This is a genomic window from Streptomyces atratus (genome assembly GCF_900119365.1).
Lineage (GTDB): Bacteria > Actinomycetota > Actinomycetes > Streptomycetales > Streptomycetaceae > Streptomyces > Streptomyces atratus_B.
Map to the genome: position 1 here is coordinate 228,631 of NZ_FPJO01000004.1, position 56,521 is coordinate 285,151.

A 56,521-nucleotide genomic window follows, 5' to 3' on the forward strand; every position below is an offset into this window, starting at 1 on the left:
ACCGTACGCGTCCACAGATCGGCCAGCCCCGCCTCGACCGGGTTCGTCGGCTCCGGCATCGGGGCCCCGCGGTCCATCGGCATGAACGCCGGCAACCGGTCCAGATAGCGCTTGGCGCCCGCACGGTCGGGGTTGCGTTTGAAGAGCTCCAGGAAGTGGTCGTCGAAGAAGAAGACCCACACGTACCAGTCGGTGACCAGCGAGAGCGCCTCGGCCGAGCAGTCGGGATGGGTGTACGCACACAGCAGCGCGTAGTCGTGGGAGTCGATGTCCTTCTCCTCCCAGATGCCAGAACCCTCCACCATCCCTATGCTGCGCGCCCACTGCTTGGTGTGTACTCGGGCCTCCTCGACATGGGGGTTGAGCCGTGCCGGATACGGAACGTAGAAGTCCGGCAGGGTGAAGGGCTGAGCCATGTGCGTCCGGCCTTTCCTGGATCGCCGTGCGGATGTCGCACGGACGAGATCGTGTCGGCGCGAGCACTACCCTTCGGCCGTTCGGGGCACGCACATCCGGGATTAGTCACATAAAAGGCGCGCTCGTGAGGGGCGTCCCGGCACGGGCCCGGTGTCCTCCGATCCGAGCGCGAGACCCCGGCAACAAGCCGTCGTGGAAGACCGGTTGAATCTTTCCGTCGCAGGTCGGACACCCCGCCAGTGGTCTGGTCCACTGGTTCGATCCGCGACCTCCACGGATCCCTTGACGTGCTGTCATCTCAGGTCGGAGAGTGTGCGCGCACAGCGGAACAGTGGGATCGGATCACGCACGGCTCCATCACGCACGGCTCCAAGAAGGGTTGTCATGACGTCCAAGCAGAGGACCGGACTCGCACTCGCGTTGACAGGCGTCGGCGCACTGAGCATGGCGCTGCTCAGTCCCGCGGCGCAGGCCGGCGCGGAAGGGGTGCGGCCGGAATGCCCGCGCAGCCTCGCATGCGACTGGGTGCCGGCGGCCTACCAGCAGACGGGCGACCCGGCCGACAAGGAGACGTACGGGAACTACGACACCGCGGACCGGCCGCACACCAACAAGATCAGATTCATTGTTCTGCACGACACCGAGGAAGACTTCGACACCACCCTGAAGATCTTCCAGAACCCGCTGAAGCAGACCTCCGCCCACTACGTGGTGCGCTCGTCCGACGGTCATGTCACCCAGATGGTCAAGGGCAAGGACGTCGCCTGGCAGGCGGGCAACTGGTACGTCAACAGCCACTCCATCGGCATCGAGCAGGAGGGCGTCGCCGTCGAGGGCGCCAAGTGGTACACCCCCGAGATGTACCGCTCGACCGCCAAGCTGGTGCGCTACCTCGCGGCCAAGTACGACATACCGCTCGACCGCCAGCACATCATCGGCCACGACGGAGTGCCGCCCACCAGCGCGTCCGGCGCCAAGAACATGCACTGGGACCCGGGCACCTACTGGGACTGGAACCGCTTCATGGCGCTGCTCGGCGAGCCCACCGTGCCGAGCGCTTCCAGGAGCAGCGAACTGATCACCGTCAGCCCGGACTTCAAGAAGAACCAGCAGGCGTTCCGCGACTGCGAGAAGGGCGTCGACCTGCCGGTCCAGGGCTCCAGCGCCGTCCCGCTGCACACCGCGCCGTCCACCGACGCGCCCCTCTTCTCCGACCCCGGCCTGCACACCGACGGCTCGCCCGGCACGAACTGCGCCGCAGACTGGGGCAGCAAGATCAGCGCCACCCAGCAGGCCGTCGTCGCGGACCACGCCCCCGGCTGGACTGCGATCTGGTGGTACGGCCAGAAGGCCTGGTTCCAGACCCCGGCCCGCAGCCGCAACACCACACCCACTTCCGGCTATGTCGTCAGGCCGAAGGCGGGCCGCACGGACGTGCCGGTGTACGGGGTCGCGTACCCCGAGAAGTCCGAGTACCCCGCGGACTTCTCGGACAAGCGGGTGGGCGCGCCACTCCAGTACACGATCAAGGCCGGCCAGTCCTACCCCGGCGGCGGCGAGGCGCCGACCGGCTTCTTCTACGCGCCGACGATCGACTCCTCGTACCCGCTCGACCACGCGTACTTCCGTGGCAAGGAGAAGTACGTGACGGTGCAGATCGGCCACCGGATCGCCTTCGTGAAGGCGTCCGACGTGGACATCGTCCGCACGCGCTGAGCCCTTGCCGCGATCGTCGCAGCGGCGGCGGAAATGCCGGGTATCCGTACAACCAGAAGGAGGCCTTCATGCACAAGCCGATCAGGACCGCCGCCACCGCGGCCACGGGCCTTGCCATGGCGCTCGCACTCACCGGCGCCGGAGCCGTCGCCACCGTCGCGACGGCCTCGGCCGCCGCCGCTTCCGAGACCGGGGCGCAGGGCTGGGACGTCTCCGGCTCGTTCGACACCCAGCAGGAGTGCGTCGCCGCCGGGGACGCGGGCGTCGCCGACGGGAGCTGGGCGCAGTACCGGTGCGTACTGTTCGAGGCCCGGTGGGACTTGATGACTCCCGCGTAACCGCACGGCCAAGTGCCGTCGTGACCAGTGCCCCCGCGCACACCGCCCGTGCGCGGGGGCACTCGCGCTCAGCCCGCGACCAGCCGGTTCACCTGCTCGGGAGACAGGGCGTGCTCGATGGCGAGGATCCCTGCACCCACCGCCGCCGCGTTCTCGCCCGTACGGCTCGGCTCGATCCGCAGCAGCTGGGTGGCCAGCGGATGCGAACGCCGGTACACCGCCTCCCGCACCCCCGCGAGCAACTGGTCATGAACGGCGGCCAGCGCGCCGCCCATCACCACCGTGTCCGGGTTGAAGAAATTCACCAGCCCCGCCAGTACCTCGCCGACCGCCCGCCCGGCCTCCCGCACCATCCGCACCGCGTCCCGGTTCCCGGACTGCACCAGCCGCACCACATCGCTGCCCGATGCCGCGTCCAGCCCCAGAGCGACCAGCTTCGCCGCCAGTGACGCGCCACCCGCGACCGCCTCCAGGCAGCCCGCATTGCCGCATCGGCACGGATCGTCGAGATCGGCGACCCGGATGTGGCCGATGTCGCCCGCGCACCCCTGCGCCCCCCGGTGCAGCTCGCCGTCGGCGACGATCCCGCAGCCGATCCCCGTACCGACCTTGATGTACAGCAGATAGCGGCAGTCGGGGAACGCGCGCCGCTGCTCGCCCAGCGCCATCACGTTCACATCGTTGTCCACGAGCGCCCGCACCCCGAACCGGGAGGCGAAGAACTCCGGGATCGGGTACCGGTGCCAGCCCGGCATGATCGGCGGATCGACGGGACGGCCGGTGGAGAACTCCACCGGACCCGGCACCCCGACGCCGATGCACCGCAGCGTCCCCGGCTCCCGGTGTGTCTCCTCCAGCAGGGCGCGCAGGGTGCGCTCCACGTGCCGCAGTACGGAATCCGGGCCGTCCCCGATCGACAGCGGTTCCTCGTGCGTGGCGAGCGTGGTCCCGCCGATGTCCATCAGTGCCACCCGGCAGTGCGAGGCCCCCAGATCCACCCCGGCCACCGCGTGCTCACGGGTGCGCAGCGCCAGCCGTCGCGGCGGCCGGCCGCCGGTGGAACCGCCGTCGGCGTCCTCGTCCACGAGACCGTGCGCGATCAGGGCGTCCACACGCTGGGAGACCGTCGAACGGGCCATTCTGGTGACCCGGGCGATATCGGCCCGGGTCGTCACAGCCCCGGAGCCGATCAGTGCGAGCACCTCGCCCGGCGAGTGCGATGCGGCAGCGGAATTGCGATCCGACGGCGAAGACATGGCTGTCACCCTAGGGACGACTTTCGCTGCTCACAAGGCATCCACTGTTCGTTCATCGGCATAAGTGGCAGTCAAGTCACCTCAGAACAAAGGTGTTTGAGACCTTGACACTCCCAATGCCTGTCACGACTCTGCTCTGCAGACCACTGAGCGAGGAGCAGTTCGATGCTGACGATGCAGGGTGTGTCCAAGAGCTTTCTCGGGGTGCGTGTGCTCGAAGGGGTGGGGCTCGACCTCGAAGCCGGGGAAGTGCATGCCCTGGTGGGGGAGAACGGCGCGGGAAAGTCGACACTGATGAAGATCCTCGCGGGCGAGCACTCACCCGACGCGGGAACCCTCACCATCGACGGCACCGCCCACTCCTTCAGCCACCCGGCCCAGGCCCAGGCCGCCGGGATCGGCATCATCCACCAGGAGTTCGCCCTCCTGGAGCACCGCACGGTCGCCGAGAACGTCTTCCTCGGCCGCGAACCGACCCGGTACGGACTCGTCGACCGGCGCACCATGGAGCGGCGCACCGCCGAGCTCCTCGCCGAGCTCGACGAGACCGGCATCACCCCGCGGACCCCCGTGCACGAACTCTCCGTCGCACGCAGGCAGACCGTGGAGATCGTCAAGGCCCTCGCATCCGACGTCCGCATCCTCGTGATGGACGAACCCACCGCCGCACTTGCCGACCACGAGGTCGAGCGGCTCTGCGCCCTGGTCCGCCGTCTCACGGCCCGCGGACTGGGCATCCTCTACGTCTCGCACCGGCTCCGCGAGGTCTTCGACCTCTCACGACGCATCACCGTCCTCAAGGACGGCCGCCGCGTCACCACCCTCACCACCCGCGACACCGACGCCGACACGGTGGTACGCGCCATGGTCGGACGGGAACTCGGCGCCTACTACCCGCCCAGGGCCGGGCCGCAAGAGCCGGGAGAGGTACGGCTCACGGTACGCGGCGGCGGCAACTCCCGGATCTTTGGCATCGATCTGACCCTGCGGGCCGGCGAGGTCGTCGGCGTCGCCGGTCTCCAGGGCTCCGGCCGCACCTGCCTCGCCCGCGCCCTCTTCGGAGCCGATCCCTTCACCACGGGCACCATGACCGTCGGCGGGGAAGAACTGCGCCCGGCTCGCCCCCGGGAAGCCGTCCGGGCCGGGATCGCCCTGGTCACCGAGGACCGCAAGGGGGAGGGACTCGCACTGCACCAGTCGGTGACCGACAACGCGCTGCTCGTGACCCGCGCCGTCCCCGCACGCGGCGGGCCGGCCGTCCGCCGCGAGGTGATCGCCCTGCTGGAACGCGTACGCCTCCACGCCCGCGGCGCCGACCAGCAGGTCCAGTACCTGTCCGGCGGCAATCAGCAGAAGGTCGTCATCGCCAAGTGGCTCGCCGCCCGCCCCCGGGTGCTCCTCTTCGACGAGCCGACCCGGGGCGTCGACGTCGGCGCCAAGGCGGCCATCCACACCCTCGTGCGGGAACTGGCGCGCGAGGGCCTCGCCGTACTGATCATCTCCTCCGAACTGCCCGAGCTGATCGGCATGAGCGACCGCATCCTCGTCATGTCCGAAGGCCGGCTCGCCGGTGAACTGCCCGCGGGTGCCACGGAAGAGGCCGTCATGCGCGTCGCCACCGGCGGCGACCGCGCACGGGAGGGAGCAGCATGACCGCACTGCGGCCCGACTCGGGCGCCCGGCCCGGCACCGACGCACCGCGGCCGGCCCGGCCGCGTCCCACCGGCCCCGTGGCCGGGGTCTGGCTCGCCGCCCTCGCCGTCACCGTGCTCGGCTGGATCGCAGTCGCGGCCCGCGGCGGGGACTTTCTGACCGTGACCAACGTGGTCACGATCCTCCAGAACTGCGTCGCCCTCGGTCTCGTGGCCGTCGGCCAGTCCGTGGTCGTCCTCAGCGGATCGCTGGACCTGTCCGTCGCCTACCTCATCAGCCTGGGCACCCTCGTCGCCGCGGAGACGATGGAGAGCGGCAGCGTGTTCGTCGCGGTCGTCGCCGTCCTCGCCCTCTGCGCCGCCGTCGGCCTCGCCAACGGGCTGATCGTCACCGGGCTCAAGGTCAACGCCTTCATCGCCACCCTCGGCACGGCCTTCATCCTGCGCGGCTGGATCGAGGACAACTACACCGGCCCCGCCGGCAAGGTCCCCGCCTCCTTCCAGCACCTCGGCTACGACCGGATCGGACCGGTCCCCGTCTCCCTCTTCCTCCTTCTCGCGGTCGCCGCAGTCCTCTGGCTGATCACCCGCCGCACCCGGCTCGGCCACCACATGTACGCGACCGGCGGCGACGAGCACGCCGCGCGGCTCTCCGGCGTACGCACCCGGCGCACCGTCGTCACCGCACACCTCCTGTGCTCGCTCTGCGTCGGCGCCGCGGCCCTGTTCCTCGCCGCGCGGCTCGGCGCCGGGGCTCCCTGGGCGGGCACGGAGGCCCGCTACGACCTGGAGTCGATCGCCGCCGTCGTCCTCGGCGGCACCGCGCTCGCCGGCGGGCGCGGGGGAGTGGCGGGCACCCTCGGCGGAGTCCTCGTCCTCGCCGTGCTCGACAGCGTCTTCAACCAGCTGTCCGTGGACCCGTTCTTCAAGAACGTCGTCCGCGGCGTCGTCATCATCGCGGCCGTCGCCCTCTACGCGCGGGGCCGCCGCACCCCGCAGGGGAGGACCGCATGACCACCGCCGCCCAGGCGCCCGCCGCCCGCCGTGTCCTGTGTGCCCTCACCACCGGCACCCCCGTCTACCTCCTGCTCGCGGTACTCCTGGCCGCACTCGCCCTCACCGACCCGGGCTTCTACGAACCCGACCGCCTCCTCTCCTTCGTCAAGCGCGCCGCACCCCTCGTGATCCTCGCGGCCGGCCAGTACCTGGTCATCGTCTGCGGCGAGTTCGACCTCTCCGTCGGAGCGATCGTCACCGCCGGGGTGGTCGTCACCGCAGAACTGTACGGCTCGTTCCCGGCCGCGCCCTGGCCGCTGGTCACCGCTGTCCTGCTGCTCGCCGGAGCCCTCGCCGGTCTCGTCAGTGGGCTGATCACCACCCTGCTGCGCGTGCCGTCGTTCATCACCACGCTCGGCATGATGCTGATCCTCGAAGGCGCCGTCTTCTTCTGGACCGGAGGCTCCCCGCACGGCGCGCTGCCCCCGGAGTTCCGCAGGCTCGGACGCGGTACCGTGTTCGGCTGGCTGCCGTGGGCCGTGCTCGCCTGCGTCGTCGCGGGGCTCCTGGCCGTACGCCTGATGCGTTCCGACTTCGGCCGCACGCTTCTCGCCACCGGCGACAGCGAACGCGCCGCGGCCCTGGCCGGGGTCCGGGTCGCGCGCGCCCGGACCATCGCCTTCGTGCTCTCCGGCGGCGCGGCCGCGCTCGCGGCCGTACTCGTCGGCGGCTTCTCCGGAGTCTCGGCGCAGGCGGGCCGGGGCTACGAGTTCGAGGCGATCACGGCCGTCGTGCTGGGCGGCGTGGTGCTCGGCGGCGGCCGGGGCTCCGTCGTCGCGGCGATGGCCGGGGCGTTCTCGCTCCAGGCACTGTTCACCCTGCTCAACCTCCAGGGCGTCTCCGGAGCCCTGGAGTCGACCGTGCAAGGCGTCATCGTCATCGCCGCCGTCGCCCTCGGAGCAGCCGACTGGTCCAGGCTGCGCCGCCGCGGCACCGAATCCCCGGGAGCGAAAACCTCATGAGTACGCGAAAGTTCGGACACCTCCTCGTGCCGGTTGCCGCACTGCTGGGCGCGGCGCTGCTGGCCGGCTGCACGAGCGACGCGCCGCCCGAAGCGCCCGCCGCCGGAGCGAGCGGCAGCACGGGCGCCCCGGGCACCGGCGAGCAGTCGAAGTTCTTCGACCGGGCCGAGTACGAGCGCCAGCTCGGCCTCGCCGAGGTCGCCCCGCAGGGCCCCGCCGGGAAACCGTGGGAGCAGATGCTCCGCCCGAAGCTCGTCGACACCACCCAGTACCGGAAGAAGGACGGCGGCGGAATCCGTCTCTGCTTCTCCAACGCCGGGGTCTTCAACCCCTGGCGCCAGGTCGGCCTGCAGAACATGCGGGCCGAGGCCGCGCTCCACAAGGAGATCACCGAGTTCACCGTGCTCGACGCGCAGGGCAAGGACGACAAGCAGATCTCCGACATCCAGGAACTCGCCGGCCAGGACTGCGACGCCCTGATCGTCTCCCCGAACACCACGGCCACCCTCACCCCCGCCGTCGGGCAGGCCTGCGGAAAGGTGCCCGTGATCGTCTTCGACCGCGGTGTCGAGACCGACTGCGCCGTCACCTTCATCAACCCGGTCGGCGGCTACGGATACGGGGCGGTCGCCGCCGACTTCCTCGTCGGGAAGGTGAAGCCCAAGGGGAAGATCCTCGCCCTGCGGATCTCCCCGGGCGTCGATGTGCTGGAGACCCGCTGGTCGGCGGCGAAGCTCGCGTTCGACAGGAGCGGACTCGACGTCGTGGACGTGAAGTTCACCGACGGCGACCCGGCGAAGACGAAGGCGATCGTCACCGACGCCCTCACCCGCAACGGCGACATCGACGGCGTCTGGATGGACTCCGGAGCGACCTCCGTCGCCGCCGTCGAGGCCTTCGAGGACGCCGGCAAGGACGTACCGCCCATCACCGGCGAGGACCAGCAGGACTTCCTCCAGGTCTGGAAGGAGAAGAAGCTCACCGCCATCGCCCCCTCGTACCCCACCTTCCAGTGGCGCACCCCGGTCATCGCCGCGCTGCGGATCCTCAAAGGGGCGCAGGTCCCGAAGGAGTGGAAGCTCCCGCAGCCCACCGTCACCCAGGACACCCTCGACCAGTACTACAGGCCCGGTATGCCGCCCCTGCACTACGCGATGTGCGGCTGCGAGAACCTGCCCGGATTCCCGGAGAAGTGGGGAGGCAAGAAGTGACCGCCGCCTTCCCGCTCGGTGCCAATCCGTGGATCTGGCACTCGCCGGTGACGTACGAAACACTCGGCGACGTCCTGCCCCGGCTGTCCGCATGGGGCTTCGACTGCGTCGAGATCCCGCTGGAGAACGAACGGGACTGGGCGCCCGCGTCCGTCGCCAAGCTCCTCGACGCCTCGGGTCTGGCCCCCGCCGCGGTGATCGCCGTCATGCCGCCCGGCCGCGACCTCGTCCGCACCGATCCGCGGACTGTCCGGGTCACCCAGGACTACCTGTGCCGCTGCGTCGAAGCCGCCGGGGCTCTCGGCGCCCCCACCGTCGCCGGACCCATGTACGCGGCGGTGGGCCGCACCTGGCGGATGGACCGCGCCGAACGCGCCGCCGCGTACGAGGAGTTGCGGGAGAACCTCGCCCCGGTCGTCGCGCACGCCCGCGCGGCGGGGGTGCGCCTGGCCGTGGAACCCCTCAACCGGTACGAGACGAGCCTGCTCAACACCGTCGACCAGACCCTCGAAGCGCTGGCCGGCCTCCCCGGTACCACCATCGGCCTCGCGCTCGACGTGTACCACCAGAACATCGAGGAACGCTCGCTGCCCGACGCCGTGCACCGCGCGGCCGGCCGCATCGTCCATGTCCAGGTGTGCGCCAACGACCGGGGCACCCCCGGCGCCGACAGTCTCGACTGGCCCGGCTTCCTCACCGCGCTCACCGCGAGCGGTTACTGGGGCCCGCTCTGCATCGAGTCGTTCACCGCGCACAACGACGCCATCGCGGTCGCCGCCTCGGTCTGGCGGCCGCTCGCCGGTACCCAGGACAGCATCGCGACCGACGGCCTGGCCTTTCTGCGCCGCACCCTGAGCGCTGCCCCTGGACCACCCCCTGACCCCGCACGCCCGTAACCCGCAGAGAGGACCCGCTCGTGAGCCGTCACCGATTGCGCTGTCATGTCCGTGACATGCGGCGTACGTTCATCGCGCTGGTGGGCGCACTGCTCCTCGCGCTGACCGCACTGCCCGCATCCGCAGCCACCACCGGCAAGGCCCCCGCCTTCCGCGCCCTGCTCTTCACCCGCGCCGTCGGCTATGTGCACGCCTCCATCCCGGCCGGCGTCCAGATGTTCAAGGAGGAGGCCGCCGCGGGCGGCTTCGAACTCGTCGAGACCGCCGACCCCGCGGTCTTCGACACCACGAAGCTCAAGGACTTCGACATCGTCGTCATGCTGCAGAACTCCGGCATGGTCTGGGACACCGACGCCCAGCGCGAGGCGATGCAGGCCTACGTACGCGGCGGTGGTGGCGTCGTAGCCATCCACAACACCCTCGACATGGGCATCGAGGACACCTTCCCCTGGTGGGACGAGGCCATCAACGGCGGCGTCCACATGCCCGCCCACTCACCCGGCGTCCTCCAGGGCACCGCCAAGGTCGCCGACCGCGTCCACCCCTCCACCGCGGGACTCCCCGAACGCTGGGAGCGCCCCGAGGAGTGGTACAACTTCGACCGGAACCCCCGCGGCGACGTCCACGTCCTGGTCACCGCCGACGAGACCACGTACAACCCCGGCGGCTCCGCCATGGGCGCCGACCACCCGATCTCCTGGTGCCGCAACACCGAGGGCGGCCGGGTCTGGGCGACCGCCATGGGCCACGACACCGCCTCGTACAGCGAAGCCGCCTTCCGCACCCATGTCATGGGCGGCGTCAGGTGGGCCGCGGGCAACAAGCCCGGCGACTGCGGCGGCACCGTCTGGAGCGGCTACGAGAAGGTCGCTCTCGACGACAACACCGCCGACCCGATGGAACTCGACGTGGCCAAGGACGGACGGGTCTTCTACGTCCAGCGCAGCGGCGAGATCAACATCTACGACCCGGCGACCCACGCCACCACCACCGCCGGGAAGCTCGACGTCTACACCGGCGGCGAGGACGGCCTGGTCGGCATGGAACTCGACCCGGACTTCATGAAGAACCACTGGATCTACCTCTACTACGCTCCCGCGGCCGCCACCGAGGACGTCAACCGGCTCTCCCGCTTCACGGTCAAGGGCAACACCCTCGACCGCGCGAGCGAGAAGAAGCTCCTGGACGTCCCCGCCTACCGCGACCGCACCTTCCCCGAGCCCGGACACACCGGAGGCGCCGTCGAGTTCGGCCCCGACCGCACCCTCTACCTCGGCGTCGGCGACGACACCCCGCCCAACCTCGACCCGAACTGGCAGGGATACGCCCCGCTCGACTGGCGCGAGGGCAAGCAGATGCTGGACGCCGCCCGCACCGCGGGCAACACCGACGACCTGCGCGGCAAGATCCTGCGCATCAAGCCCAAGGACTCCGGCGGCTACACCATCCCCAAGGGCAACCTCTTCGCACCGGGAACCGCCAAGACCCGCCCCGAGATCTACGCCATGGGCTTCCGCAACCCCTTCCGCTTCACCGTCGACCCGAGGACCGGCTACGTCCACGCCTCCGACTACGGCCCCGACCGCGGACTGCCCACCACCGACCGGGGGCCCGAAGGACTCGTCGAGTACAACGTCATCAAGAAGGCCGGCAACTTCGGCTGGCCGTTCTGCCACGGCAACAACCAGGCATACGCCCCGTACAACCCGGACACCAAGGAGGTCGGCCCCAAGTTCGACTGCGCCAACCCGGTCAACCCCTCGCCCAACAACACCGGTCTGACCCAGCTCCCGCCGATCCAGCAGCCGGAGATCTGGTACGGCTACGGCGCGTCCGAGGAATTCCCCGAGGTCGGCAGCGGCGGCTCGGCCCCGATGAGCGGCCCCGTCTACCACTACGACAGGAAGAACCCGTCCACCACGAAGTTCCCCGCCTACTTCGAGGGCGCAAGCTTCTTCTACGAATGGTCGCGCGACTTCGTCAAGGAAGTCCGCTTCGACAAGGACCAGAAGGTCCTGAAGATCAATGACTTCCTCTCCACCCAGAAATTCAACAAGCCCATGGACATGACGTTCGGGCCCGACGGCTCGCTCTACGTCCTCGAATGGGGCAGCTCCTTCGGCGGCGGCAACAATGACTCCGGGCTCTACCGCATCGACTACGCACAGGGCCAGCGCGCACCGGTCGCCAAGGCCGCCGCCTCAGCCACCGACGGGCCCGTCCCGCTGAAGGTCGACTTCTCCAGCCAGGGCAGCAACGACCCGGACGGCGACACCCTCAGCTACGCCTGGGACTTCGACGGCGATGGCACCTACGACTCCACCGAGGCCGACCCCAGCCACACCTACACGACCAAGGGCGACTTCGCCGCCCAGCTGAAGGTCACCGACTCCACCGGCAGGTCCGGCTACGCCAACATCCCCGTCACGGCGGGCAACACGGCACCGAGGGTGACCATCGAATTCCCGGTCAGCGGCAAACTCATCGAGTTCGGCGACAAGATCCCGTACAAGGTCACGGTCACCGATCCCGAGGACGGCCCGGTCGACTGCTCCGAGGTCACCGTCAACCCGGCCCTGGGCCACGACGACCACGAGCACCCCACCACCGACGTCCCCGGCTGCGAGGGCACCGTGGACACCGGTGACCTGGGCGGCCACCCCGAAGGTGCGGACCTCACCTACGTACTCAACGCCAAGTACACCGACCGGGGCGGCGACGGCGTCTCCGCCCTGACCGGCTACGGCCGCGCCGTGCTCCAGCCCAAGCACAAGCAGGCGGAGTACTACGACGCACAGTCCGGCACCCGGATCGTCGCCCAGGAAGGAGCCGAGAACGGCAAGCGGATCGGAGACGTCTCTGACGGCGACTGGGTCGCCTTCGACCCGATGAGCGTCGAGGGCATCGGCACGGTCGGCTACCGACTGTCCTCACCCAACGGGGTCGGCGCGATCGAACTGCGCGCCGACGCCCCCGACGGCGGGCTCCTCGCCACCACACCGGTCCCCGATACGGGAGGCTGGGACAACTACCAGGCGACCCCGCCCGTGCCCGTCCAGGAACTGAAGGGAACCCACAAGCTCTACCTCGTCTTCACGTCCCCGCAGGACAACTCCTTCGACGTGGACGCGGTCGACTTCAGGAGTCCCTGACAGCAGACCGGCGCGCTGCGGGCCCGGTGTGTCGGCACCGGGCCCGCAGCGCGCACCCCCCTGGCAGGGTCAGCGAGTGCCGACCGCGGCACGCACGGCCCTGCGGGCCATCGCGCAGTCGTCGTGCAGCCGGCGCAGCAGCAGCCGCTGCTCCTCGCTCGACGACAGCGCACCCGGGCGATCCTGACCGGCGCCCGACGCCGAATCGCGCATGGCCCGCTGCACGGCCGTCTCGTACGTACGGATCTCGCGGGTCAGCACCAGCATCAGGTTCACCAGGAACGCATCCCTCGCCGCGGGCCCGGAGGCCTGCGCCAGCTGACTGATCTGACGCCGCGCCGCCGGTGCGTCACCGAGCACCGTCCAGAGCGTAGCCAGGTCGTAGCCGGGCAGGTACCAGCCCGCGTGCTCCCAGTCCACCAGCACCGGACCCGTGGGCGACAGCAGGATGTTGGAGAGCAGCGCGTCACCGTGACAGAACTGCCCCATGCCCTGCCGGCCGCCCGCGTGCGCCACACCGTGCAGCAGCTTCTGCAGATCGCCCAGATCCCGGTCGGTGAAGAGCCCCAGCTCGTGATAGCGGGCGATCCGTGAGGCATAGTCGAGCGGAGCGTCGAAGAGCCCCGGCGCGGGCCGCCAGGCGTTGACCCGGCTGATCGCGCCCAGCGCTGCCCGTACATCGGCACGGGGCGGAGCCTCCGACGGATGCCGGGTCAACGCGGCCACCCGGCCGGGCATCCGCTCGATCACCAGTGTGCAGTTCTCCGGGTCGGCCGCGATGAGCCGCGGCACGCGTACCGGCGGACGGTGCCGGACGAACGCACGATATGCAGCTATTTCGTGCTGGAACCGCTCCGACCACGCGGGGGAGTGGTCCAGTAAACACTTGGCGACCGCGGTCGCGCGGCCGGTGGAGCCGACGAGCAGCACCGAACGGCCGCTGCGGCGCAGCACCTGAACCGGGTTGAACTCGGGGCAGATCCGGTGCACCGAGGCGATCGCCATTCTCAGCTGCGCGCCCTGCGCTCCCGACAGGTCCAGCCGGCCGCTGAGCGGGGGACCGGCCAGACCGCCCGCGGGCCGTCGCGGCCGGACCGCGCCGGGCGCCGGTGCGGCGGCATGCGGAGCGAGGTACGGTCCGCCGCCCGCCCCCAGGGGACGGAGCGGCCGGGACGGGGCGGTCACGGAGGACGATGCTGTGTACATGGGCGAGACAGATCCCTTCGTGCGCCGACAAGTTGCGTACACCGCCCCGGCCGGCGGCCGTTCGGCACCCTGGGGAGTACCTAGGGCTGCCGGGCGGGGTGGCGCTTTCCTACCTGACACCGATCGACAGGTGGCAGACCACGTGGCGCACCCTGGCGAACCCTGGCGAATAGTCGCAAGGCATCTGACATGGGGTTACTGTCAACACAGCCGAGAACCTGGGGGCTTGACGTGACCGGAGAACCCAACACCCGCCTGTCCGACCTGTTCGGCCTCGCCGGCTGGTCCAAGGGCGAACTCGCGAGAATGGTGAACAGGCAGGCGGCGGCCATGGGCCACCCGCAACTGGCCACCGACACCTCGCGGGTGAGGCGTTGGATCGACATGGGGGAGTCCCCCCGCGATCCCGTGCCCAAGGTGCTGGCTGCCCTGTTCACCGAGCGACTCGGCCGTGTCGTGACCATCGAGGACCTCGGGTTCGGCCGGCGCGGGCGTGTGGGGAAGCGGCGAGAGGTCGGGACGCAGGACAATCCCGACGGACTGCCGTGGGCGCCCGAGCGGACGGCAGCGGTCCTCACCGAATTCACGGGAATGGACCTCATGCTCAACCGACGCGGCTTGGTGAGCGCGGGCGCCGCGCTCGCCGCAGGATCGACCATCACCGGCCCCATGCACGACTGGCTGCACTCCGACCCCGTGCTGGCGGCCGACGCGCCACGGTTCGACGACCCGCTGTACGCGGACCAGGCCGGTTTCGACCGGTACGAGGCCGCACCCATCGGGTCGGACGAGATCGAGGCGCTCGAACGCTCCGTCGAGGTGTTCCGCGCCTGGGACGCCTCGCGGGGCGGCGGACTCCAGCGCAAGGCCGTGGTGGGCCAGCTCAACGAGGTGGGCGGCATGCTCGCCTACCGCCACCCCGACCATCTCCAGCGCCGGCTCTGGGGCGTCGCGGCCAACCTCGCGGTGCTCGCCGGATGGATGTCCCACGACATCGGCCTCGAACCGACCGCCCAGAAGTACTTCGTCATCGCGGCACACTCGGCGCGCGAGGGTGGTGACCGCCCCCGGGCGGGCGAGGCACTCTCCAGGGCGGCCCGCCAGATGGTCCACCTGGGCCGTCCCGACGACGCCCTGGACCTGATGAAGCTCGCCAAGTCCGGCTCCGGGGACATGGTTCTGCCGCGCACCCAGGCCATGCTGCACACCATCGAGGCCTGGGCCCAGGCTTCCATGGGCCGCGGCCAGGCGATGCGGCGCACACTCGGGAAGGCCGAGGAGCTCTTCACTTCGGACAAGAGCGATGTACCGCCGCCCAGTTGGATGCAGATGTTCGACGAGGCCGATCTGCACGGCATGCAGGCCCTGGCGTTCCGTACGCTCGCCGAACACGATCCGTCGGTGGCGATCGTGGCCCAGCGCCACGCCAAGCGGGCGCTGGAGCTGCGGGCCAACGGGCGCCAGCGGTCCAAGATCTTCGACTACATCTCGCTGGCCTCGGCGTGTTTCATCGCCGACGACCCCGAGCAGGCCGACCGGTACGCGCGACTCGCCCTGGTGACCATGGGAGAGACCTCCTCGCACCGCACCTGGGACCGGCTGCGCGAAATGTACCGGCTCACGGGCCAGTTCGCGGGGTACGCGAAGATCGAGGACCTGCGTGAAGAGATCAAGCTCTCCCTGCCGCAGAGCTCCATCATCAAGCAGCCCAGGCGGTCTTCGCAGATCTGAGATGCGGGCGCCGCGATGAAGGGGCGCCGAGCACAGGCCGTCCGAGCACCGCACCCGCAGGCGGGCCCGCCCTCCTGCGTCGTTGCGCCGTGTCCGGTGTCCTGTGTGCCCGAGTGGTTCTGTACGGGCGCCGCCGCGCTGTTAAGCCCCGATGCGGGCGATCAGCACGCAGGCGTCGTCCAGTCGCTCGGTGTCGCCGAACTCCGCGACTACGGTCCGCAGGCACTCCTGTGCCGAACGGGCCTGCGTGAACCGCGGTGCCAGAGCAAGCAGCGCGTCCGGGCCCGCACCCCGGTCGCTGTGGCGGTTCAGCCCTTCGGTGTGCAGCACCAGCACGTCGCCGGGCAGCAGATGCACTTCGTCCTGCTCGTACGCGACCCCGGAGGCCGCGCCGAGCAGGACCCCGTCCGGCGCGGGCAGCGGCCGCCCCTCCCCGTCGCGGAACAGCAGCGGAGCGGGGTGTCCGGCCTGCGCCCAGGCGAGGGTGCCGGTGGCCGGATCGACACGGCAGCACACCGCGCTGCCGAGAGCGGGTTGGACGGAGGTTTCCAGTAACTGATTGAGGTGTCCCATCAGGACGCCCGGCTCGATGCCGGCCACGGCCATGCCACGGAGCGCGCCCAGCAGCATCGCCATGGCGGAGGTGGCCTGGATGCCGTGGCCGGTCAGGTCACCGACCGTGAGGACGGTCCTGCCGTCCGGCATCTCCAGCGCGTCGTACCAGTCACCGCCGATGTGGGAGCTCGACTCCGACGGAAGATAGTGGGCCGCGATGTCCAGTGCGCCCGGCCCCTGCGAGGGAAGCCGCAGCGAGCCCCGCCACGGGGGGAGGACGGCTTCGTGGAGCTCGACGGCCAGACGGTGCTCGGTCTGGGCCCGGTGTTCCCGGTGGCGCAGCGAGTCATGGCTGCGGCGCACCGCCTGCTGGCTGCGCCGCAGCTCGCTGACGTCGCGCAGAACGGCCCACATGGAGGCGGTGCAGCCGTCCGGGTCGAGGACGGGCTCGCCCATCATGTGGAGTGTGCGCATCCGGCCGTCGGTCCGCAGGATGCGGAACTCGCCGTCTATCGGCCTTCCGTCCACCAGGCAGTCCGTCACCAGGGCGGTGAGCAGGGGCTGGTCCTCGGGAAGCAGCATGGACGGGAGCTCGTCCAGCGAGAGCGGTCCGGCCTCGGGGGACCTGCCGAAGATCTGGAACAACTCCTCGGACCAGCTGACGCCGTCGGTGAGCAGATTCCACTCCGCGCTGCCCACGCGGCCGATCAGCGATCCCGGCTGCGGCTCGTCGTAGCGCTGCTGCGCGCCTGCCTCCGCCGTGTCCGGCGTCGCCTCCGGCGCCGAGGCGTCCTCGACATGTTCCGTCCGGGGCGGCAGGCCCTCCCTGAGCTGTCCCAGGTGTGAGCCGAGATCGTCGAGATGGTGGACCGCCAGATCGCAGAGCGCCCGCTGCCAGCGCAGCTGCGGATCCTCCTCGTCGATCAGCACCGTGTCCCGCCGCACGGCATCCACATCGCCACGGAGCCGACGGGTCCGGTTGATCAGCGCGTCGACGGCCTCGCGTTCGGACGGCTGTGGGGCGGGGCGGTCCGCGAACAGAGGGGGCGGCATCTCGTACTCCGATACAGGCGCGGCACGACCAGGTCTGAAGGTGGACCGAGGACGACTGTCGCACAGCCGACGAGGGCCCGTAAGGGATTTGGCAATACTCGATGCGTTGTTGCTTCTGGCATGTGCCACAGGCTGCTCAGAGCCCCGATTCATCGAACAGCCTTGCTGTCTGCGGACGTTGATGCAAGTCATCCGGCGCGTGCGGACGGTTGTGCGCCCGCGCGCATTGTTCTTCCACCGTGTGCCCGGCTCGATCGGGGCGTGCGCGAGACGTGGGGGTGTGCGGCGGGAATGCGGCCGTGGCCCGCTGTGTTGCATCAGCAGAACGAAAACGAAACCCATTCCCATCAGGGGAGTGGGATCGTGCAGGAGTGTGGAGGCGCCCATGGCCCGCAGCGAGGCACGTCCTGTGGTGACGCTCCGGTCGACGGCCGGAACGGGGCAGGACTATGTCACCCGAAAGAGCCGTCGGAACAACCCCGACCGGCTGGTGCTGCGCAAGTTCGATCCCGTGGTGGGGCAGCACGTGCTCTTCCGTGAGGAGCGCTGACCGGGGAGCTGCCGGAAGGTCCGGTTCCGTGCCGTGGATCACAGTGCGGGGTGCGCGTTTCCGGGAACGAGGAGCAGCGGTTTATCGTTCACCTATATGCGGATGTCGCGCACCGCGCCCGCCCACAGGCCGCCCCGGCTGGATTCCCCCGATCCGGCCGGGGCTTTCCTCTGTCCCCCGGCTCCGTCGCGGTCAGCCCCGGGACGGCCGTCGGCGCAAGGTCTCGACCAGCAGTGCGCCCGCCGCCGGAAGCACGGCCACCGCAGCCGCCGCGTCCGGCCACAGACGTACGGTCAGCGCGGTCACGGCCGCGCCCACCACGACCGCGATCAGCCTCCCGGCCACCCAGTGGTCCCCCTCCTCCCACGACCGCAGAGCCGCCCGGCCGACGAGGGCCGTGAGCGTGCCGGTGAAGTAGTTGGTGGGCGTCGCGCGGATCCGGCCCTGGATGCCCATGGCCACGGCGATGAGCACCAGCAGCCCCAGCCGAGCGCCTTCGGAGGCGAGCAGGTCCAGCGCCCACAGCACGGCCCCCGCCGTCAGCAGGGCCACCTCGGTCAGCAGCATCACCGGCAGTGACCACCGCAGGCGCTCGTTCATCCACGCGCCGCAGATCACGCCGATGCCGTAGGCGACCAGCGAGATGATCACCCGCAGCGCCACCCCGTGCTCTCCGCCACCAGCGGCAGCGGCACCGAGCAGCACCAGGTTCCCGGTCATCACCCCGGCGAAGACCTGGCCGACACAGATGAAGACGAACGCGTCGGCCGCCCCGGAAGCGGTCGACAGAAGCAGCAGGGACCATTCGCCCCGTGGATCGGGACCGGCACCGCGGGCGGGAGCGGAGGGGCGTGTGGGAGTGGACACGCCTGCATTCTCGGTTCGGGCCCCATCGGCAGCAGCCACTCGCGGCCCGCACGGCGCGCCGGGGCGCCGGCGGACCCCGCCGCACCGTCCCGGCAACGGGCCGGGGTACCTGATCGGCCCATGGCCGATTGCGGGCCGCCCCCGTCCGGCCCAGCGTGGGGAGACGCCGCCCGCACCGACGGCGTACACATCTTCCGCCGACGAGGAGCGACATGGCTGACGCCCAGTGGAGCCCGGGCCCGAGGGCATGGATCGCCGACGAGTGGCTGCCTGTGCTGGACGTCGTCGAGCCGCCGCGACAGCGCAGGCTCACCGTGCTGGTGCGGCTGCTCCTTCTGATCCCGCACTTCGTCGTGCTGTTCCTCCTGCACATCGCGGCCGTGGTGACCGTCGTCGTGGGCTGGTTCGCCGCGCTGTTCCTGGGCCGGCTGCCCGAGCCGGTCTTCCGCTTCCTCGCCGGATACCTCGGCTACCAGGTACGGGTCGGCGCGAGCAGCATGCTGCTCGTCGACCGCTATCCGCCGTTCGCCCTGGACCCGCCGCCGGACTACCCGGTCCGGATCGAGGTCCGGCCCACCGGTCTCAACCGCCTGGCCGTCTTCTTCCGCCTGATCCTGATGATTCCGGCGGCCGTCGTGCAGGGTCTCGCCATGTCCGGCTGGTGGGCGGCGGGGATCGTCTGGTGGCTGATCACCCTCATCCTGGGACGCATGCCCCGTCCCCTCTTCGAGGCCACCGCCGCCGTGCTCCGCTACGGGATGCGCTTCAGCGCGTACGTCCTCATGCTCACTCCGGCCTACCCCAAGGGCTTCTTCGGCGAGGACGACCTCTCCGTACCGCGGCAGCAGACACGCTCCGCCACGCGGCCCCTCCTCATCAGCTATGCGGGCAAGGGGCTGCTCGTCCTGTTCCTGGTGCTCGGGGTGGCCACCTCCATCACCACGTCCACCACCACCACCTGGTCGGACGAGCCCACCGACGGCATGTGAAAAACCCTGTCCGGTGCCACCGCGGACGAGGCATGATCACGACATGACATGGACAGCACCCGACGTGACGCGCACACCCGGTTCACTCGTGGCCGACGAGCGCGAGATGCTCACCGGCTATCTGGCATGGTTCCGCAGCTCCCTGCTGCACAAGTGCGCCGGTCTGACCGGGGAACAACTCGCCGAACAGACCGTACCGCCGTCGAACCTCGCCCTTCTCGGGCTGATCCGCCACATGGCGAAGGTCGAACGCGTCTGGTTCAGGGAGCGGTTCGCCGGCCAGAAGTTCGACCCGATGTACGACCCGGAGAAGGGCAAGGACGCGGACTTCGAGGACCTGGACCCGGCCCGCGCGGCCGAGGACTACGCCCGCCTAGTCGAGGAGAGCCGGCTCGCCGACGAGATCGTCGCGGGTGCCTCGCTGGACGACACCTTCGTCCATGGCGGCGAGGAGTACTCACTGCGGATGATCCATCTGCACCTGATCTCGGAGTACGCGCGCCACACCGGCCACGCCGACCTGGTGCGCGAGCGCGTGGACGGTGTGACGGGCGGATGACGCACCGCTGGGCGGGGCCCGGCGCGGCCAGGTGCGCGGGAAGCACGGGCGACGCGGGCACCGTACGACGGCGGCACTGCGCTGCGCCGACACCTTGACGTGGACGCGTCGTTGGGTATGGTCTGGTCCAAGTGCAGTGCCCTGTCGGACGTCCCGGAGTCCCGGGCGTACGCGGCAGTGGTTCCTGCCGTGCCCTTCGCACCTCTTGGCCCCCACACTGGAGAGGCCGGTCCGTCACTGCCGGGCCCCCACAGCCCGCTCGTGTGCGGCGACGCCTCATGTGAAGGAGAAGCATGCACGCGAAGAGGAAGACGTCCGCAGTCATCGGTGCCTTACTCGCACCCGTACTGGCCCTGAGCCTTCCGGCGGGTTCGGCCAGTGCCCACGGATACATCTCGTCGCCGCCGAGCCGCCAGGCCCAGTGCGCCGCCGGGACCGTGAGCTGCGGAGAGATCAAGTACGAGCCGCAGAGCGTGGAAGGCCCCAAGGGGCTGACCGGTTGCAGCGGCGGCAACAGCCGGTTCGCCGAACTCGACGACGACTCCAAGGGGTGGGCGGTCACCCCGGTCGGCCGCAACACGTCCTTCCAGTGGACTCTGACCGCCCGGCACGCCACGAGCACCTGGCAGTACTTCGCCGGCGGCCGGAAGATCGCCGAGTTCGACGACCACGGCGCGCAGCCCGGCGCCACGGTCACCCACCAGGTCGCCTTCGGCAGCCTGACGGGCAGGCAGAAGGTCCTCGCGGTGTGGAACATCGCGGACACCGCCAATGCCTTCTACGTCTGCATCGATGTGAACGTCGGCTGACCGGCGATCCCGGCCGGCGGTGCGCCGGAGCCCTCACCCGCTCGTCCGGGCTCCGGCGCACCGTCATCCGCGTATCAGCGGGCGGACAGCTCCCGCGGCCAGCTGCCGATCATGCGGAGCACCCCCGTGAACGTGCGCTCCGCCGGGGACCGCAGCCGGTCCCTGCGGCACACCAGATCGACCGGGCGCGAACGCGGGCGCGGGCTCACCGCGAGCACGGCCAGGGACTCCCACCGCACATCGTCGACCACCGCGTGCTCGGAGATCAGTGAGAGCCCCAGCCCGGCCGCGACACACTGCTTCACCGATTCGGGACCCCAGATGTCGCTGCGCGTCACCCCGGTCAACTCCCAGTCGAGGAAGATCGCCCGCCCCGCAGGCCAACGTCGCGATCAACGGCCCCGACATCCGCTGGGTCGGCACCGAGACCGCCTCGGGACGCGACGACGAAGGGAGCGTCATCCCGTTCAAGGGCGACCCCGCGTTCCGCAACCGCGACGACGAGATGGTGGTCGCGCCCGAGGGCGGCGACCTCGCCTCCCGGGACGTCCTGACCGCCCACCACCCGGACTACCTAGCCCGGACCCGGCGGAGTCGGACTTCTCCATCCGGTCCGGCCGGTTCTGGCACGCCTCCCAGGACAGCCAGGTGAAGGCGCCGGCCAAGCTGCTCGACCTCTACCGCACATCGGTCGGCCGCAACTCCGTACTGTTGCTGAACGTGCCGCCCAACCGGGCCGGCCGGATCAGCGATCCGGACACTGCCGCGCTGGCGTCTTCGGGCAGACCGTACGCGCCACCCACGGCACCAACCTGCTGTCTCCGCCCGGCAGCTCCCCGCTCGCGGACGAAGAGCTGACCTCCGCGTGGAGCCCGGCGGGCGACGCGCACTCGGGGGAGGTGGCCCTGGAGTCCCCGCAGCCGGTCACGTTCGACCGGATCGTGCTCCAGGAGGACATCACCCGCGGGCAACGTGTCGAGTCCTTCGCCGTGGACGTCTGGGACCGCACCACGCGGAAGACCGCCGTGCGGGCGGGCACCATCGGGTACAAGCGCATCGAGTACCTGAGCGCGCCCGTCACCTCGTCCAAGGTCCGGCTGCGCGTCCTTGGCGCCCGCGCCAACCCGCACATGGCGAAACTGGGTCTCTCCAAAGCCTCCTGACCCACCCCGCCCGATGCCGGCGCGAACGCCCCGGCATCGGGCGGGATGCGTCTACGCGGTGAGGTCCTCCCGGTCATGGGCGCGCCGGGCCTGCGGAACACCGGGATGGGCCGCGGCAGGGGCCGGTGCAGCGGCGACGTGTTCGGGCTGTGTCCGGCGCCCCGGATCGTCGTCGAGCGGCTGCGCGTCGGTCCAGTAGATGCTGAGCATCGTGCGGAGGGTCGTCGGATGCTGGCCGGGGCCGGTGGGCACGGTCAGCCGGTCGAGATGCTGCCACAGCTCGTGGTCCACCTGCTCGGCACCGCCGCCGTTGCGGGCGTGGACCGCCTGGTGGCGCTGCACGGCGACGGCCAGCTCGCGGAGCGTCTCCCGGCTCTGCTGCCCGGCGTTGTGGCTCTGCGCGCGGTTCACGTTCCGCTGCTCCTGGCCCAGCTCGGTGATGGCCCGCTGGACGCGCTGGTGGAAGTTGGCCGTGCGACGGCGCAGCGACTCGAAGTCGGCCCGGGTGGCGAACCATTCACGCTTGCCGGCCTCGCCCCGGGCGAAGCACTGGACGCGGAACTCCTCGCGCTCGGTCTTCCGGCGCCGCAGGACGCTCGCGGTCCGTTCGTGGACATGCGTGAGGATCCGCCGGGCCCGCGGCAGATTGTCGGGGTGGGTGATCGCCGCCCACGTTCTGGCGTCGCGGGTGGGCGGGTGGATGTTCGAGGTGAGCATCTGCTCGAACTCTTTGTCGGCGAGCTGCGCGAGGTCCTGGGCGTCCACTACTGGCCTCCAAGCCGGTGTTGGGCGGTATGTGTCCAGCGTGGCGTATGACACTGACAAGCACGTAGAAATCCGGAAATAGAACGCGCCGATGGTGAAGGCTGCAACCGGCGGGATCTAGATGTGACGGTGCGTCAGCCAGAAGGCCGTCAGGGCTGTGTATGCACGACGGCTGCGACGTGACTGCCGAACGCGGATCCATGAACGCGCAGCTCAGGGAGGGGGGCAGGGCCACCCCTCGCATGTCCGAAACTGTATGCCGCGCGGTGGGCGGGAGAGGTACTAGGCTGCCGCCCATGACTCATGGCCCTGTCGAACTGGTGATCTTCGACTGCGACGGTGTCCTCGTCGACAGCGAGCGAATATGCGTCCAAGTGGACGCGATGATCATGGCTGACCTGGGATGCCCGTTCACGGAGGCCGAGATCATCGAGCAGTTCGTGGGATCGTCCGACGAGGTCTACACGGCCGCCGTGGAGCAACGGCTCGGACGGCGGCTGGAGAAGGGCTGGCAGCAGAAGTACGAGCATCTGTACCGGACGGCCTTCGACGCCGAACTGACCGCTGTCGACGGCATCGCAGAGGTTCTGAACACGCTCGCCACACCCCTCTGCGTCGCATCGAACGGCGATCACGACGGCATCAGGCGCAACCTGGAGATCGCCGCCCTGAGCGAGCACTTCTCGGGGAACATCTTCAGCGCCGAGGACGTCCCGACCGGCAAGCCCGCCCCCGATCTGTTTCTCCATGCCGCCCGTTCCATGGGTGTGGAACCCGGACGGTGCGCGGTGATCGAGGACAGTGCGTACGGAGTCCAGGCGGCCCGCGCCGCCGGGATGCGGGCTTTCGGGTACTGCGGCGGCCTCACACCGGCATCGCGGCTCGAAGGACCGCGCACCACCGTCTTCGACGACATGCGCGAACTGCCCGGGCTGCTGGCGGCCGTCAGCATCTGAGGCCGGCAGGGGCTCGGTCAGCAGTGCCGAGCCCACGAATGCCGTCCTCAGGAGCGCCACCGCGGCGCGCGTACCACGTCGTCCTCCAGGACCCCGCAGTTGACGCCGTTGACGACCTCGTCGCCCTTGATGTCCCAGCCGACGACACCGTTGCCCTTGCGTCCCAACTCCACGAGACCCCGCCCGGTGTTGACGTCGCAGGTGACAACGTTCGTCCAGGAGCGGCCGTCCACCGCCCCGATCAGCGCGATCACGGGAAGCACCACCCCGGCCGGCAGCACGGCGGCCACCCACGCGGTGTCCGCGCCGCGTTGGAGTCGGCCGGAGGGTGAGGTGCGGGCGCGCCTGCCGCTGCCGCGCTCCCGGTGCGGTACTCGACGATCACATCGAGACGCAGCACGTACGAGACAAGGGCCACCGTGACCCCCCACCACAGTCCGTGGAAGGCCCCGACCACCAGCTTGGACGGCTCCATGGCGACGAGCGCCTCACTCGCCTCGCCTCCGCCGCCCAGCGTCCAGACCAGCTTGAGGACGGGCACGGCGAAGACGACTGCCGGCAGCACGATGTGGCCGGGCCCGCCCTTGAGGTCCTCCGACTCTTCGTTGTCGTTCACGGCCCAGGTCTTGGCGCGGTCCGGGCGCGAGGCCAGGCGGCGGCCGGCCGAGACCATCACCCGGCCGGAGGACTCCCGGCCGGTCGGTCACCGGGCCGGGAAGTCAGTGACGCCGTGCTGCGTGCTGATCGCGGGCGCTGCGTGAGCACCCGCGCCGTTGCGTGACGGGAAGGGCAAACGGATCGCCGAGATCCTGCCGGGGGAGAGCGCGACCCCGTCCGCGGAGCGGAGTCTGACGCCCGCCGCCAAACGCGTACTGCTCCAGGCCTACGAGCGTTCCCCGGCGGCCGGAGTCTCCTGCATCGGGCCGGAGCACATCCCCGGCGCGCTGCTGGACGCCCAGGTAGCCGAATAGTCCCTGCCACCCCCGACCACAGGGCTTGCCGCGCAGTTCCGCGAACTGCACGGCAAGCCCTGTGCGTCGTGTGAGCTCCGCGAGCCACCGCGCAGCCCGACAGATTGGCCGGTTCCGAGCGGCACGGTGCGGATGCTGTGGGTGAATGAACGGTTACCGTTGGTCAGTTACCCGTGAATGATCTTCAGCACCCGAGGGGACATCTGAATGAACCGCATGCGCAACGTACTTGCCGTGCTCGGCATCACCGCCGGGCTCATCGCGGCTCCCGCCGCGAGTGCCTCGGCGAAGCCGGAGAACCGGTCGCCCGCGTTCCCGGCCCGCCACGAGCCCTGCACCGGCGAGTTCCGCGGCGATGCCCGACTCGGCCCCAAGTGGCTTCCGAACAACCGGCTGGCCCCCGTGGGCCCGCTCCTCAAGGGGTACAAGCGCACCGGATCACTCTCCCCGCAGGCCTTCCTCAAGCAGTACTGGGAGGGTCCTGCCGACTCCGGCAGCTGGAAGTACCCGCCCAACGACGGATTCGGCCAGGTCAACGGGCAGATCGACAAGGAGCCGACCAAGCTGCGCCCGGGCCAGCGACTGGACCGCTTCGGCTCCGAGTACGGCGGCTACCTGGCGCCCGCCGGTGACGCGTACGCGGAGCGCGCGCTGCCGCCGCAGAACCTCAACACCCGTGACGCAGCCGTCGCTTGTGACTACCGCGTCTACAAGGTGGCCAAGCCCTTCTGGGTGTGGCAGGGCAGCATCGCCCCCTGGTTCGAGCAGCCGGGAGGCGGTCAGCAGATCAAGCTGGACGCGGTCTTCCTCGACCCGGGCGAGGGGCAGCGGCTGAACGTCAAGTGGCTGCTGGACCACGACTACCTCGCACCCGCCGGCGCGTAGGTCCGGCATGGACCGTCGGGAGCTGCGCGCGGCGCTGAGCCGGGCAGGTGTGGCCGACGGCTACTACCGCATCGAGGGCGTTCACGAACCGGTCCCCACCCCCACGGACTTCCTGTTTCTGCGGCAGGCGTCCGATGGGGGGTGGGAGACCGGCGCGTACGAACGCGGTACGTACGAGGTCATCGCCCGGCACTCGAGCGAACAGGCCGCCTGCGAGCATCTCCTCCGCCTGCTTCTCTGAGGAACGGGCGGAGGGGGAAGGCATGGGGCCCGAGGGTGAACATTGCAACCCGTACGGGTGATTGACCCTCCCGCGGGGCGACGCCGCGCCGGAGCCCGGCTCACTCTGCTGCTTGTGATCGAGAACTTGCTGCGTGCTGCCACGGCGGTCGCTCTCACCGCCCTGCCCCTCACCCCGGCGAGCCCGGCGTTCGCCGGGCAACGCCCCCTCTCACCACAGGCGAGCCCATGCGCCGCCGTCGTGGTACCTGCCGGACGTGTCTGTGTGCCGTCGCCGAAGCAGTGCATCACGACACCGTGCTCCCAGTACGACCTCGTCGCCGTCCCGTTCCACCCGCTGTCCTCCGACGGGGGAGTCGTGGACTCCCAAGGAGCAGCGGGCACTCCCTGACGCCGGCGGTTGGCGCGAGGAGTACGGCTCAGGACCTGAAGTGCCGAGCCTCATGCATCCATGTGTGACCAGTGGCAGGACCCGTCGTTCGTCCGCGGCCGGGCGTTGTCAGTGCCCGCAGGTAAGTTCGATCGTGTCCTGCCGTTGTGGCGCGGAAGTCGCCATGGTGCACATAGGAGTGGTGCGTTGTCAGACTGGGAGAGGTCGAGCACGGCACGGGTGACAGCACCCGCACGACCGCGCAAGCTGGCCAAAGTCCCGTTCGTCGAGCTGGCCGACGGACGCCTGCAGGGTGTGGTGTCCAGCGGCTCGGACATCGGGCGGGTCTATGTGTCGTCGGTCGCCGCCGGTACGTACACATTCGCCTGCAGCACCAACAACAACCGGCCCTGCGGCGGCGCGCGGGGATCGTTCTGCAATCACATACGGGCGCTGATCAACGAGGCGGTGCTGCAGCACGGCGCCGAGCGCGTCGCCCGCTACCTGAGAGTCGAGACCGCGGACGGGGAGCCGAACGCGCACAGCATCACCGCCGGCATGAGTGACACACGTCCGCCGCAGGGCGACACCAAGGCCGCCGCGCCCGTCTTCAGCCGGTTCCTGCGCCACCTCGCCTACCTGGAACTCACTCCGACCACCTCACCGTTGCCGGAGATGCAGTGGTTCCCGACGACCAGGGCGGTGGCCTGATGCGCACGGACCTGCTCTCGGAGACCGTCGCCGGACTCGACGAGGTCCTGACGGCCGTCGACGCCTTCGACCAGGCGCTCGTCGCCGGCCTGCTCCGTCCACGACCCGCCCAGACCGCCGGGTTGACGGGACTCGCCCAAGCGGTCGCCGGGACCCCGCTTGCCGCCAGGGTCGCCGAGGCGGCCGAGAAGGCGGCGGGCGGAGCCGCGAGCGAGGACCACTTCGTCGCCCTCGCCGCGGCCCGCACCGCACTCCTCGGCTCCGCCCATGACGCGCTGATGGCCCGCATCGAGGAGGCCACCGGCCGGCCCCGCGACGAGGAGACCGTCCCGCAGCCGGCCGGAGAACAGGCGGTGAACCTGCTCGCCGCCGCCCGCTCCTGGCTGTCCGACCTGGCGCGCTCCGGATGGCAGGGCATCGACCACGACGTGGTCTCCGGGGCGTCGCCGGTCGTCTCCGCGATGCTCCCGGACCCCGCGCTGCGCCGCCTGGCGACGCTCCTCGACGGCTTCGCCGCCGAACTGGCCGCGTCCTGCCCGGGCGCTTCGCTGGAGAGAATCCCGGCACGCCGCTGGGCCGACCTGTGGTCCCGCGCGCTGCTGCTCACACTGCCCGGTGCGGCCGAAGCGCCCGTGGCCGGTACGGTCACCGGCCGCCTCCTGCCCCTCGGCGTCGACGTCCATGAACATGCGACGGCCGTACAGGCCCAGGTCCACGCCGTTTTCGAGCCTGCGGACGGCGGCACGCCCCGCCTGGTACGTGCCGGGGTAGCGGTGCCGAAACCGGACACGGTCGTCGGAGCAGGGCTGTGGCAGCTGCTCCGCCCGCACATGTCGCTCCTGGCCGCCGTCAGCGAGGGCCGCTCGATGGACCTCACCGACATGCCGGTCACCGCCGAGGGCGACCTGGTCTGGGACGACGAGCACGCGCGCCAGGGCGAGCCCGCCGACGCCTTCGCCACCGCCCGCGTCGCCCTGCCCACCGCCACCGCCTCGGCGACCGCACCTCTGGACCGGCATCCGGCGCGCATCGCCGTCCCCGTGTTCCTGGAGGGCTACACCGCCCACAAGGACGACGACGCACTGACGTTCACCCTCGCCGGAGGCGCTCTCGTCGTCGACGCCGACCGCATACCGGCCGCCGGACCGCTCACTCCCGAGGCCGTCGTGGCATCCGGCGCGTGCATCGGACTGCTCCGCTGGGACGCCGGGACGTATCTTGTCCAGCCCTTGGCCGTCGAGACGACCGTACGGAAGAAGGCCGTCGCGATCCACGCCGGAGGATGGGCCGGGGGCACGACCGACAAGGCCGGCGTGAAGGCCGAGAAGGCCGCCACCGACGCCGTGGCCGTGCTCCGGGAGCGTGCGGGAAGGCTGCTGCGGAAATGACGGAGCACACGACGGAACGAACGGCGGGAAACACCGCCCCGCAGAATCCGGAGATCCCGCTGAGCCAGGGAATCTTGCTGAGCCAGGAGATTCCGCAGGACCCGGAGACGGACCCCGACGAGAACCGCCGTCAGGTCCTGTACTGGCGGCTCCTCGCCCGCCTCTTCGACCAGGAGGAACAGGGCACGCTGGAATCCGCGAGCCTCGCCGTCGTCGAGGAGATCGGCCTGCCCTCCGCGCTGCTGGACCCACAGGTCTCCGTCGACTCGATCGTGCAGCGTCACCCGGAGCTGGCCGCCGAGTTCGACGGTCTGATGGCACCCGCCCCGGATCCCGACGGCGACGGCACGCGCGACCGGACCGCCGAAGTACGACGGGCGGCGCTGGTGTCGAAGGTGCTGCTCAATGTCTTCGCCTCCGGCTCGGGCACGGTCACCGCCGGACAGCTGGCACGCTGGCAGTCCGACGCGGGCTGGCTGGAACGCGCGCTCGGCTGCAAGCCCGGCGAGCTGCGCGGCGGCCGTGCCGGGGGACGGGCCGCAGGGCCGGGTGTCAGCCCGACCGGGACCGGCGGGGGCGGCACGAACCCCGACCTCAGCCGGCTGATTCCGGCGATCGGCCCGGAACTCGGCAGCATCGAGGCCGAGCTCGTCAAGCGGATGCGCCTGCGCGAAGTACTGGCCGACCCCAAGCTTGCCGCGCAGCTGACCCCGAGCATGTCACTGATCGAACAACTGCTGCGCGACAAGAACAACCTCTCGGGCGTGGCCCTCGCCAACGCCAAGGACCTCATTCGCCGCTTCGTCGACGAGGTCGCCGAAGTACTGCGCACACAGGTGGAGAAGGCCACGGTGGGCGCCCTTGACCGCTCCGTCCCGCCCAAGCGGGTCTTCCGGAACCTCGACCTCGACCGCACGATCTGGAAGAACCTCACCAACTGGAGCCCGGAGGAGGAGCGGCTGTACGTCGACCGCCTCTACTACCGGCACACCGTCCGCAAGACGACACCCCAGCGACTGATCGTCGTCGTGGACCAGTCGGGCTCGATGGTCGACTCGATGGTGAACTGCACCATCCTGGCGTCGATCTTCGCCGGGCTGCCGAAGGTGGACGTCCACCTCATCGCCTACGACACGCAGGCCCTCGACCTCACACCGTGGGTGCACGACCCCTTCGAGACCCTGTTGCGCACCAACCTCGGTGGAGGCACCGACGGCACGGTGGCCATGGCACTGGCCCAGCCGAAGATCGCCGAGCCCCGCAACACCGTCGTGGTGTGGATCTCCGACTTCTACGAATGGCAGACCGAGCCGCTTTTCGAGAGCATGGCCGCCATTCACCGCTCGGGAGCCAGGTTCATCCCGGTCGGCTCCGTCACCAGCTCCGGCCGCGGCAGTGTCAACCCGTGGTTCCGCGAACGCTTCAAGGACCTCGGTACGCCGGTGCTCTCCGGCCACATCCGCAAGCTCGTCCACGAGCTCAAGACCTTCCTCGCTTAGACGTTCAACGCTCATACGCTCAGAAAGGCCCTGTCATGTCCGACCTGTTGCGCGCCCCCGCCGAGATCAAGTACGCCGAGGAACTGGAGTGGCTCGAGTCCATCGACGACAACCCCAAGCCCTTCTCCTGGCGGCTGTCCCCGAAGATGGTCCGCCTGTTCATCCTGGGCTCCGAGCGCTCCGACGGCCTGGACCGGGAGATCTCGCAGAAGTGGTACGGCGACCGCAGTTTCGTCGAGCGCTCCATCGTCACGCTCGCCTCGGACCGTGGTCTGCTGCTCATAGGTGACCCCGGTACGGGCAAGAGCTGGCTGGCCGAGCTGCTGTCCGCCGCGATCTGCCGCAATTCCACGCTGGTCGTGCAGGGCACGGCCGGCACCACCGAGGACCACATCAAGTACTCCTGGAACGTGTCGATGGTCATCGCCAAGGGCCAGTCGCGGGAATCGATGATCCCCTCGCCGATCATGACCGCGATGGAGTCCGGTGCCATCGGCCGCTTCGAGGAACTCACCCGCTCCACCAGCGACGTGCAGGACGCGCTGATCTCGATCCTGTCCGAGAAATACATCTCGGTTCCCGAACTGGACAGCGACAGCATCGTCTTCGCCAAGCCCGGCTTCTCGATCATCGCCACCGCGAACAGCCGCGACCGAGGCGTCAACGACCTGTCCTCGGCGCTCAAGCGCCGCTTCAACTTCGTCCGCATCCCGGTGGTGACGAACAAGAAGAGCGAGGTGGAGATCGTCCGCTTCCGCACCGAGGAACTGCTCCGCCGTCACCAGATCGAACTCGAAGTGCCGCCCACGCTCCTCGACGTACTGCTGCAGAGCTTCGCCGACCTGCGTGCCTCGGCGGCCGCGGCCGGCAGCGACGACGAGAAGCTGGAGTCCGCGCTGTCCACCGCGGAGCAGATCGGTGTGCTCGAGGACGCGGTGCTGCACAGCAACTTCTTCGGCGAGCGCGCCCTGACCGCCCGCACACTGGCCTCCTCGCTCGTCGGGTCGCTGGCCCGGCGCGAGCCCGAGGACCTGGCCATCCTCAACAAGTACCTGCACGGCGTCGTCGAGCCGCGCAGCAAGGAAGAGGGCGGATCCTGGCCGGAGTTCCTGGAGGGCGGCCGCGACGCGATCGCCACCCTGTCATGAGCGGCGCCCACGAGGGAACCTTCGAGGGGCTGCGCGCCCAGCTCCAGGAGGCCGCCGCGACGTTCGCCGACGGGCCCGACGCCCTGGAGGGCATCCTCCTCGGCATCGTCGACGACGTGGACCACGCGGTCCGTGAGCCGCTCGAGATCTTCCCCGTCTGCCATCACTCGCCCGCCTCCGCGATCGCCATGGCCCGCCGCCTGCGGGAGAAACAGCCCAAGGTCGTGTACCTGGAGCTGTGCGAGGACATGGCACCGCTGCTGACCGAGCTGCGCAACTGCAAGCTCCCGGTGGCGGTCCAGTCGTTCGCGACCGACATCGACGGCTTCCCGGCCGAGTGGTCCCCGCTCTCGGTGGTCGCACCGATCACCGAGGCCTCCGCCGAATACCAGGCGATCGCCTACGCACTGGACACGCCGGGCGTCGAGCTGGTCCTCGTCGACCGCTCCTCGGACCACGTCTTCCAGTGGGACACGCGAGGAACGGTGACCGCCGAGCCGGCCGACCAGGACGCTCCGCCCGTCGAGGACGAGGCCGCACTGCATGGCGACGCGGTCGGCGTGGAGATCGGCGACCTGCGACCGCGCTTCGCCGAGCTGGAGGAGCATCTGCTGCGCCACGGCAAGGTGCGGCACTGGTCGGAATGGTGGCACCAGTACGTCGAGCTGCCACTCGGCGACAGCGACCACGACACCTACCGCCAGGTGATGCTCCTGATCGGAAGCCTCTTCCGACGACTGGCACCCGGCGACCCCCAGCGGGTCCGCGTGGACGAGGACCGCGAACGCTACATGTGGACCAGGATGCGCGAACACCTGGCCGCCACCGGTGCCGATCCCGCGGACTGCCTCTACGTCTGCGGCGCGTTCCACGCGGCCAGCCGTGTCGCCGAGTTCGGCGTCCACGGCACCGATACCTTCGAGATCAGCCCGCCCACCGCCACCACCTGGCAGCACGGTCTGATTCCGTCCAGCCATGCGGCGATCGAGGCGCAGTTCGGCCTTGCCGCAGGCTCGGTGTCGATCGCCGCGACCGTGTGGGCGAAGAACGTCAGACGCACACGAGTGGAGCCGTACCGCCTGGCGGGACAGGCGGGTGCGAAGAAGTCGAGGGCCAAGAAGGCCGTGGCCGCGGTGGATCCCGTACCGGATCTCCCACCCTCGGACAAGCTGACCGGCTTCCTGCGGCAACCGCCCGCCCTGGACCGGCTGGACGAGGCAGAACTGCTCGGCTGGTCGGTGGAGATCGTGCGCGCCGCGCGCCGCAACGGCTACCTCTCCTCCACCGCCGATGCCATCGCGGTGTTCGAGACGTCGATCCTGCTGGCCGGAATGCGCGACCGGGCCAGGCCCACGCCGTACGACTTCCAGGACGCCGCCGTCACCTGCATCGAGAAGGACACCGTGCCCGGCCGGCGCGATGTGCGGCGCCTCGTGGAGATCATGATGGGCGGCGACCGGGTCGGCCAGGTCGGCTACGACGCGCTGCCGCCCCTGGCCCGCGACGTGCACGACCGCCTGGCGCCGCTCGGTCTGAAGCTCCAGCAGAGCGGCGTCAAGCGAGCCCTGCTGGACATCGCCTCCCAGCCGGAACTGCAACGCTGTTCCGACGTGTTGTGGATGCTGCGCCACCTGATGCCACAAGGCGCCGCACGCCCGATCATGGGCGAGCGGAAGCTGGGGGAGCGGCCGATCCAGGAGTCGTGGGACCTCGCGCTCGGCACCCACCAGCGTGCGCTCATCGAGCTCGGCTACGAGGGCGTCAGTATCGAGCAGGTGCTGGAGCAGCGCCTGCGCCGTACGGCGTACGACCGGCGCGCCACCGCGGCAACCGTCCTGGAGACCGTCGAGGACGCGACGTTGTACCTGCGCAGCCGTCGCCTCGCCGACGAACTGGGCACCCACGCACTGGAGGTGCTGTCGGCCGAACGCAGCGTCGACGGCGCACCGGAGGTACTGCGCCGCGTACGGAGGCTGCTGGCGTACTACCGCACCAGCGAGCCGGTGCTGCCGCCCTGGATCGAGTCCTTCGTCAAGGCCGGGTATGCCCACTACTGCACCCTGCTGCCGACGGCGTTCACCGACGAGGACGCCACCGTCCGTCAAGTGGCGGCCATGCTGGGCTTCCTGTTCAGCATGGAGAGCCTCGCGCTGTCGCTGGGATGCGACCGGACCCAACTGGCACTGGCGGTGGGGCAGTCGCATCCGGAGGAGCCGTCGAAGACGGCTCTGCTCTGGGCGGCCCAGGTGCAGCTCGGGCATCTGTCCCGTGCGGACCTCCGCGCGAGGTGCGACGAGCTGCTGGGCAACCCCTTGGTGGTGCCCGCGTATCCGCGCTACCTCAGCGGCTTCGTACAAGCGCTGGATCCTGTCCCGGGCCTCACCGACTTCGTGGTGGAGGCGGTGTCGAACGCGTTCGGACGGCTGCCGGACCCGGTGCTCCTGCCGTGGCTGCCGACCCTGATAACCAGTCTGCGATCGGGTGGCTCGGAGCTGGCCCCCCTGCTGATCCGTGAGGCCGGGCGGACCTTTCCCGGCCGGCTCGCGGCGCTGGACGCGTGGGTGCCACCGTGGCGGGCACAGCCGGAGCCGGAGGCGGTGCATTCGGCACGCCGCGCGGAAGGCGGCCGCGGTTTGACGTTGCTCGCCGCACACCCCGCGACGTGCGATGCGGTGGCGAGTCTGCTGGGCTGCGAGGGGGCGTGGGAGACGGCGGATTCCGGCCTGGCAGGCGTGGCACTGACCGGTCGCCATCCGGAGACGGCGGCCGCGCTGGAGGCGCTGCTGGCCGGCACATGACCTGGGGCATCGGGGCCCACGCCACGGCCCCGCCGACGGTGGCACCGGCCCGCGACGCCCAAGGGCAGTCGGCTGTTCAGCAGTCGACTGCCCTTGGCCGGCTCAGTGCACCTCCTCGCCGCACCGAGCCGGGTGGATGACGGCACCCGCCGCGCAGAGACCATCCGCGGCCAACTGCTCCTTCGGCACGACGGCCAGGGTGTCCAGCCAGTCGTCGCCTCCCGCCGCGGGGCTGAAGAAGTCGCCGCCGAGGTTCTCGTCGCCGTGACCTACGCCGAGGGCTGGCTGCCCGAACACCGGCCGCACACTGCCACGACCTGATCGCAACGGCCCGCCACGACCTGATCGCAACGCCGCCGATTCCGGGCGTCCTCAAGCCCTTTTGTCGCTGGTGAGGAGCGCTTCGGCCGGCCGTGGCGCGGGATCGGGCGCGAGGGCCCGGGCGCTGAGATGCGGGGGAGCGGCCAGGGGTACACCGTTGGATCACGAACTCGACCCTGCCGATCGCCGTACATGTCCGTCACCGACCGGCGGACACCGTGCGACGCTCGGTCACGGAGACAGGGGCGAGTCCTTGGGCCTGGTCCGTTCCGACCTCGATGTGCTGCTCCTCACGGAGCGGGCCGGCCCCGAAGAACCGGAGGCGATGCTCGACCTGAGAACCGGGGGATCGCGGAACTCACGGCGGACCGTCGCGACATGGAACTGTTCGCGCAGGTCGAAGCCGAGCCCGTGAGCCATCGGCGGCGGAAAACCCGAAGGAGCATCGAATGCCGGCCCTCGAAAGGATCAGGCCCGTAAACGGAGCTCCCTGCTGGGTCAGTCTGCTGGCAGGCGATCTGCGTGCCGCCCAGAGCTTCTACGCCGACGTCATGGGCTGGGAGTTCGTCGCCAGTACCACCCTCGGCAGCAACTTCTGCGTGGCCATTGCGCACGGCCGGCCCGTCGCCGGGATGGGCTGCTGTTCTCCTGCCACCAGCGCTCCTGCGGTCTGGACCCCGTACTTCGCGGTGGACGACATCGACGAGACCGCGGACCGGATCAGGGAGCGCGGTGCCACGCTCGCCGTCGGGCCCGTGAAACTGGGCGTGGGCCGTGCGGCGATCGCCGCCGACCGTGACGGGGCCGTCTTCGGCTTCTGGGAGGGCACGACCCTGGCCTGGTCGGTGGGGCAGGGCAGCGCCCCCGCGCGGCTGGACCTCCAGACCCGCCATGCCTTCGAGGCCGCCATCTTCTACGCGGAGGTCTTCGGCTGGGCCGAGCCACCCGGCGGCTGTACGGTCGACTACGCGCAGGACCATGTGCGCGTGAAGCTCGAAGAGCGCACCGTCGCCACCCTGCGCGGCGGAGGCATCGAAACCGCCGCGGACCCCAGAATCCGGCCTCGTTGGATCGTCGACTTCCGCGTCGAGGACAGCGCACGGGCCGCGGCCGTCGCCGTCGACGCCGGGGGTGAATCGTCAATGGTTCCCGCACGCGACGGCCCTTCGAAGGACGCCTACATCATCCGTGACCCGGACGGCGCGCTCTTCACCGTGTCCGGCCCATGACACCGACTGCCGTGCAACTGATCCCGGCCGGCGCAAGGCACACGGCCCCGGAGCAACAGGGCGCTCCGGGGCCGTGGCCGACGAGACCGGCCCGCCGTCGGTCAGGGCCGCTCGGCCGGGGTGGCGTCGGAGCTGCCGGTCTCGGCAAGGTCGCCGTCTGAGGGGGGGTGCCTCCGGCCAGAGCCTGTGACGGCTTGGACCAGGAGCGGCCGTCCTGCAGTCGAGGACGACGCCCCGGAACGTCTTCGCGAGGCCATTCGGGCCGGTGACGGTGAAGTCGTACGCCTCGTCCTCGGCGACGGCGACCGGCACGGTCTTGGTCTTACCGGCGCACTTCCACCACCCACCGACCCCCTGTACACCTCTCCCTTTCCAAACGCTCACAACGCCCACATAACTCCCTATACCTCGGCCACACTCCGGAGTCACACATCTACACTGTGCTGAAATCTCGGCTGACATCTCGCGAAGAGGCGAGGTACTTGAGCATCACGGGGGCCCATGGGATTCGGCTTCGGGCAGCGGCGCAGTGGGCAACCCCCTGCCGAGCGGACCAGTTTCGTCGGACGCGCCGAGGAGATCTCACTGATTCAGGCGGCCTTCCGCGAGGCACGGCTCGTCACCCTGGTGGGCCCTGGCGGCGTCGGCAAGAGCCGCGCCGCGCTGCGCGCGGCGGAGGGTCTGCGGGAACGGTTTCCGGACGGGGTGTGGCTGGCCGAGCTGTCGGCCCTGTCCGACCCCGAATTGGTCCCCGCGACCCTGGCCACTGTACTGGGGGTCCCGGAACACTCCGGGATGGAACCCCTGGACGCGGTCGTCGCCCACCTCCAGGGGCAGCAGCTGCTCATCGTGCTCGACACCTGCGAGCACATGGTCGACGCATGCGCCGTACTCTGCGACGTCCTCCTGCGCGAGGCCGCCGGGGTGTGCGTCCTGGCCACCAGCCGGCAGCCGCTCGATGTGACCGACGAGCAGACGATACCGATCGCCCCGCTCGGAGTGGACGACGCCCTGGAGCTGTTCACACAGAGAGCCGCCCGCGTACTGCCGGGCCGGACCGTCACCGAGTCCAACCGGACGCAGACGCTGGCGCTGGTGGAACGGCTCGACAGGATTCCGCTCGCGCTCGAACTGGCCGCCGTGCGTCTGCGGGTCGCACCGCTGGGGGAGTTGGTGGCCCGGCTGGACCGCCGGTTCGAGGTGTTCACCGGCGGACAGCGTGCCGCCTGCGCCCGGCATCAGACACTGCGTACGACCATCGGCTGGTCCTATGAGCTCTGCACCCCGGCGGAGCGGCTGCTGTGGGCGCGCCTGTCCGTCTTCGCCGGGCCCTTCGAGCTGTCGGCCGCGGAACGGGTGGGCGGGGGCGACGGGCTTCCGTCCGACGCGGTCCTGGAGGCGCTGTTCGGCCTGGTGGACAAGTCGGTCGTGCAGCGCGTCGGCGAGGACGGGGCGCGCTACCGGCTCCTGGACACGATCCGTGAATACGGTGCCGAGCGCCTCGACGAGGACAGCAGCGCGGCCTCCGTTGAACCGTACATCGGGGCGATGCGGGCGCTGTGCGGCGAGATCGACGAGGGACTGGCCGAGCTGGAGCAGGGGCGTCGCCGGATCGTCGCGGTGGGTGACCTGCTGGGCATCAGCACGGTCCACTACGAAGGCGCGCTGCTGCGGGCGGTGCTCGGGGACACCGACGGGGCGCTGGAACTGTGCGAGTTGGGGCTGGCTCATCTGAACGGCACGGGTGACCGTCAGTTCTACGGATCCACACTCATGGCGCAGGGCCTCATTCTCTGGCTCGCGGGACGCCATGAGGAGGGTGCCGACGCGCTGCGGCAGGCCCTGGACGCCATGAGCGAGATCGGTGACGTACTGGTCGCGGCGCTCCGCTGCCTGGGCCTGGCCTGGCATGCCGCACAGCAGGAACGCCACGCAAGGGCGGCGTGGTTGCTGGGGTACGCGGAAGGCGCGCGGCGGCTGAGCGGCGACCCGGTGGCCATGCTGACGTCCGTGCTGGAGCAGCAGGAGGCGACCCGCGGCGCCGTGCGGGAGGCACTGGGAGACACGGAGTGCGAACGCTGGCACGGTGTGGGCGCACGGTTGTCGGGGACCGAGATCCTGGAGGCCGTGCGGGCGGACACCGACAGACCGCCGGCGGCGCCGCGCCTGCCCCGCAGCCGGCAGGAGCCCATGGCAACCGAGGCGCTCACCCCGCGGGAACGGGAGGTCGCCACTCTGGTCGCGCAAGGACTGTCCAACCGGGAGGTCGCCGAGCACCTCGTGATCTCCAAGCTGACCGCGGACACTCACGTCGAGCGCATCCTCACCAAGCTCGACATCGATTCGCGTACGGAGATCTCAGCGGTGCTGACAGCCTGGGCCGCGGGTTCGCCGCAGCCTCGCCGCGGCGAGTGACTCCCCGATTCGGAACACAGGACGTCGACACGTCCGTACGTATGCCCGTCCGGCCTCCGGTACGTATGCCGACGCCGGGCGGGTGACAGGGGCCGACCGCACAGATACGTGTACCGACCTGCGATTCAACGCCCGTCGAGGGGGCATGTCGTGCGGCAGTCTGGGCGTGCCGCTGGGACGCGGAGTACCTGTGCAGCATGGATGGATGTGGCTGTCGCAGGCCCGAGTGCTCCCACCCCCCAGCGGCGCCGGAACCGTCTGCCCGCGCTGTCGGCGGTGCGGGCGGAGAGCGATGCGGTTGCCACGGCCGTCACCGGCTCCGTATGCCCGTTCAGAGTCGACACGCTCTTGCCACCCCGCCCGCCGGCGGATCTGCGTGCGGGGTGGCATGCGGAACGGTCATGACACGCACCCTGTCCGGGTGGTGTTCGTAGCCAGGACACAGCTCTCTCCCCGGCTCTGCGCCTCGCCTACCGCCGGCGGATCTCGACCAGGAAACAGCCGAATTCCACTGCGCGGACGTGCACCAGGGCCACTGCCGGATCGGTGAAGACCTCGCGCAGTGCGTGGTCCACCTCGGTGGCCCGTTCTCTGGGGATCTCGATCAGTCGCCCACCGAGGATGTGCCCCTGGGCGCTGTAGGCGCGCAGCACCCGGCGAGCACCGTGCAGTTCGACCGGATAGCCGGGGCCGGAAGCCGGCCCGCCGCACTCCTCGGCGTGAACGAACACCGGGCCGCACTCGTCGTACGGGCCCGGCTCGGCACCTGTCTCCACCGCCCAGCGGCGCAACGGCGCGTACGAGACGAGGACAATCCGCTCACCTGCCTCGCTGTGCCGCAGACAGCAGCGCAGCGGGGCACCGCCCTCCGGATCGGTGACGGGTGTCCGGGTGCGACCGGCGTCGTCCTGTTCCCGCAGTTGTCTCAGCACGGCCGGGTCGATGGCCCGCACCTCATATGTCGTGGTCACGGCTCAAGCATCCGCGGATGCCCGTTCCCGGGCTGGCGGAAATCGGACATTGCTCTGGGGGTGCTGGTCCCCGTCATGGCCTGCCGCAGGCGCTCAGCTCCTGCGGTCCGGGCTCCACTCGTAGACCGTCGGAGAGGTCTCGACGACCTCGCTCGGCCAGACCTGCCGGATTCGGCCGAGCCGGAGTCGGTGGTCCTGGACCCAGTCGTCCTGCGGCTGGACGGCGAAGAGCGTGGTGAGCCGGTCGGGGTCGTGGATCGTCACGCTCACGGACCGGTCCTCGTCGAGCCGAATGCCGAGCTCCAGTCCTCGGCCGCCACCGAGCCCCGCCGTACCCCCAGGGGCGAGGCCCTCCAGTTCACGTTCCCAGAAGGAGAGATCGCGCTGGAAGAGGTGGAGCTCAAGGCGTGCGTCGAGGAAATCGGTGGACACCAGGACATCGGCGCGCAGGGTGTCGTGCCCGGTCAGGACGCCGGGCCGAAAGCGCCCGGTGACACGAACGACGCACCGATTGCCGTCCGCGTCCACCAGGTGGATCAGATCGACCGGGTCCGGCTTTCCCACTGTGTGCCTCCGCAGGGTCTGACTGGTGCGAGCAGCGTGCATCCTCTCCCATGGAGGTATGCGCGGACGAGGGAGGCCCCGGCGAAGGGCTTTCCTGGCGGCGATGGGCAGCTCGCTGGGCGGCATGACGGCGCACGGGATCCCGTACGAGCGGGTGCGCCGCTGGTCCCGGCCGCTGCTGACCGACCGGGCGATCCGCCGGGACCTCGCCCGTTTCCTGCGCTCCACGCAGAAGGACACCTGTCTGCGGGCCGCCGAACGGCTGCGGCACTTCGACCCGCCCGCGCTGGTGGCCTGGGCGCGGAGGACCGGAGGATGCCGCCCGAGACCGGCCGACGCCTCGCCGAACTGCTGCCGCGGGGGCGATACGTCGAGATCCCCGGGGCCGGGACGCTGGTCCCCCATGGACAACCCGGAGGCACTCGCCCGTGAACTGCGCCGGTTCATCGGGGAGAGCGGCTGAGGGCGGGAGACCGCGGGCTTCTGCCGGTGCCGTTTCATCGTGCCGTCCGGTCCGGCGCCGATTCACTAGGCTGTACGGAGTTTCACCGCGCGGGGGAGGAGCCGCAGCCCCGCACCCGCTTCGTCGGTACGCTCCAGCCCGAAAAGAGGAAGCACCGTGTCCTTCGCTCCCCTCGGCCGGCACAACGGCGAGCACAGCGACTACTGCAACACCAGTCTGTGCTGTCGCTGCCAGCAGCGGAACTGGACGACCCAGCAGGGCAACGAGCGGCTCTGCGGCCTGTGCGCGGCCTGCTGCCGTGAATGCGGCAGGGCGCCGGCACCCCACCTGGACGGGCTCAACGACGGGATCTGTGTGGACTGCCGGGGACTGTGCACCCGCTGCCACAACCCACTGCCCGACGGAGGTGTCTGCCACTGCCAGCAGTGGAAGCAGAGTCCGGGCAACGACCCGATGCGCTTCATCATGCAGGGCTTTCCCCAGCCACTGCTCCAGGCCCTCGGACACCGGGTACCCCGTACCCTGCCCGACATCCTGTTCGAGGAGCTCACGCACCGGACGGCCGCCCAGCTCCTCGACCGTATCGAAAGGCGCTGGAGCAACCGCTGGTCCCACGCGATCCACGAACGCGACGAGGAGAACCGCCGTCGCTGGGCGCCCCAAGAGATCGCCGAGGCCCTGGTGAGCCCCGGAGCCTGCTCGAACCGGGCGTGCGAGGACGGCTACCTCCTCGCCGACGGGGCGCCCTGCCCGTACTGCCGACAGCCGGCCCACCGCTTCGTGCCTGCCACCGCCGACGCGATCTCCACCTCCGAGCATGCGCGAGCGACCGCCGCGCAGATCCGGCAGGCGCTCATCAGTAACCGTTCCGCCGGGAGGAAACCCAAGCGCGGGGCGCAGCCGGGCGCCTGGCCGACTACTCCCGCCGGCTGACACCGGAGAAAGAGTTCGGCCGCCGTGCGCGGCACGTCCTCACGCGTACGCCGCATCTTGCGCGTCCGCGGAGTCCGGCCGGTCACGGCGGCCTGCGTCCTTCTCTACGTACCCCCTGGGTCAGTCTCTACGTACCCCCTGGGTCAGTGCGCCGGGGTGGCCGGAGTCTTCGCCGCGGCGGCGTTCTCCTGGGCGAGCCGTTCCATGCCGCTCTGCGTCTTGAGCGGCTTCTCCTTGATGAACAGCACCGCGACCAGGGCGAGCAGCGCGAAGGGGGCTCCGATCAGGAAGACATCCGCGGTCGCGACCCCGTACGCGTGCTCGACCACCTGCCGGGCCGGTTCGGGAAGAGTGGACAGGTCGGGGACGCCGTGGCCGGCGCCTCCATTGTCAGCCGCCCCGCCGAAGCCCTTCGCCATCTCGCTCGCCACCCGGTGGCTGAGCACGGCGCCGAGCGCGCTCGTGCCGATCGCCCCGCCGAGGCTGCGGAAGAACGACAGCACCGAGGTTGCCGCGCCGAGCTCCGACGCGGGTACGTCGTTCTGAGCCGCCAGCACCAGGTTCTGCATCAGCATGCCGACGCCCACGCCGAGCACCACCATGTAGACGCTGAGCAGCCCGAACGAGGAGTCCGCGCTGATCGTGGACAGCAGGCCCATGCCCGCGGTCATGATGATGCCGCCCGCGATCAGGAAGCCCTTCCACTTGCCCCGGGCGGAGATGATCTGTCCGGCGACGGTCGTGGAGATCATCAGACCGAGGATCATCGGCAGGCTCATCAGGCCCGCGACGGTCGGCGTCTTGCCGAGCGAGATCTGGAAGTACTGGGAGAGGAACACCGTGCCGCCGAACATGGCCACGCCGACCAGGAGGCTCGCCACGGTCGTCAGCGTCACGGTGCGGTTGCGGAAGATGTCCAGTGGGATGATCGGTTCCTGGACCCTGGACTCGACCAGTACCGCGACGGCCAGCAGGACCACACCGGCGGTGACCAGGGCGGCGGTCTGCCACGACGCCCAGTCGAACCGGTTGCCCGCGAGGGTCACCCACAGCAGCAGTGCGCTGACCCCGCTCATGATGAGAAGGGCGCCGAGGTAGTCGATCTTCACCTCCCTGCGGACCGTGGGCAGCTTCAGGGTCAGCTGGAGCAGCACGATCGCGAGCAGCGCGAACGGCACACCGATGAAGAAGCACCAGCGCCACCCCAGCCAGGAGGTGTCCACGAGCACACCGCCGATGAGCGGTCCCGCGACGGTGCCGACGGCGAACACGGCGCCGAAGATGCCGGAGTAACGGCCGAGTTCACGCGGCGGAATGATCGCCGCCATCACGACCTGGGCGAGAGCCGTGAGACCGCCCGCGCCGATGCCCTGCACCACACGGCTCACGATGAGCAGGCCGACGCTGTGCGAGAAGCCGGCGACGAGCGAGCCGACGATGAACATCGAGAGGGACAGCTGGATGAGCAGCTTCTTGTCGTAGAGGTCGGACAGCTTGCCCCAGATCGGGACGGTCGCCGTCATCGCCAGCAGCTCGGCGGTGACCACCCAGGTGTACGAGGACTGGCTGCCGTGCAGATCGGCGATGATCCTGGGAAGTGCGTTGGAGACCACGGTGGACGCCAGGATGGCCACGAACATGCCGGCCATCAGGCCCGACATGGCCTGGAGTATGTGACGACGCGTCATGGCTGGCGCGGCCCCCTCGGGCGCACCGGCGGTACCGGTTTCGGGTGTGACGGCAGCGCTCATCGGCTGGCGTTCCTCATTCTCTGGATTTTCGGTTGATCGGATGGGCGGGGTGATTCGGGTGATGGGGCGCAAGCCCCCGTTGGAGGCCCGGGATGGGCTTCAGTCGTTCAGACCGGCGGCCAGCGAGGCGAATGCCTCGTGGTAGATGCTCTGGAACGTACGGGTACGGCCGGAGGCCACCCAGAGCTCGACGGCGGCGCGCACGGCGGCGGTCGCCACGTACGCGAGCAGCCTGGGGTGGAGATCGGACTCGGGATCCTGGCCGAGGCGCTCGGCCACGGCAGCGATCAGCGCGCGCTCGTCCGCGCCCCGGGCGGCCAGGAAGCCGGACAGCAGCGAGGGACTCGTCCTGAGCACCGCCATCTGGAGCTCCCAGCGTTCGTGGTCCTCCTCGATGTGGGCCAGCTCCTGGCCGATCGCCTCGCGCAGGGCGATGAGCGCCGTGAGTTCGTCCGGCGCGTTGAGCACCGCCCGACGGGTCCGCTCGGCGTTGTCCTGGGCGGGACGGGTGATCGCGTCCTCAAGGCACGGAAAGTAGTTGAAGAAGGTGCGCACGGATACGCCGACCGCGTCGGTGACCGCTTCCACGGTCACGTTATCGATACCGCGGTCCGCGGCCAGGCGCAGAGCCGCGTCCGCCAGGGCGTCACGCGTCGCGCGCTTCTTGCGTTCACGCAGCCCGAGGGGCATGTCGGCGGCACTCATGAAGTGCATGCTATGCAAGTTTGCGTGTGGTGCAAAATTCTGCGGGCGGCGGGATACCATCCCCGCCGCCCGCCCCGACCCGGTGAGCCGCTCAGGGCGTCTCGTGCGCCGAGGCCGGGTACACCATCCCCTCCACGGAGAGGAGTTCGCTGATCCGCTCGGTGAGGTCCTGCCCGAGCAGCGGCCCGCCGTCCGCCGAGCGAATGCCCGGGGGTCTCACCCGTCAGCACCCGGCCCACGCGGCCGCGCCCCGCGCTCAGCACCTCGCCCGTGACCGGCACATCGTCGGCGAGCAGCGCGGCCACCACCGGCGCGACCGCCTCGGGCGGCGCCTCCTCCCGCATCCGCTCCAGCACCTCGGGTGGCACGCCCTCGGTCGCCGTCGACATCCGTGACCACGCCACCGGAGCCACGGCGTTGACCCGGATACCGTGCGGGGCCCCCTCGGCGGCCAGCGTCCGCGTCAGCCCCACGATCCCAGCCTTGAGCAGGGAGTACGCGGCGTTCCCCGCCATCCCGTACAGGCCGGCCGCCGAGGTGACCAGGACGACCCGGCCCCGTCCGCACCCCGTGAAGCGGGGCCAGGCCGCGCGCACCAGCCGCCAGGCGCCGAAGGCGTGGATGGCCGTCATCCGCTCCAGCAGGCCCTCGTCGATCTCGGTGAAGTCCAGCCCCGGCCGGTAGATCCCGGCGTTCGCCACGACCCCGTCGACCGAACCGAACTCGGCACAAGCCAGGTCGATCAGGGACCGCGTCCCCTCGACGCTGCTCGCGTCCGCGGTACTGGCCACCGCCGTCCCGCCCGCCGCCCGGATCTCCTCGACCACCTGGGCCGCCGGGCCCGCGTCCCGGCTCCCGGAGCCGTCCGTCGCCGTCCCGAGGTCGTTCACGACGACCCGGGCACCGCGCCCGGCCAGGTCGAGGGCGTAGGCCCGGCCGAGCCCCCGGCCCGCGCCGGTGACGACGACGGAGCGCCCGTCCAGCCTCCGGGCAGGCCCCGGCTCTCAGCAGAGCGTTGATCTGAGTGCTGTCGCCGAATGTGGCCGCCCCTTACGAGACGCTTTGACAGTTTCTTTTGCCGTCGTCTGTTCACAATTGCCCAGACTTACCAGGACCGAGTGAAGGACTCGCTACCGGCCTGTGCCGATTACGCATCGCCCTGGAGAGCCGCACCACGAGCCGTGCCGGCCTTGCTGACGGACCGCGCAACGGTGACAACGAAGTCACCGCGACGGCGCCCGGCCGGGACCGGGCACGGCTGACCGTGTTGGTCGCCCGAGGCAAGGGTGAGGGAGTCGGCGGCGTTTCGGCCAAGATCGCTCCGAGTGGCCTCCGTGCACGGCAACGGTCGGTGCATCCCGCATGCTCCGTTTCTCGCTCTGTCATGCGGATTCCATCGCGTCTCAAAAACATGTGTTCGAAAGGTCTGCTCGGTCGTTGAGCTCCATGACAGGCCCGAACGACCTTCCAGGGAGCCCAGTTGACCTCGACCGACACAGAGAAACAGCAGCTCACGGCGGTACCGTCACCACCGCCTCCGGCGGAGTTCAGCTACAGCGGGCAGTACGCGGTCAACCCGCTCGCCGAGGTCTCCTTCCGGAAGATGTGCGGGCAGATCCCGAAGGTCCTGCACCGGATCGCCCGGCTGTCGTGGCAGACCGACCGCCGGGCGGTGCGGCTGCTGATCGGGTGCCAAGCGCTGACGGGCCTGTCCGCAGCCGTCCTCCTGACGGCGACGGCGCGGGCGATGAAGCCCATCCTCGGGACCGACGCCGTGGCCGAACGGCTGCGCGACGCCCTGCCGGCGCTCCTCCTCGTGGCCGTCGCGGCCGCCCTCGCACGGGCGGCGGGCGCGACGGCCACGTACGCCGAGCGGCGGATCACCCCGAGGCTGACCACCGAGACGGACACCGCGCTGGTCGAGGCGGTCTGCCGGGTCGAGGCCGCGGCCTACTCGGAACCCGGCTTCGCGGACCGCCAGGAGGCCGCGGAGATGGGCGTGCTGCGCACCCAGGTGATGGTCACCGATGCCCAGAGACTCATGTCCGCTCTGATCCGCATGATCACCGCCGGCGGCGTCCTGTCGGTACTGAACCCGGCGATGCTGCCGTTGCTGTTGCTCGCTGTCCTGCCCGCCGGGATCGGAGCCGTCCTGGCCGCGCGCGTGGACTACGAGATCCACTACGCCAACGTCTCCGACCGCAACGTACGGGGCATGATGCGGTGGTGGTCCACCACGCCCAAGTACGGTGACGAGGTCCGCGCCAACGGAATGACCGACTACCTGCTGTTCTGGTACCGGTCACTGTCCGAGCGGTGCGACCGGCGGACCCTGGCCGCCGCCCCGCGCACCCTGCGCATCGCACTGCTCTCCTCACTGGCCGGCGGCGTCTTCCTCGTCCTCACCTGGGCAGTCCTGGCCTGGCTCGCCGTGACCGGCCGGATCGGGATCGCGATCGCCGCGACCGCGGTCCTTGCCGTGCAGACCATGCTGACCTCCCTGTCGCAGGTCGTCGTCAATGGAGCCGCGGTCTTCCACACCAGCCTCTACCTCGGCGACATGCAGGCCTTTCTCGACGCCGCGGCCGAACGGGCGCCCAAGCGAGGGAAGCGCGCCGTCACCGGTCCGGTCGACGAGATCCGGCTCGACGAAGTCGTCTATCAGTACCCGGGAAAGAAGACACCGGCCGTCGCGGGCGTCTCCCTGACACTGAGGCGCGGTCAGATCCTCGCGATCGTCGGAACGAACGGCTCCGGAAAATCGACCCTGACCCGGCTGCTCACTGGCATCAACCTGCCCGACAAGGGCAAGGTGACCTGGAACGGAGCGGATCTCGCCGAGGTCGACCCGGCCACTGTCTGGCGACACACGGGACTGGTCCCGCAGATCTTTGCCCAGTGGCCGCTGCGTGTGCGGGAGAACGTCACCCTCGGCCAGCCCCGTACCGTCGACGACGGACCCGTGTGGGAGGCCGTCGACGCGGTCGGGATGCGCGAGGCGGTCGAGGAGCTGCCGGACCGCCTGGACACCCTCCTCGCCCGCGAGCTCTTCGGCGGGGCGGAGCTGTCCGGCGGACAGTGGCAGCGGCTGGCCTGTTCCCGCGCGCTGTACCGCCGGCCGTCGCTGCTGATCCTTGACGAGCCCACCTCACAGATGGACCCGCGCGGCGAGCACGGCATCTTCGAGCGGATCAAGGCCATCGCAGGCGACCGCATCACGGTTGTGGTCACCCACCGGCTGGAGAACACCAGGATCGCCGATCACATCGTGGTGATGGAGCACGGCCGCATCACCGAGCAGGGCCGGTACGAGGACCTGGTCCACGCCGGAGGCACCTTCGCCGAACTCCTGGAGCTTTCGCAGGACCGCTGACCGGACCGGACCGCACACCGGATCACACTGTGTGGTCCGAGGTCAGTTCCACCACGGCATGACCGAGCCGGGGGCGGATCCACTCACCGTCGCGGGTGGCAGGTGGGCCCGTGAAGCACAGGTGGATGGCGCGCAACAGGAGGCTGGAGGCGGGCTCGCCGGCCTCCTCAGAGGTGGGCGGCCAACCGATGAGCCGGTCGGTGCTGCGGTGGTGGAATCGTGCCGTGCCGGGCAGTGCCGCCCGCAGGAAGCGTTCGTTCCCCAGTTCGGTGAGCTCGGCAGCGAGCCGGGCGGCATGGGCATCGGAATCGGCACCGAGACCGGCACCGGCACCGGCGTTCTCGCCGAGCGGCAGGTCTATCTCGACAGCCGTCCCCATCCCCAGCGGCATCCCTCAGTGACAACGACCGGTCACAACGGCAACGACCGGCAGCGATTGTAACGAGCCGCTCCGGGGAGCATGGGAGCCGCCGCCGGCGCGGATCATGTGGGGCACCGCGTGCCGGGCGCCCAGGAGGTGCTGCGCATGTTGAGGGCGACGGCCCGGTCGAATTCGTCCATGTCCCTGGGCAGCAGGTCCAGGTCCTTGCGCGGGTTCGTTCCGCCGACGTGGTTTGGCGTCAATTCCGTATGGCATATTCACCGGTTCGGGTATTCGCCCGCCGGGCCTCACCGCGCGGGCAGGGTTGTGGCCGGGTTGGCCGGGCCCGCGAACGGGGCGGAGCCTCGGGTGCGTCGTCCGGGCCGGCCTTCGAGACTCACCGGAGTCCCGGTGGGGGAGGAGTTCGGCATGTGGGAGTTCGAGGAGTTCGGCGCCGATCACGAGGGCCGGCCCGGTGTCCTCCTGGCCGACGGCACCGAGCCCGGCCCGGTGTACTTCGACGCCGGGAGCGGTCCGACGGTCCACCGGAGCACCGACTGGTGGATCTACGACGGCACCCTCAGAGCGCCGCTCGCCACCGAGATGCGCGGTGCGTGCTCGTGCGGCTGGCGTGGCACCCCTCGGTACCCGCTGGACTGGGAGGCTGTCGACCGGCGGCGTCCGTACCTGTTCGACACCAGCGGTCCGGAGGGCGACTGGGACGCCCATATGACCGATGCGCAGGACCGAGCCGTTTCCGTACCCGAAGACCTCACCGCCCTGCTCGACCGGCTCGAAACACGTCTCACCGTCCTGACCGAAGACGAACCACTGGCCGCACTCCGGGCCGCCGCCACCCTGGAGCGCCTGACCCAGCGCCTGGCGGCGGATGCCGTGTGCAACGTCGACGGCCTGGACGGGCCCCAGTGGGACACCGTCGCCCAGGCGCTCGGCGTCAGCAGGCGGACCGCCCGTTCCCGCCTGACCCGCTACGCACTCCGCCGCTGACCGGGGCGGGAAAGCGCGGTTGCCCAGCCGTCGTCGCCGGTCCGCAAGGTCTTCTCGAGGAGTGTGAACGCCTTGGGCGTGCCGCCCGGTTGAGGCTTGCCCGCCTTGTGGCCGACGGGCCGGTAGCCGTCGTTCACGTAGTAGGCGTTCAGCCGCGCGTTCCCGGCCAGGCAGTCCAGTCGGACGAACGCCCGCCCCGCCGCGGCCACACGGCGCTCCGCAGCCCGGAGCAGCAGCCGGCCCGTCCCCGGCGGGGCGGTGTCGCGGTCCACCATCAGCCGGTGCACATAGCCGGCCACCGGCGGCTGCGGACCCCAGGCGTCGTCGTCCGCCCACCACAGTTCCCAGGCCCCGGCCACGCGGCCCTGGGCCTCGGCGATCCAGACCTCGCCACTCGCCATGATCCGGCGGAAGTGGTCCTCGCCCAGCTCGCCGGGCTGCCACTGGCCGGTGACGCCCTGGGCGAGCATCCAGCGGGCGGCGTCGTCGCGCAGGCGAACAAGAGTCGGGAGGTCGGTCTCGTCGGCGGGGCGGAAGCGCAGCTCGTTCACGTCGTTCACGCCGCGATCCTTGCATGACCCATGCTCTGTCACGGACTTGCCGAAATTGTGCGGGAGCTCCGCACTCGGGCCGGTGCTGCTCAGCGGAGGCGGAATGCGTGGACCACCTGGATCTCACCGACGATATGGGCGTTGAAATCGTCGAGCTCCTCGGCCGGAACCCACAGTTCGAGAATGGATCGCCCGCCGGCCTGTTGGACGGGATAGCGGCGCAGGAACTCCGACTCGACCTCGAAACGTGTGACGAACCCGGCTCCGTCGTGCTTCACGTTCCAGTCCCTCGCGATCCTGATCGCGTAGTCCTCGTTGAGGACCGGGTAGAAGATGGGCTGCTCGGGAAGACGAGGCGGCCACGCGCGCCAGTTCAGTTCCCGGACCAGATCCAGCTCCTCGGGGCCGGTCGGGCGCCACAGGGTCGTCGTTGCTTGCCGGCTGGTCATCGGAATCGCTCTCTGAGTGTCGGAGGCCGCCGAAGCGGCTGGTCGGAGGACCGGACGATACCCGCACGGTCTGCCTGCGGGCCACGACGTTTCCGTACCCGGGCCGAGACACCCGGACCGGCGGGGCGGGGAGCTGCGTGTGCCCGCCGAGTCCGCCTTCGCGCTCCGGCACATGGCGTAGCCGTCGCTGGGCCGCACTCACCATGATCAATAACCTGGCGCCCGGCGCGTGACCTCGCGCCTGTCGGACAGAGAAGGCGAGCGACTCCCAGTGGAACTCCCGATGGTGCAGCGCATGGCTTGGATCACCGCTGCGGCCGCGCTGCTGACGGTGCTCGGCGGGGCCCCGGCCGGTGCTGCCGGCGAATGGCAGAAGGTCGGCGGTGACGCCCGCAGCGGGTTCAGCGGACTCGCGTACGAGGGCCGTGCCGCGGACGGAGCCGGGGTGCACGCCCTGGCCGTGCACGACAACAAGCAGTCCGGGCAGCGGCGTCTGTCCCGGATCACCCACTGGGAGGGCTCCGACGGCGTTTCCCCGATGACCTGGGACGGGCCGGAACCCGTCGACCTGGAGGCCATCGAGGCCATTCCCGGGATGCCAGGGGAGTATCTGGCGCTCAGCAGCCGTGGCATCGTCCACCACCTGAAGGTCAGCGGCGCCACGGCGACGGTCGTCGACTACTCGCCGCTGCCCGGCATCGGCGAGGGCGACGACTTCGAGAGCTTCGCACTCGTCGCCCGGGACGGGAAACTCGCCGCCCTGTGGGCGGACCGGGGAGCCGGCGCGGACCGTCCCGCCACGCTGTACGCGGCGCAGTTGTCGTTCGCGCCGTGGGGGCAGCCGCAGTTCGCCGCCGTGACGCGTCGGGCCTACCTGGCGCCGTACCCGACCGGTGAGGGCGTGCGGCACATCTCCGACATCTCGGTGACCGACTCCGGCCGGATCCTTGTGAGTTCGGCCGCGGACGCCGGTGACGACGGCCCGTTCGACTCCGCGGTCAGCGACGCGGGCCGCGTGACCGTGTCGGCCGCCGGCCGGGTACGGGTCACGCTCGCGGCGCACCCGAGGGTGCTCGGCACGTTCCCGCAGTACAAGATCGAGGCCGTGGAGTGCCTCCCCGGCTCGGCCGATGCCCTCCTGGGGACCGACGACGAGAACCTCGGCGGTTACGTACGGACCATGCCGTTCTGCGGGGCCTGACACCGTCGGCAGGTGCTGCCGGGCCCGGGTGGTGGACAGCTGTCTTTCGCATGATGCGCGATCGAGGTCACCGCTCGGGTCCGGCCCGGCATACGGCGTAGTGGGCCAGGGACGGTTCCAGCAGACCGAAGACCTGCCCGGCGGTGCGGGCCATGATGGTCGCGATCCGTTGGTTTGTGTCGCCCGCCGAGGTCGGTTCCAGCACCTGCTGGAACAGCGTGCGGTGGGCCGCGGCGAGCAGCGCGGCCGCCGCCTTGGGCATGAAGTCGTCGGCGCTTGCCGAGGTCTCGGAGGCCAGCACCCCGGCGAGTGCCTCCTCGGGCCGCTCGTGGCATGGAAGCCGTGCTCGCCGAGTTCGACGACGACACCGGGACACCGGCCTTCACCACCCGGGTGCCCTGCTCCGAGTACTTCCCGGTGCGGGACCGGGCCCTGCTGGCGCACGCCACGCAGATCGACCCGAACGCCGGATTCATGCTTCACGACCGCGACATCGAACGCGAGGTGTGGCCCACCGAGGACTTCCACCTGGCACGCTCCCAGGTGGAAGTCTCCCTCCCCGAGGACGACCTGTTCGCCGGTGTGCGTCCCGGGCCGCACACGGCGCTGGCCTCCGGGGGAGGAGCGGCGGGTCAGACAGTGGCGTACCGGCTCGGTCGGCGCGGATGCGCGCCGACCGTCAAGAAGTGCTGGACCGAGACGCGTCGGGGGTCTTGCGGGCGTACGTGAGGAAAGCCGCCCCACACTTCAGGACGGTGTGGTCGGTGAGGTCCCAGCCGCGCGGATCGAACACCGCCTTGTCGGAGAAGAGCGGTATCCCGGTGCCGATGGTCATCGGGCTCAGCTTGATGATCAGTCCATCGATCTCGGAGTACAGCGCACCGGCGAGCTCGGCACCGCCGATCAGCCAGATGTCCTTGCCGTCCTGCTGCTTCAACTCCCGTACGGTCGCCACCGGATCGTCGGCAACCAGTTCCACGGCCGGGTCCGGGCTCTCGCCCAGTGTGCGGGAGAACACCAGGTGCCGAAGGTGTGGGTAGGCATCGGTCACCCCGGCCCGGAGGCCGATCTCGTAGGAGCGCCGTCCTTCGAGGACGGTGTCGAAGTGCGTACCGTCGGCAGTGACGGACAGCGCGGCACGGGCCGGGCCCGGCAGGGTCTCCGGGTACTCGGAGACGAGGTGCTGAACATACTCCTCGGGGACCGGCCAGAAGCCGTCCGGGCCGGTGGGGTCGGAACCGTCCGGTCCGGCGATGAAACCGTCGAGGGTGGACGCGATGTAGTACACGAGCCTGCGCATGGATGACCTTTCGTTGATCGAGTGAGAGTGGCGGCAATCGGCGGGCGATCGGTCGGTCGGGCCAGTGGCGTTACTTTCCCTGGCGGGGGAGGCCGGAGATCCCCCACAGCTCCGCGATCCGCCCGCCGTTCACGCGGAAGATCTCCATCATGGTCGGTCCGGTGTCCGGTGTCCGGTGTGCCGCTGCCCGGAACTCCGTGCATCACCGAGCGAACGGCGACCTTCTCCTCCAGGAGACGCAGATCCTCCTCCGTGGGGCCCGAGAGCGGGTCGCGGGCCCACGCGCGGGCCAGCACCTCTCGTTCCCGGTGTATCTCCGCGGGACGGCGGCCCTGCCCGCGACCGTGTGCCTCGGTGCACACCGGCCACGGCTCGTCCGCCGGCCACAGCATCGGCCCACCCACGGAACTGTCCGACACGTCCGGATTCCCCGGCTTCGGGTGCAGCCGGGTGGTGGTGCCCCGGTGCGCGGCGAGCTCCGGAAAGAGCGCTTCGACGTCCAGTGGCCGCGGCGGTGTGGTTCTCGTCATGAGCTCGACCCTAAACACCCGACATCTTCGCCGACTTGGCACCCCCCATGCCGCCCTGCCGCTCCCACCGTTCACCGGCAGCACGGCCGCTCCCCTGGGGAAGCCCTGTAGGGCTGGCCCCACGCAGGGACGGTGGGTGGCCTGATGTTCCTGAGTCTCCGTCAATCGGGAAGATCGACCCATGACTTCACAGCGCTTCCGCGCCCGGCTCCTCGTCGGTGCGGCCATCCTCGGCAGCGGTGCGGCACTGACCGCGCCGGCCTCGGCCTCGGCAGCCGAAGCCCCGACCCGGCCGGCCCTGACAGCCCCGGCCCCGGTCGGCGACGCCCACATCCGGCCGGAGAAGGCCGGATCCGTCGTCTCCTTTCGCCAGGTCGCCGATCTGACGGCACAACAAGTGATCCTGGAGCTCCAGGGGAAGATCAACTCCTCCCGGGTCCGTTACGGAGTGACGGCGTACCAGGTCGTCTACCGCACCACTAACAGTGCGGGCGAGCCCGCCGCGGCCAGCCAGCTCCTCGTGCTGCCCAGGACCACCTCCCGACGCCTGCCGGCCGTCTCCTGGCTGCACGGCACCATCGCCTACCGCAAGGACGTCGCCTCGGAGAACCCTGCTGCCGACGACCGACTCGCCGCATACCTGTTCGCGTCGACCGGACGCGCGGTCTCGGCCCCCGACTATGTGGGCCTCGGCGCCGGAGAGGGCTTCCACCCTTATGGTGATCCGCGGGCCACCGTCGCCGCCGCTGTCGACGCGCTCCGCGCGGCCCGTGCCTTCGCGCACCGAAACGGCCGGGAGCTCGAACGTACGGTCCAGGTCAGCGGGTTCTCGCAGGGCGGGCCCGCGACGATGCTGGTCGGCCGGGCACTCCAGGACGGGGGCGCCGACCGCTACTTCCGCCTCGGAGCGCTCGCCCCGGTCGCCGGACCGTTCCACCTGTCCGCGTTCGAGGCGGACGCCGCGGACGACAAGATCGACAAGTCCGGTCTCTACCTCGCCTACTTCGCCACTGCCTGGAACAAGACGTACGGCCTCTACGGCTCGCCGAGCGAAGTGTTCCGCGCGCCTTACGACCGGATCGTGGAGGGGCTCTTCGACGGCGATCACACGACCGAGCAGATCGCCGGAGCATTGCCACCGGCTTCCAGAGATCTGTTCACCGAGGACTTCCTGAACAAGGTCCGCACGCCCAGCGGCGTCCTCAAGCAGCGACTGCACGCCCTGGACACCACCTGTGACTGGAATCCGAACGTACCCGTGAGCCTCTTCCATGCCCGCAGCGACAAGGATGTCGACGACTCCCACTCCGCATACTGTGCACAACAACTGACCGACAACGGCGCCGGATACCGGCTCACGGACGTGGGCGACTACGACCACAGCGACTCGGTGAGGCAGGCCCTTCCGCGCATCGTCCGCTTCTTCGACGAGGCCGCTGACGCCGGCTGACACACATGGCCCTGCTCGACGTCGCAGGTCCCAGTTCCGAGAAGGGGCTGGGACCGGAGCCGGAGGCCGGCCGGTCCGCACCGCGCTTCGCGTCCCCATCCGTGTCCCCGGCCTGCGCCAGACGCCTCGATCCTTCCGGTTCCGTACCTGTTGAATCGGCAGATGACCGAGACCGATGCCGACCTGGGGGCCTGGGCCGCGCTGCCCGAGGACTTCCGCCCCGCCGAGTGCCTCACCGATGCGTGGCTGCGCGGTCTGGGAGCCAACCGGGACGCCCCGGCGGAGGTCCTGATCAGCCTCTTCGACGCGAGGAAGAAGCCCCTCGTGTGCTTCCTCTGCCGCGACGACCTTCCGGACGGTGTCCGGGACGCGGCGGTCGTCCACCACTCCAGGATCGTCCGCGGCATGGCGGCGGAATCGGGGAGGCTCTCGCCCGAGCAGTGGCGCAGGCTTCTCGCCGCCACCGCGGACCCGCCGTTCCGCAAGGCTCTGCAGGAGGTGGAGGCGGAGCAGGCGGCGCGGCGGGACGAGCGCCCGGGAGCCGGCGTACGAAGAGGTGTCGACCGGGCCCCGGACTCCGAGTCCCGACCGCCTTCGGGCCCCGTCGAGATCGCGTCGATGGCGGCCACCGTTCCTGACATCACCACCGATGACCGCACCTACGCGCTGTGGTGGATCGCCGCACTTCACGACGATGCCGACGCGATGCGCCGGCTCGCCGTGTCGCCGAACCTCTGGATCCGCCGCAGACCGACCCCCGATGCCTGGGCCGGGTCACCGCGTTCACAACCCTGTGCACACTCGGCCTGGCACCCGCGCTCTTCCCGGTCGTCGGCGTCACGGTGGCCCTGTGGGGAGCGGACGTGTTCTTCGCCGGATGTGGCGCGATCTGCCTGCTCGCCGCAGCGCTCGGCCTGTCCGTCCCCGTGCTGCGACGCGCCGAACTCCGGTCGGCCGGGCCCGCCACGTGGGCCGGAGGGTGACCGTACTGCGGCTCTGCGTGTCCGAGCACCACACCGACGGCAGGAGCGTCCCACCGGTGCTTCCCCTCCGGGGGAGGCCACGGGCTCCTTCCGTCTGCGGACCGGGCTCAGGGGGCCGTCCCCAGGGCCGCCGATGCCATGATGATCGCCATCGGCGGGTTCCTGCTGGTGGAACGCCTGACCGGCCGACGAACCCGCTTCACCCCGTACGCATACGAAGGAGAGCACATGGGAGACCGGACACAGCAGGAACAGGCGAGCCCCGAGGCCCAGAAGCGCATCCGGGAGAGCTTCGACCGCCAGGGCCTCATGGCCCACCTCGGCGCACGCATGACCCACATCGGCCCCGGCCGGGTGCACATCGAACTCCCGGCCCGCCTCGAAGTGACCCAGCAGCACGGCTACATCCACGCGGGCGCCACCGGCGCCGTCGCGGACACCGCGGGCGGCCATGCGGCGCTCACGCTGTTCCCCGAGGAGTCCGATGTCCTCACCCTCGAGTACAAGATGAACCTCCTCGCACCCGCCGCCGACGACCACATCGAAGCGATCGGGACCGTCCTGAAGTCCGGACGCACCCTGCCTGTATGCCAGTTGGAGGTGTACGGAGTCCGGGCCGACGGCGAGCGGAAGCTCGTCGCCAACGGGCAGCAGACTCTGATCCGAGTGAACAGGCCCGCGGAGTGACCCCGCAGCCATCCCTGCCGGCCTGGGCGACATGGTGGCAGCGGCCCTTTCCCGACGCCAACACCCTCCTGCTGCACGGGCAGCAAGCCGCCCTGGTCGACAGTGGGTTCGTCGCCCACGCCACGGAGACCGCCGAATGGGCCCGCGCACACGCGGGGACCGTCGGCCTGGTCGTGAACACCCACTGGCACTCCGACCACGTCGGCGGCAATGCGCTCCTCCAGGCGCAAGGCGCGGCCATCGCTGCGGGGGCCTTCGAAGCGAAGGCGATCTCCCGCCGGGACCCGGGCTGCTGCGCGGCCGAGTACCTGGACCAGCCCGTCGCCCCGTACACCGTCGACATGCCGCTCGACGACGGGCAGGTCCTGCGCCTCGGTGACACCGACTGGGAGGTGATCGCCACCCCCGGTCACACCCGGGGCCACCTGGCGCTGTGGCAGCCGGAGGAGCGGCTGCTCGTGGTCGGGGACGCACTGTCGGACTACGACGTCGGCTGGGTGAACCTCGCTCTCGACGGGCGCGACGCGGCCGGCACCGCACTCGCTTCCCTCAAGCGGACGGCCGCCCTCGACCCGCGCGTGATCCTTCCGTCCCACGGGCCGATCCCCGCCGACCCCGGCGCCGCGCTCGCGGCCGCACTGCGCCGCGCCCAACGCCTCGTGGACGATCCGGACGGTGCGGTCTGGTACGGGGCCCGGCGGATCCTTGCCTTCGCCCTGATGATCCGGGGCGGCATCCCGGCCGGCGAGGTCGAGCCGTACCTGCACGCACGGGCCTGGCTGACCGACGCCGCACGGCTCCTGGGCGTGGCCCCCGAGACCCTCGCCGCCGAACTGGTCACGACCATGCTCGGCAACGGCGCGATCGTCCTGCGCGACGGCCGCCTGCACGCCGCCGCTCACCACACCCCGGTCGCGGCCGGGACGTTGGGCGTCCCCTATCCGCGCGGCTGGCCGGAGACGGAGCCGCGCTGACACGGGGCGGGACCGATCCGCGGCGGGACCTGCCGGGGAGGTGAGCCCGGTTCAGCCCTTGATGAGCGGATCGTAGGGATCGTCCTCGTCCGTGAGGACCAGGATGAGTCCTTGCCCGTCTCGGTGGCGACCCGGTGCAGGCGGGACAAGGCCTCGGCCTCGGTGGGAAGGCCGAGGCCGAGAACCTCGGCCGCACGGTCCCGCCGAACCGTCAGGTCGGGCATGTCCTCCAGATACTCGGCAGCCAGCGTGCAGCTCTCCTCCTCGGTGAACGCGCGGCAGCCGCGCCACCAGGGCGCGACCAGGAGAAGTTGCAGCAGCTCCGGCAGGCCGATCGCGACCAGAGCCGCGCTGCCTTCGGAGTCCGCGTACAGGACTGGTCGTTCCTCGCCACCGTCGCCGCAGAAGAAGTACGTACCCCCCGCCCCAGCAC

Annotated in this window: 55 protein-coding genes and 3 pseudogenes (2 of these 58 running past the window's edge); 35 read left to right on the plus strand and 23 right to left on the minus strand. The window is 70.3% G+C overall.

The genetic code is table 11. The features are described from left to right. Positions 1-416: the 5' end (the start) of a terpene synthase family protein gene (locus BT364_RS09950; protein ID WP_072484766.1), read on the minus strand. The gene continues 1,798 nt to the left of window position 1, outside the view; 416 of the gene's 2,214 nt are visible here — the first part of the coding sequence; its start codon is at positions 414-416; its stop codon lies beyond the left edge, outside the window. Between the two features lie 385 nt (positions 417-801). Here BT364_RS09950 and BT364_RS09955 point away from each other — a divergent pair, with 385 nt between their 5' ends. Together BT364_RS09955 and BT364_RS09960 are read left to right on the plus strand one after the other, a co-directional pair. Next, positions 802-2,133, plus strand: coding sequence for an N-acetylmuramoyl-L-alanine amidase (locus BT364_RS09955; protein WP_072484767.1), 1,332 nt, complete (start codon positions 802-804; stop codon positions 2,131-2,133). A 68-nt stretch (positions 2,134-2,201) separates the two neighbouring features. Then, complete coding sequence (locus BT364_RS09960; RefSeq protein WP_072484768.1) at positions 2,202-2,471, plus strand: hypothetical protein; 270 nt, start codon at positions 2,202-2,204, stop codon at positions 2,469-2,471. A 68-nt stretch (positions 2,472-2,539) separates the two neighbouring features. On the opposite strand, the gene BT364_RS09965 is transcribed toward BT364_RS09960, so the two are convergent. Beyond that, positions 2,540-3,727 (minus strand): ROK family transcriptional regulator, encoded by a 1,188-nt coding sequence (locus tag BT364_RS09965; RefSeq protein ID WP_072484769.1) that lies wholly within the window; start codon positions 3,725-3,727, stop codon positions 2,540-2,542. 165 nt (positions 3,728-3,892) lie between these two features. Between BT364_RS09965 and BT364_RS09970 the strand changes: the two genes are divergently transcribed. The 6 genes from BT364_RS09970 to BT364_RS09995 are packed head-to-tail and all read left to right on the plus strand — an operon-like array spanning position 3,893 to position 12,656. Continuing rightward, complete coding sequence (locus BT364_RS09970; RefSeq protein WP_072484770.1) at positions 3,893-5,380, plus strand: sugar ABC transporter ATP-binding protein; 1,488 nt, start codon at positions 3,893-3,895, stop codon at positions 5,378-5,380. After that, positions 5,377-6,393 (plus strand): ABC transporter permease, encoded by a 1,017-nt coding sequence (locus BT364_RS09975; RefSeq protein WP_072484771.1) that lies wholly within the window; start codon positions 5,377-5,379, stop codon positions 6,391-6,393. Before BT364_RS09970 ends, BT364_RS09975 begins: the two co-directional genes overlap by 4 nt. Beyond that, positions 6,390-7,397 (plus strand): ABC transporter permease, encoded by a 1,008-nt coding sequence (locus BT364_RS09980; protein WP_072484772.1) that lies wholly within the window; start codon positions 6,390-6,392, stop codon positions 7,395-7,397. The genes BT364_RS09975 and BT364_RS09980 overlap by 4 nt, the downstream gene beginning before the upstream one ends. Continuing rightward, entirely contained in the window at positions 7,394-8,608 is a 1,215-nt protein-coding gene (locus tag BT364_RS09985; RefSeq protein ID WP_072484773.1) for an ABC transporter substrate-binding protein, read from the plus strand. Before BT364_RS09980 ends, BT364_RS09985 begins: the two co-directional genes overlap by 4 nt. Further along, complete coding sequence (locus BT364_RS09990) at positions 8,605-9,504, plus strand: sugar phosphate isomerase/epimerase family protein (RefSeq protein ID WP_072484774.1); 900 nt, start codon at positions 8,605-8,607, stop codon at positions 9,502-9,504. The genes BT364_RS09985 and BT364_RS09990 overlap by 4 nt, the downstream gene beginning before the upstream one ends. Positions 9,505-9,560: 56 nt before the next feature. Then, positions 9,561-12,656, plus strand: coding sequence for a ThuA domain-containing protein (locus BT364_RS09995; protein ID WP_371268550.1), 3,096 nt, complete (start codon positions 9,561-9,563; stop codon positions 12,654-12,656). Positions 12,657-12,725: 69 nt separating this feature from the next. Here BT364_RS09995 and BT364_RS10000 read toward each other — a convergent pair whose 3' ends face one another. Continuing rightward, positions 12,726-13,862 (minus strand): aminoglycoside phosphotransferase family protein, encoded by a 1,137-nt coding sequence (locus BT364_RS10000; protein ID WP_072484776.1) that lies wholly within the window; start codon positions 13,860-13,862, stop codon positions 12,726-12,728. A 231-nt stretch (positions 13,863-14,093) separates the two neighbouring features. Here BT364_RS10000 and BT364_RS10005 point away from each other — a divergent pair, with 231 nt between their 5' ends. Next, positions 14,094-15,593 carry a DNA-binding protein NsdB gene (locus BT364_RS10005; RefSeq protein WP_072484777.1) on the plus strand — a complete coding sequence of 500 codons (1,500 nt, stop codon included), beginning with the start codon at positions 14,094-14,096 and terminating at the stop codon, positions 15,591-15,593. Positions 15,594-15,734: 141 nt separating this feature from the next. Here BT364_RS10005 and BT364_RS10010 read toward each other — a convergent pair whose 3' ends face one another. Beyond that, entirely contained in the window at positions 15,735-17,201 is a 1,467-nt protein-coding gene (locus BT364_RS10010; protein ID WP_072484778.1) for a PP2C family protein-serine/threonine phosphatase, read from the minus strand. 385 nt (positions 17,202-17,586) lie between these two features. Between BT364_RS10010 and rpmG the strand changes: the two genes are divergently transcribed. Further along, on the plus strand, positions 17,587-17,751 hold the full coding sequence (gene rpmG / locus BT364_RS10015; RefSeq protein WP_072484779.1) for a 50S ribosomal protein L33: 165 nt from the start codon (positions 17,587-17,589) through the stop codon (positions 17,749-17,751). A gap of 192 nt (positions 17,752-17,943) precedes the next feature. On the opposite strand, the gene BT364_RS10020 is transcribed toward rpmG, so the two are convergent. After that, positions 17,944-18,618, minus strand: a complete 675-nt coding sequence (locus BT364_RS10020) for a YoaK family protein (protein WP_256259664.1) — start codon at positions 18,616-18,618, stop codon at positions 17,944-17,946. Between the two features lie 212 nt (positions 18,619-18,830). Between BT364_RS10020 and BT364_RS10025 the strand changes: the two genes are divergently transcribed. The 3 genes from BT364_RS10025 (at position 18,831) to BT364_RS10035 (ending at position 20,975) form a co-directional block, all read left to right on the plus strand. Then, on the plus strand, positions 18,831-19,607 hold the full coding sequence (locus BT364_RS10025) for a DUF4389 domain-containing protein (RefSeq protein ID WP_072484780.1): 777 nt from the start codon (positions 18,831-18,833) through the stop codon (positions 19,605-19,607). A 43-nt stretch (positions 19,608-19,650) separates the two neighbouring features. Then, positions 19,651-20,166: a DinB family protein gene (locus BT364_RS10030; RefSeq protein ID WP_072484781.1), complete on the plus strand. Its 516-nt coding sequence runs from the start codon at positions 19,651-19,653 to the stop codon at positions 20,164-20,166. A gap of 293 nt (positions 20,167-20,459) precedes the next feature. Beyond that, the gene (locus BT364_RS10035) at positions 20,460-20,975 is read left to right on the plus strand and encodes a lytic polysaccharide monooxygenase auxiliary activity family 9 protein (RefSeq protein WP_072484782.1); all 516 of its coding nucleotides are present in this window, start codon (positions 20,460-20,462) and stop codon (positions 20,973-20,975) included. Between the two features lie 74 nt (positions 20,976-21,049). Here the strand turns inward: BT364_RS10035 and BT364_RS10040 are convergent, their stop codons facing one another. Continuing rightward, complete coding sequence (locus BT364_RS10040) at positions 21,050-21,313, minus strand: LysR substrate-binding domain-containing protein (protein WP_072484783.1); 264 nt, start codon at positions 21,311-21,313, stop codon at positions 21,050-21,052. Positions 21,314-21,874: 561 nt separating this feature from the next. Between BT364_RS10040 and BT364_RS10050 the strand changes: the two genes are divergently transcribed. Continuing rightward, positions 21,875-22,138 (plus strand): hypothetical protein, encoded by a 264-nt coding sequence (locus tag BT364_RS10050; RefSeq protein ID WP_072484785.1) that lies wholly within the window; start codon positions 21,875-21,877, stop codon positions 22,136-22,138. Positions 22,139-22,189: 51 nt separating this feature from the next. On the opposite strand, the gene BT364_RS10055 is transcribed toward BT364_RS10050, so the two are convergent. Then, positions 22,190-22,903: a hypothetical protein gene (locus BT364_RS10055; protein ID WP_072484786.1), complete on the minus strand. Its 714-nt coding sequence runs from the start codon at positions 22,901-22,903 to the stop codon at positions 22,190-22,192. A 296-nt stretch (positions 22,904-23,199) separates the two neighbouring features. On the opposite strand from BT364_RS10055, the gene BT364_RS10060 reads away from it, so the two are divergent. After that, positions 23,200-23,859, plus strand: a complete 660-nt coding sequence (locus tag BT364_RS10060) for an HAD family hydrolase (protein WP_177328074.1) — start codon at positions 23,200-23,202, stop codon at positions 23,857-23,859. Positions 23,860-23,906: 47 nt separating this feature from the next. On the opposite strand, the gene BT364_RS42660 is transcribed toward BT364_RS10060, so the two are convergent. Next, positions 23,907-24,113, minus strand: coding sequence for a hypothetical protein (locus tag BT364_RS42660; protein WP_256259668.1), 207 nt, complete (start codon positions 24,111-24,113; stop codon positions 23,907-23,909). Next, a complete protein-coding gene (locus tag BT364_RS42665) occupies positions 24,110-24,475 on the minus strand; it encodes a hypothetical protein (RefSeq protein WP_256259669.1) in 366 nt (121 codons plus the stop codon). The genes BT364_RS42660 and BT364_RS42665 overlap by 4 nt, the downstream gene beginning before the upstream one ends. A gap of 157 nt (positions 24,476-24,632) precedes the next feature. Here BT364_RS42665 and BT364_RS10075 point away from each other — a divergent pair, with 157 nt between their 5' ends. The 8 genes from BT364_RS10075 (at position 24,633) to BT364_RS10110 (ending at position 33,869) form a co-directional block, all read left to right on the plus strand. Continuing rightward, positions 24,633-24,830 (plus strand): hypothetical protein, encoded by a 198-nt coding sequence (locus BT364_RS10075; protein WP_072484789.1) that lies wholly within the window; start codon positions 24,633-24,635, stop codon positions 24,828-24,830. 207 nt (positions 24,831-25,037) lie between these two features. After that, positions 25,038-25,715, plus strand: coding sequence for a TNT domain-containing protein (locus tag BT364_RS10080; protein ID WP_072484790.1), 678 nt, complete (start codon positions 25,038-25,040; stop codon positions 25,713-25,715). A gap of 7 nt (positions 25,716-25,722) precedes the next feature. Next, positions 25,723-25,956: a hypothetical protein gene (locus BT364_RS10085; RefSeq protein ID WP_072484791.1), complete on the plus strand. Its 234-nt coding sequence runs from the start codon at positions 25,723-25,725 to the stop codon at positions 25,954-25,956. Between the two features lie 576 nt (positions 25,957-26,532). Further along, complete coding sequence (locus BT364_RS10090) at positions 26,533-27,036, plus strand: hypothetical protein (RefSeq protein ID WP_072484792.1); 504 nt, start codon at positions 26,533-26,535, stop codon at positions 27,034-27,036. After that, a complete protein-coding gene (locus BT364_RS10095; protein ID WP_072484793.1) occupies positions 27,006-28,424 on the plus strand; it encodes a hypothetical protein in 1,419 nt (472 codons plus the stop codon). Before BT364_RS10090 ends, BT364_RS10095 begins: the two co-directional genes overlap by 31 nt. After that, positions 28,421-29,923 carry a VWA domain-containing protein gene (locus BT364_RS10100; RefSeq protein WP_256259670.1) on the plus strand — a complete coding sequence of 501 codons (1,503 nt, stop codon included), beginning with the start codon at positions 28,421-28,423 and terminating at the stop codon, positions 29,921-29,923. Before BT364_RS10095 ends, BT364_RS10100 begins: the two co-directional genes overlap by 4 nt. 35 nt (positions 29,924-29,958) lie before the next feature. Continuing rightward, a complete protein-coding gene (locus BT364_RS10105) occupies positions 29,959-31,071 on the plus strand; it encodes an ATP-binding protein (RefSeq protein ID WP_072484794.1) in 1,113 nt (370 codons plus the stop codon). Next, positions 31,068-33,869, plus strand: a complete 2,802-nt coding sequence (locus BT364_RS10110; RefSeq protein ID WP_072484795.1) for a DUF5682 family protein — start codon at positions 31,068-31,070, stop codon at positions 33,867-33,869. The genes BT364_RS10105 and BT364_RS10110 overlap by 4 nt, the downstream gene beginning before the upstream one ends. A gap of 102 nt (positions 33,870-33,971) precedes the next feature. Here BT364_RS10110 and BT364_RS10115 read toward each other — a convergent pair whose 3' ends face one another. Continuing rightward, positions 33,972-34,166 carry a hypothetical protein gene (locus tag BT364_RS10115; protein WP_177328075.1) on the minus strand — a complete coding sequence of 65 codons (195 nt, stop codon included), beginning with the start codon at positions 34,164-34,166 and terminating at the stop codon, positions 33,972-33,974. 473 nt (positions 34,167-34,639) lie between these two features. Between BT364_RS10115 and BT364_RS10120 the strand changes: the two genes are divergently transcribed. Both BT364_RS10120 and BT364_RS10130 read left to right on the plus strand, forming a co-directional pair. After that, positions 34,640-35,419: a VOC family protein gene (locus BT364_RS10120; protein ID WP_072484797.1), complete on the plus strand. Its 780-nt coding sequence runs from the start codon at positions 34,640-34,642 to the stop codon at positions 35,417-35,419. A 501-nt stretch (positions 35,420-35,920) separates the two neighbouring features. Continuing rightward, the gene (locus BT364_RS10130; protein WP_072484799.1) at positions 35,921-37,834 is read left to right on the plus strand and encodes a LuxR C-terminal-related transcriptional regulator; all 1,914 of its coding nucleotides are present in this window, start codon (positions 35,921-35,923) and stop codon (positions 37,832-37,834) included. Positions 37,835-38,304: 470 nt separating this feature from the next. Here BT364_RS10130 and BT364_RS10135 read toward each other — a convergent pair whose 3' ends face one another. Both BT364_RS10135 and BT364_RS10140 read right to left on the minus strand, forming a co-directional pair. Then, entirely contained in the window at positions 38,305-38,805 is a 501-nt protein-coding gene (locus BT364_RS10135) for a DUF1203 domain-containing protein (RefSeq protein WP_072484800.1), read from the minus strand. A 93-nt stretch (positions 38,806-38,898) separates the two neighbouring features. Beyond that, positions 38,899-39,369 carry a DUF5959 family protein gene (locus BT364_RS10140; RefSeq protein WP_079179376.1) on the minus strand — a complete coding sequence of 157 codons (471 nt, stop codon included), beginning with the start codon at positions 39,367-39,369 and terminating at the stop codon, positions 38,899-38,901. Between the two features lie 103 nt (positions 39,370-39,472). Here BT364_RS10140 and BT364_RS10145 point away from each other — a divergent pair, with 103 nt between their 5' ends. Together BT364_RS10145 and BT364_RS10150 are read left to right on the plus strand one after the other, a co-directional pair. Continuing rightward, positions 39,473-39,832 carry an alpha/beta fold hydrolase gene (locus tag BT364_RS10145; protein WP_072484802.1) on the plus strand — a complete coding sequence of 120 codons (360 nt, stop codon included), beginning with the start codon at positions 39,473-39,475 and terminating at the stop codon, positions 39,830-39,832. 156 nt (positions 39,833-39,988) lie between these two features. Further along, positions 39,989-40,765 carry a hypothetical protein gene (locus BT364_RS10150; protein WP_072484803.1) on the plus strand — a complete coding sequence of 259 codons (777 nt, stop codon included), beginning with the start codon at positions 39,989-39,991 and terminating at the stop codon, positions 40,763-40,765. Between the two features lie 143 nt (positions 40,766-40,908). Here BT364_RS10150 and BT364_RS10155 read toward each other — a convergent pair whose 3' ends face one another. The 3 genes from BT364_RS10155 to BT364_RS10165 form a co-directional block, all read right to left on the minus strand. Continuing rightward, positions 40,909-42,516, minus strand: coding sequence for an MDR family MFS transporter (locus BT364_RS10155; RefSeq protein ID WP_072484804.1), 1,608 nt, complete (start codon positions 42,514-42,516; stop codon positions 40,909-40,911). A gap of 99 nt (positions 42,517-42,615) precedes the next feature. After that, entirely contained in the window at positions 42,616-43,221 is a 606-nt protein-coding gene (locus BT364_RS10160; protein WP_072484922.1) for an acyl-CoA-like ligand-binding transcription factor, read from the minus strand. Beyond that, positions 43,218-44,204: an SDR family NAD(P)-dependent oxidoreductase gene (locus BT364_RS10165; protein ID WP_079179377.1), complete on the minus strand. Its 987-nt coding sequence runs from the start codon at positions 44,202-44,204 to the stop codon at positions 43,218-43,220. The genes BT364_RS10160 and BT364_RS10165 overlap by 4 nt, the downstream gene beginning before the upstream one ends. 497 nt (positions 44,205-44,701) lie before the next feature. On the opposite strand from BT364_RS10165, the gene BT364_RS10170 reads away from it, so the two are divergent. Then, positions 44,702-46,594: an ABC transporter ATP-binding protein gene (locus BT364_RS10170; protein ID WP_072484806.1), complete on the plus strand. Its 1,893-nt coding sequence runs from the start codon at positions 44,702-44,704 to the stop codon at positions 46,592-46,594. A 22-nt stretch (positions 46,595-46,616) separates the two neighbouring features. On the opposite strand, the gene BT364_RS10175 is transcribed toward BT364_RS10170, so the two are convergent. After that, on the minus strand, positions 46,617-46,973 hold the full coding sequence (locus BT364_RS10175; protein ID WP_072484807.1) for a hypothetical protein: 357 nt from the start codon (positions 46,971-46,973) through the stop codon (positions 46,617-46,619). Between the two features lie 84 nt (positions 46,974-47,057). Next, positions 47,058-47,209, minus strand: a pseudogene (locus tag BT364_RS10180) (oxidoreductase); the annotation flags it as partial. Between the two features lie 175 nt (positions 47,210-47,384). On the opposite strand from BT364_RS10180, the gene BT364_RS10185 reads away from it, so the two are divergent. Next, positions 47,385-47,963 (plus strand): hypothetical protein, encoded by a 579-nt coding sequence (locus tag BT364_RS10185; protein WP_072484923.1) that lies wholly within the window; start codon positions 47,385-47,387, stop codon positions 47,961-47,963. Here BT364_RS10185 and BT364_RS10190 read toward each other — a convergent pair. Then, positions 47,945-48,514, minus strand: a complete 570-nt coding sequence (locus BT364_RS10190; RefSeq protein ID WP_107408202.1) for a GNAT family N-acetyltransferase — start codon at positions 48,512-48,514, stop codon at positions 47,945-47,947. The genes BT364_RS10185 and BT364_RS10190 overlap by 19 nt on opposite strands. 89 nt (positions 48,515-48,603) lie before the next feature. Continuing rightward, entirely contained in the window at positions 48,604-48,963 is a 360-nt protein-coding gene (locus BT364_RS10195; RefSeq protein ID WP_072484809.1) for a hypothetical protein, read from the minus strand. A gap of 295 nt (positions 48,964-49,258) precedes the next feature. Here BT364_RS10195 and BT364_RS10200 point away from each other — a divergent pair, with 295 nt between their 5' ends. Further along, complete coding sequence (locus BT364_RS10200; protein ID WP_256259672.1) at positions 49,259-50,164, plus strand: hypothetical protein; 906 nt, start codon at positions 49,259-49,261, stop codon at positions 50,162-50,164. Positions 50,165-50,231: 67 nt separating this feature from the next. On the opposite strand, the gene BT364_RS10205 is transcribed toward BT364_RS10200, so the two are convergent. After that, the gene (locus BT364_RS10205; protein WP_072484811.1) at positions 50,232-50,465 is read right to left on the minus strand and encodes a hypothetical protein; all 234 of its coding nucleotides are present in this window, start codon (positions 50,463-50,465) and stop codon (positions 50,232-50,234) included. A gap of 32 nt (positions 50,466-50,497) precedes the next feature. Here BT364_RS10205 and BT364_RS44095 point away from each other — a divergent pair, with 32 nt between their 5' ends. Then, positions 50,498-50,893: a PIG-L deacetylase family protein gene (locus tag BT364_RS44095; protein ID WP_177328076.1), complete on the plus strand. Its 396-nt coding sequence runs from the start codon at positions 50,498-50,500 to the stop codon at positions 50,891-50,893. Here BT364_RS44095 and BT364_RS10215 read toward each other — a convergent pair. Both BT364_RS10215 and BT364_RS42680 read right to left on the minus strand, forming a co-directional pair. Then, positions 50,844-51,464 carry a dihydrofolate reductase family protein gene (locus BT364_RS10215; protein WP_072484813.1) on the minus strand — a complete coding sequence of 207 codons (621 nt, stop codon included), beginning with the start codon at positions 51,462-51,464 and terminating at the stop codon, positions 50,844-50,846. The genes BT364_RS44095 and BT364_RS10215 overlap by 50 nt on opposite strands. Before the next feature lie 224 nt (positions 51,465-51,688). Further along, a pseudogene (locus BT364_RS42680) lies at positions 51,689-51,994 on the minus strand (hypothetical protein); the annotation flags it as partial. Positions 51,995-52,175: 181 nt separating this feature from the next. On the opposite strand from BT364_RS42680, the gene BT364_RS10225 reads away from it, so the two are divergent. From BT364_RS10225 to BT364_RS10240, 4 genes and pseudogenes are all read left to right on the plus strand, one after another. Then, entirely contained in the window at positions 52,176-53,444 is a 1,269-nt protein-coding gene (locus tag BT364_RS10225) for a lipase family protein (protein ID WP_072484814.1), read from the plus strand. A gap of 749 nt (positions 53,445-54,193) precedes the next feature. After that, positions 54,194-54,427, plus strand: a pseudogene (locus BT364_RS42685) (MFS transporter); the annotation flags it as partial. Between the two features lie 228 nt (positions 54,428-54,655). Beyond that, complete coding sequence (locus tag BT364_RS10235) at positions 54,656-55,114, plus strand: PaaI family thioesterase (RefSeq protein WP_072484924.1); 459 nt, start codon at positions 54,656-54,658, stop codon at positions 55,112-55,114. Then, positions 55,111-56,088, plus strand: coding sequence for an MBL fold metallo-hydrolase (locus BT364_RS10240; RefSeq protein ID WP_072484815.1), 978 nt, complete (start codon positions 55,111-55,113; stop codon positions 56,086-56,088). The genes BT364_RS10235 and BT364_RS10240 overlap by 4 nt, the downstream gene beginning before the upstream one ends. Here the strand turns inward: BT364_RS10240 and BT364_RS10245 are convergent. Continuing rightward, positions 56,052-56,521, minus strand: the 3' portion of a protein-coding gene (locus BT364_RS10245) for a hypothetical protein (protein WP_256259673.1). 142 nt of this gene lie beyond the right edge of the window; the window shows 470 of its 612 coding nt (coding positions 143-612); the start codon falls outside the window, past its right edge — the gene reads right to left on this strand; its stop codon occupies positions 56,052-56,054. The two genes, BT364_RS10240 and BT364_RS10245, sit on opposite strands and share 37 nt — an antisense overlap.

Coding starts and splice junctions, on each gene's coding strand:
- BT364_RS10160 (WP_072484922.1), bottom strand. CDS start 43,221: ATGAGTGCCGCCGACATGCCCCTCGGGCTGCGTGAACGCAAGAAGCGC.
- BT364_RS10185 (WP_072484923.1), top strand. CDS start 47,385: ATGTGGGAGTTCGAGGAGTTCGGCGCCGATCACGAGGGCCGGCCCGGT.
- BT364_RS10085 (WP_072484791.1), top strand. CDS start 25,723: ATGGACCGTCGGGAGCTGCGCGCGGCGCTGAGCCGGGCAGGTGTGGCC.
- BT364_RS10080 (WP_072484790.1), top strand. CDS start 25,038: ATGAACCGCATGCGCAACGTACTTGCCGTGCTCGGCATCACCGCCGGG.
- BT364_RS10025 (WP_072484780.1), top strand. CDS start 18,831: ATGGCTGACGCCCAGTGGAGCCCGGGCCCGAGGGCATGGATCGCCGAC.
- BT364_RS10155 (WP_072484804.1), bottom strand. CDS start 42,516: ATGAGCGCTGCCGTCACACCCGAAACCGGTACCGCCGGTGCGCCCGAG.
- BT364_RS09955 (WP_072484767.1), top strand. CDS start 802: ATGACGTCCAAGCAGAGGACCGGACTCGCACTCGCGTTGACAGGCGTC.
- BT364_RS10120 (WP_072484797.1), top strand. CDS start 34,640: ATGCCGGCCCTCGAAAGGATCAGGCCCGTAAACGGAGCTCCCTGCTGG.
- BT364_RS10215 (WP_072484813.1), bottom strand. CDS start 51,464: ATGCGCAGGCTCGTGTACTACATCGCGTCCACCCTCGACGGTTTCATC.
- BT364_RS09985 (WP_072484773.1), top strand. CDS start 7,394: ATGAGTACGCGAAAGTTCGGACACCTCCTCGTGCCGGTTGCCGCACTG.
- BT364_RS10100 (WP_256259670.1), top strand. CDS start 28,421: ATGACGGAGCACACGACGGAACGAACGGCGGGAAACACCGCCCCGCAG.
- BT364_RS10195 (WP_072484809.1), bottom strand. CDS start 48,963: ATGACCAGCCGGCAAGCAACGACGACCCTGTGGCGCCCGACCGGCCCC.
- BT364_RS10175 (WP_072484807.1), bottom strand. CDS start 46,973: ATGGGGACGGCTGTCGAGATAGACCTGCCGCTCGGCGAGAACGCCGGT.
- BT364_RS10235 (WP_072484924.1), top strand. CDS start 54,656: ATGGGAGACCGGACACAGCAGGAACAGGCGAGCCCCGAGGCCCAGAAG.
- BT364_RS44095 (WP_177328076.1), top strand. CDS start 50,498: ATGGAAGCCGTGCTCGCCGAGTTCGACGACGACACCGGGACACCGGCC.
- BT364_RS10010 (WP_072484778.1), bottom strand. CDS start 17,201: ATGCCGCCCCCTCTGTTCGCGGACCGCCCCGCCCCACAGCCGTCCGAA.
- BT364_RS10060 (WP_177328074.1), top strand. CDS start 23,200: ATGACTCATGGCCCTGTCGAACTGGTGATCTTCGACTGCGACGGTGTC.
- BT364_RS10000 (WP_072484776.1), bottom strand. CDS start 13,862: ATGTACACAGCATCGTCCTCCGTGACCGCCCCGTCCCGGCCGCTCCGT.
- BT364_RS10110 (WP_072484795.1), top strand. CDS start 31,068: ATGAGCGGCGCCCACGAGGGAACCTTCGAGGGGCTGCGCGCCCAGCTC.
- BT364_RS10035 (WP_072484782.1), top strand. CDS start 20,460: ATGCACGCGAAGAGGAAGACGTCCGCAGTCATCGGTGCCTTACTCGCA.
- BT364_RS10145 (WP_072484802.1), top strand. CDS start 39,473: ATGGGCAGCTCGCTGGGCGGCATGACGGCGCACGGGATCCCGTACGAG.
- BT364_RS10130 (WP_072484799.1), top strand. CDS start 35,921: ATGGGATTCGGCTTCGGGCAGCGGCGCAGTGGGCAACCCCCTGCCGAG.
- BT364_RS09995 (WP_371268550.1), top strand. CDS start 9,561: ATGCGGCGTACGTTCATCGCGCTGGTGGGCGCACTGCTCCTCGCGCTG.
- BT364_RS10200 (WP_256259672.1), top strand. CDS start 49,259: ATGGCTTGGATCACCGCTGCGGCCGCGCTGCTGACGGTGCTCGGCGGG.
- BT364_RS10225 (WP_072484814.1), top strand. CDS start 52,176: ATGACTTCACAGCGCTTCCGCGCCCGGCTCCTCGTCGGTGCGGCCATC.
- BT364_RS09965 (WP_072484769.1), bottom strand. CDS start 3,727: ATGTCTTCGCCGTCGGATCGCAATTCCGCTGCCGCATCGCACTCGCCG.
- BT364_RS10105 (WP_072484794.1), top strand. CDS start 29,959: ATGTCCGACCTGTTGCGCGCCCCCGCCGAGATCAAGTACGCCGAGGAA.
- BT364_RS09980 (WP_072484772.1), top strand. CDS start 6,390: ATGACCACCGCCGCCCAGGCGCCCGCCGCCCGCCGTGTCCTGTGTGCC.
- BT364_RS09975 (WP_072484771.1), top strand. CDS start 5,377: ATGACCGCACTGCGGCCCGACTCGGGCGCCCGGCCCGGCACCGACGCA.
- BT364_RS10030 (WP_072484781.1), top strand. CDS start 19,651: ATGACATGGACAGCACCCGACGTGACGCGCACACCCGGTTCACTCGTG.
- rpmG (WP_072484779.1), top strand. CDS start 17,587: ATGGCCCGCAGCGAGGCACGTCCTGTGGTGACGCTCCGGTCGACGGCC.
- BT364_RS09970 (WP_072484770.1), top strand. CDS start 3,893: ATGCTGACGATGCAGGGTGTGTCCAAGAGCTTTCTCGGGGTGCGTGTG.
- BT364_RS09960 (WP_072484768.1), top strand. CDS start 2,202: ATGCACAAGCCGATCAGGACCGCCGCCACCGCGGCCACGGGCCTTGCC.